Below are 55,332 nucleotides of genomic sequence, written 5' to 3' on the forward strand. Positions count from 1 at the left end.
GTTGATAGGCCGGATCTGGAAGCACGGTAACGTGTGGAGGTGACCGGTACTAATAGGCCGAGGGCTTGTCCTCAGTTGCTCGCGTCCACTGTGTTGGTTCTGAAACCACGAACAGCCCCACGTTGTCACAGGCGTGGTGCGGCTGACAGTTTCATAGTGTTTCGGTGGTTATAGCGTGAGGGAAACGCCCGGTTACATTCCGAACCCGGAAGCTAAGCCTTTCAGCGCCGATGGTACTGCAGGGGGGACCCTGTGGGAGAGTAGGACGCCGCCGAACAATTTTTGAGAAATCCCCCGTGCCGGACGGCACGGGGGATTTCTGCGTTTAGGGTCGAGAACATGGACTACGACCTGGTCATCTTCGACAACGACGGTGTGCTCGTCGACAGCGAACCCATTTCCAACCGGCTGCTCGCCGCCTATCTGACCGAGCTGGGGCACCCCACGACGTACGAGGAATCGATCCGGGACTACATGGGGTCCGCGATGCACCGGATCCATGAGCTGGTCCTGGAGCGGACCGGGCAGCGGCTGCCGGCGGACTTCGACGACGTCTTCCACGCCCGGGTCTTCGCCGCGTTCGAGCAGGAACTGGTCGCCGTCGACGGGGCCGCCGCCGTCCTGGAGAAACTGGCCGCCAACGGGGTGCCGTACTGTGTGGCGTCCTCCGGCAGCCATGAACGCATTCGGGTGGGCCACCGGACGACCGGGCTCGACCGGTGGTTCGACGAGGGACGGATCTTCAGCTCGCAGGACGTGGGCCGGGGCAAGCCGGCCCCGGACCTGTTCCTGTACGCGGCCGAGCGGATGGGAGTCGCACCGCGGCGCTGCGTCGTCGTGGAGGACTCACCACTCGGCGTGCAGGCGGCCGTCGCGGCCGGGATGGACGTGTACGGGTTCACCGCCATGACACCGGCGGACAAGCTGGCCGGAGCCGACCGCCTCTTCTCCGACATGGCCGAGCTGGCCGACCTGCTCGCCTGACCCCTGCAACTCGCCCGACCCCCGCCCCACGACCCCCGGAAGGTGAAGGAAATTCACCTTCTACTGGATCTATCCACCCGTACGCCGGAGCCCTACGCTCGCCGCCATGACGGAAGTGCTGCGGCGCGGTAGGGCCTCGCTGGCGTTCGGGTTCTTCGCGCAGGGCGTCGCCTTTGCCCTGCTCGTGACCCGGATCCCGGCCATCCAGGACCGGTACGGGGTGTCGGACGCGCTGCTGCCCCTCTTCCTCGCCGCCGTGCCCGTCCTCGCCGGTGTCGGCAGCGTGGCCACCGAACAACTGGTGAAGCGCATACCGGCGCGTTCGCTGCTGCGCTGGTCCCAGCCGGTCGTACTCCTGGCGCTGCTCGGAGTCGGCGCCGGCGAGCGCATGGTCGCGCTCGGAACCGCCCTCGCGGTCTTCGGGATGGCGGTCGGGATGCTGGACGCCTCGATGAACATGCTCGGGGTGAGCATGCAGCGGGCGTACGGGCGGAGCATCATGCTCGGTTTCCACGCCGCGTACAGCCTGGGTGGAATCCTGGGCGCCTCCCTGGCGTGGGCGGGGGCGCACTGGCACCTCGCGCTCTGGGTGTCGTATCTGCCGGTCGTGGCGGTGCTGTTGCCGGCCGTGCTGGTGGGGAGCCGGTGGTATGCCTACGGGGACGGCGGCACCCTCCAGGTGGCGGACGGGGCGGCGGACCGGGCCGGGAACGGGGCCGGGAACGGGGCCGGGCGGGGGGACGGTGAGGGTGTCGTCTTCAGGGCGCTGCTGCCGCTGTGCCTGGTGATGACCTTCGCGTACATCGGGGACTCGACCGTCTCCAACTGGAGTGCCAAGTACCTCCAGGACGTGCTGGGAGGGTCCGAGCAGCTGGCGACCGTGCCCTACAACGTGTACATGGTGACGACGTTGCTCGGGAGGGCCGTCGGGGACTTCGGGGTGCGGCGGTTCGGGGCGGTGGGCGTCGTGCGGGCGGGGGCACTGGTGGCCGCGGTGGGGTTCGCCGTGGTGGCGGTCGCCCCGGGGGCGTGGCTGGGGATCGGAGGGTTCACCTTGCTCGGAGTGGGGCTGTGTGTGCTGGTGCCGCAGACGTTCGCCGCGGCCGGGAGGATGTTCCCGGGCGCTTCGGACGCGGCGGTGGCGCGGCTCAACGTCTTCAACTACGTGGGTTTCCTGATCGGTTCGCCGTTGGTGGGGGCGTTGGGGGACGCGTGGAGCTACCGGGGGGCGATGGTGGTGCCGATGGTGTTGGTGCTGGTGACGTTGGTGTACGCCCGGTCGTTCGCCGCTCGGCCGGACCGATACGGTGGCGGTCATGAGCGGCCGCGCACAGCTGATGTGGGACGAGGCAGTAACGGGCTACGACTTCGGCCCGGACCATCCGATGGACCCGGTCCGGCTGGATCTGACCCGGAGGCTCGTCCACGCCCTGGAGCTCGACCGTGAGGTGACGGTCGCGTCCGCCAAGCCGGCCGGGGACTCGACGCTGCGGCTGGTGCACCGCGAGGACTACATCGCCGCGGTGAAGGCGGCCTCGCTGGACCCGGGCGCGGCGGACACCTCGTACGGGCTGGGGACGGTGGACGATCCGGCCTTCGCCGGGATGCACGAGGTGTCCTCCCTCATCGCCGGGCTGTCCGTGGGGGCGGCGGAGGCGGTGTGGCGCGGGGAGGCGCTGCACGCGGTGAACTTCGCGGGCGGCCTGCACCACGCGATGCCGGGCGGCGCGTCGGGGTTCTGCATCTACAACGACGCCTCGATGGCCATCGCGCGGCTGCTGGAGCTGGGGGCCCGGCGGGTCGCCTACGTGGACGTCGACGTACATCACGGGGACGGGGTGCAGGCGGCGTTCTGGGAGGACCCGCGGGTCCTGACGATCTCGTTGCACGAGCATCCCCGGACGCTGTTCCCGCAGACCGGGTGGCCCGAGGAGACGGGGGCGGAGCGGGCCGAGGGGTCGGCGGTGAACGTCGCCCTGCCGGCGGGGACCGGGGACGCGGGATGGCTGCGGGCGTTCCACGCCGTCGTGCCGGAACTGATCGCCGACTTCCGGCCGGACGTCCTGGTCACCCAGCACGGGGCCGACACGCACTTCGAGGACCCGCTCGCCCACCTCGCGGTGTCGCTGGACGCCCAGCGGGCCGTGCAGACGGCCTGCCACGATCTGGCGCACGCGCACGCCGGGGGGAAGTGGGTCGCGCTGGGCGGGGGTGGCTACGCCGTGGTCGACGTGGTGCCGCGGTCGTGGGCGCATCTGGTGGGCGTGGCGGCGGGGGCGCCGGTGCCGCCGGAGACGGTGATCCCCGAGGGCTGGCGGCAGGACGTCTTCGCCCGTACCAGGCAGCTGGCCCCCGCGCGGATGACCGACGGGCGGTGGCCCGTGGAGTGGGCGGACTGGGAGGCGGGGTACGACCCCGCGGACCGGCTGGACCAGGCGGTGCTGGCCACGCGGCGGGCCGCGTATCCGCTGCGGGGGCTGCTGCCGTAGCGCAGAGACGGGAGGGGAGACGGGAGGGGAGACGGGAGGCTTACGCCGACCGTGCGCTCTTCGGCCGTTCCCGGGACGCCCCCCGCCCTCCTCGCGCACCATCACCCCCGTGTGGAGTACCGCGGCCCTGAGGGCCCATCTGCTCGCTGCCGGGCTGGCCGGGGTGGTGGCCACCTCCCGGGAGGAGAGCCTGCGCAGTTACCGCCTCTTCGCCGCCCGCGATCCCCGGCTGCTGATCGGTATCGATCCCGAGAGGACCTGGGAGGTGCGGGATCTGGTCGCGTTGATGGCGGCCAAGTGCGGGGTTTCGGCCGATCCGGCGGACGTTTCGGGGCATGATGTGATCGACCCCGAGCGGACCCTGGCGGCCCTCGACGCCTTCGCGGAGCGGCTGACCGACGTCGCCCGTCGTGCCGCGCCCGTGCTCCTGGGCACCGGGCACCCGCATCGGCTGCTCGGTTTCTACGGCGGGATCGCGGACGCTTTGTCGGCGGCGGGATGTGAGGTCCTCACCCCCGCGCAGGGTCGCTGTGTCGACATAACGACCCGGTTCGGACTACGCACGTACAACCTGGACTACGTACGAGGTGTCGCGCTGGTGCGGGGTCCGGAGGGCCGGCGCCCCGGTTGTGCGACCGGCGCGCACACCCACTCGCCCCTCCCGGTTCGACTGGCGCTGGCGGCGGCCGCGGAGGCCGGCGGGCCGCTGCCGGAGCTGGTCATCGGGGATCACGGGTGGCTCTGCGGGGCAGGTCAGCTGGGGTTCGAGGCGATGGGACCGGCGGACACCGACGACCCGGCGCCGTTCGTGGGGGAGGCCGAGGGGTCGGTGTCCGTCGTCGTTCCACTTGATGACGGCGTGCGGTCCGCTTACTACCTCCCGCTGACCCGCTACGTACTCAATCGGGCGTGTCTGTCACAGTAGGCCGCCGATGGGTGCACCTCTTCCCCACTCGCATCACCCGCCCCTACATTGGGGAGTGAGCACGCAGCGACGAAGAGTCACCGGAAGGGGAAGCCGGTGGCCGTCGAGTCGAGTGCGGAAGGTTCAGGTGTGTCATGGCTGCTGACCAGAGGCCTCTGAGCGAGGTTCAGTTCCTTACCGTGGCGGAAGTCGCCTCGGTGATGCGAGTGTCCAAGATGACCGTGTACCGGCTGGTGCACAGCGGTCATCTGCCCGCGATCCGGGTGGGACGGTCCTTCCGTGTCCCCGAGAACGCGGTTCACGAGTACCTCCGCGAGAGCTACGTGGGGGTGGAAACCGCCTGACGGCTGGGTCCGGGGGGATCCGTTCACCGGGCACGTCAGGGTCCCTCCGCCCCTCGATTACGACCTCAGCGCTCGGGCGGGTAGGCTAGCCCCTCGTAGGTCGTATGGGCCCATGGCGCCCAGCACCGAGTGATGAGAAGTGAGCGAGGGTAGTCGTGGGCTCTGTTATCAAGAAGCGGCGCAAGCGGATGGCCAAGAAGAAGCACCGCAAGCTGCTCAAGCGCACGCGCGTTCAGCGTCGCAACAAGAAGTAAGCGCAGTTCGTTCGCGCGGCATCGGCCGCGAGAGCGTGGTGTGGCCCCCCATCGTCCGACGGTGGGGGGCCACACGCGTCTCCGGAACGTCGTGCGGAGGGGTGAACGCCGTGCACGGGACCGGACGGGCACCCGGCCCCTCCGGTCGTACGGACGGTCGCCTTGCGTCAGACGGTGGCCTTGCGTCATGTGGCGCGTCGGGCGGTCGTACCGGCGCGACACCGACCGGCTAAGTTGGCCCGCGGACGGGGAACGCGGCAGGGTAACGAGCAGTGCGGCGGCCGGGCGGTACCAGTGCGGAAGGAAGGCGCTGATCTTGGGCAAGGTTGTGCTCGTCACCGGAGTGGCCCGTCAGCTCGGGGGCCGGTTCGTACGACGGATCCAGCGTGACCCGGAGGTCGACCGGGTGATCGCCGTGGACGCCGTGCGGCCCGAGCACCATCTCGGCGGGGCCGAGTTCATCCAGGCCGACATCCGGCAGCCCACCATCGCGCGGGTGCTCGCCGAGACCGGTGCCGACACCGTCGTCCACCTGGACGTGACGGCCACCGCGCTGGGCAGCGGCAGCCGGACCCTGGTCAAGGAGACCAACGTCATCGGGACCATGCAGCTCCTCGGCGCCTGTCAGAAGTCGCCGAGCGTGCGACGGCTGGTGGTCAAGTCCAGTACGAACGTGTACGGGTCCGCGCCCCGGGACCCTGCCGTCTTCACCGAGACGACCTCGGCGAAGTCGCTGCCCAGCGGCGGTTTCGCCAAGGACATCTGCGAGGTCGAGGGGTATGTGCGCGGTTTCGCCCGGCGGCGGCCGGACGTCGCGGTCTGCGTGCTGCGGTTCGCCAACATCCTCGGGCCGACCGCCGAGACCCCGCTCGCCTCGTACTTCTCGCTGCCGGTGCTGCCGACGGTCCTCGGCTACGACCCGCGGCTCCAGTTCGTGCACGAGGACGACGTGATCGAGGTGCTGCGGATCGGCTCCCACGAACCGGCGCGGGGCACCCTCAACAGCGGGACGTTCAACATCGCCGGCGACGGCGTCCTGCTGCTGTCGCAGTGCTCGCGGCGGCTCGGGCGGCCCACCGTGCCGCTGCTGCTGCCCGCGGTGACCTGGGCGGGCTCCCTGGTCCGTACGCTGGGCGTGACGGACTTCTCGCCCGAGCAGATCCGGCTGCTCACCCACGGCCGGGTCGTGGCGACGGACCAGATGCGCGAGACGCTGGGCTTCACGCCGAGGTACACCACCGCGGAGACGTTCGCGGACTTCGCCCGCAGTCAGGGTCCGGGGCTCCTGCCCCCCGAGGTCATCGCGGGAGCCGTCGACCGGATCGCCGCGCTGCCCCTCGCGGGCGGCGGCCACCCCCCGACCCAGAGCGCCAACTGAGGAGCGCATCAACGATGGCGGACGCCAAGGTCATTCCGTTCGACGACGACCGGTCCCGTGGGAGCGCCGTGCAGCGGCCGTCGCGGCGCCGGAGCGGGGGCGGCCGGCGCACGAGCGGCGAGTCGGCGCCGGTCCGTGAGATCGGTGACGCCGGTGAGGGCCGGCCCCTGCCCGCCAGGGCGGCCGCGAAGGATGATGATCCCGTGACCGGTACCGGGGAGGAGCGGCCGCGGCCGCCGCGGGAGGACGCCGGCGGAATCGAGCGGCGCATCGCGGGCGGTCTGGCCTTCCTGCGCCGCCGTCTGACGGGTGATTACGACGTCGACGACTTCGGCTACGACGAGGAGCTCACCGACCAGGTCCTGATGTCGCTGCTGCGGCCGGTGTACGAGAAGTACTTCCGGGTCGAGGTGAAGGGCCTGGAGAACATTCCGGCCGCGGGCGGCGCGCTGATCGTCGCCAACCACTCCGGGACGCTGCCGCTGGACGGGCTGATGCTTCAGGTCGCCGTCCACGACCACCATCCGGCGGGCCGCCATCTGCGGCTGCTGGCCGCCGATCTCGTCTTCGTCCTGCCCGTCGTCAACGAGCTGGCCCGCAAGCTCGGCCACACCCTCGCCTGCGCGGAGGACGCCGAACGGCTGCTGGCGGCGGGCGAGCTGGTCGGAGTGATGCCGGAGGGCTTCAAGGGCATCGGGAAGCCGTTCAGCGAGCGCTACAAGCTCCAGCGGTTCGGCCGGGGCGGTTTCGTCTCCACGGCCCTGCGGCAGGGTGCTCCGATCGTCCCCTGCTCGATCGTCGGGGCGGAGGAGATCTACCCGATGATCGGCAACGCCAAGACGCTCGCCCGGCTGCTCGGCTTCCCGTACTTCCCGCTGACGCCGACGTTCCCGTGGCTGGGGCCGTTGGGCGCGGTGCCGCTGCCGACGAAGTGGACGATCCAGTTCGGTGAGCCGATCCGGACGGACGGGCACCCGCCGGAGGCGGCGGAGGATCCGATGCTGATGTTCAACCTGACGGACCAGGTGCGGGAGCAGATCCAGCACACGCTGTACAAGCTGCTGGTGCAGCGGCGGTCGGTGTTCTTCTGAGGCTGCTGCCGGGGCCTCCGGGCTGCGGCGGGCTGCCGGTTCGGCGGGCTGACGGGCTGCGGCCGGTACGGCGGTGAGGGGTGCCCTTTCCAGGAAGGGCACCCCTCACCGCCGTACGGGGCCGCTAGTCCGTGTCCTCGCTGTCGATGCCCAGGCCGGGCAGGAGGCCGGGGAGGAGGGGCGGGAGGGTGACGTCCGGGGCGGTGGTGGCGGGGTCGCTGGTGGACGGGGAGGCGCTGTCGGCGTCCTGGGGCGGATCGAGCAGGCCGCCGGTGTCGCCGCCGAGCAGCCCGTCGTCGTCGGTGCCGGTGGAGGACGACCTGCTCGGGCTGCTGGTGTCGCCGCCGGTGTCTGCGGAGCCGGCGGGTCCGTCGCCGGTGCTGGGGGCGGTGGAGCGGCCGGTGTGGGTGGTGCCGGGGGAGGCCGGGCCGGTGCTCCGCCCGCTGCCGCCGCTTCCGTTCCGGGCCGGGGGCTCCGGGAGGAGGGATTGCAGCGGGGCCACCTCTTCGTCTATGGCGTCGAAGACCGACGAGACCTCTCGACTGACGTCGCCGAGCTGGACGGGGAGCCTGTCGCGCAGGGCGCCCCAGGCCTCGCGGTGCGAGCGGGAGAACGCGGACAGGGCCTGGATGGGGCCCAGGGAGTCCGGGTCCCGCTCGTACGCCTCGTGCAGCAGCCGGTGGCCTTCGGAGGCGTCGTGGCGCATGCCGGACAGGGCGCGGCGGATCTCGCCGAGGGACTCGTGGTCGAGGTGGGCGCCGCCGCGGCCGCGCTCCATGAGCCTGCGGGCCTCGCCGAGCCGTGTGGAGGCCTGGTCGAGGTAGGCCTCGCCGCGTTCGCTGTCGCCCTCGGCGAGGTAGTTGAGCTTGAAGTCCTCGATGCCGCGTTTGAGTCCGTAGAGCGAGTCACCGGGCAGCGCGTCGGAGCTCGCGGCGGCGACGCCGCCGAAGGCGCCCGCGGCCATGCCGACGCTCAGGCCGCCTGCGGTGAGGCCCTTGGCGAGCCGTGTGCGCGGTCGGAACTTCCCCAGGGGGCTCGCCCGGTGGGTGCCCCGCGCCCGCGAGCGCTCGCCCGCCTCCTGCCGGCGCCCTTCGGCGGCGGGAGCGTTGCTCCCTCTCTGTCCGGGCACCGCGAAGTCCGGCGCCTCGCCCGCGGTGCCCGCCTGCAGCATGGCCTCCATCGCGGCGACCAACTGGGCGCGCTGGACGACCTTGACCTCGGGGTCGAGTTCCGGTTTGGGCAGCTCGGCGAGACTCGTCGCGAGGGCCAGGAGGCGGCCCCGCTCGGTCTGGTCCGCAGCGGCCGGGGCCGGTGCCGATCCTTCGGACTGCTCGGCCGCCGTGCCCTGGTCGGACTGCTCCTCCAGGGCCTGGGCGAAGGCGTGCGCCCGCCGGTGCGCCGATACGTTCGCGATCACTGGCGGCACCTCCTCTCGTCATGACGGTCGGCTCCCCGGGGGTCTGGGGGGTGCACGCCCTCGATCCTTTCCACCCGATCGAGTGAGCGGAGGTGGCGAGGACGTGTCCACAGGGAGCCTGTATCCCGCACAACGACTGGCGCGGCACTTGGGTTACGGACTGCCGGTGACCGGATGCGAAAGTCAACCCACTTTCACGGAACGTGAGTTGAGGTGGCCGACGGTGAGCGGGGTCAGCGCGCGTCGTCCGGGAGGAGACGGGCGAGGGTGCGGACGGCCCGGTACTGGAGGGTTTTGATGGCGCCTTCGTTCTTGCCCATCACGCGGGCGGTCTCGGCGACGGAGAGGCCCTGGAGGAAGCGGAGGGTGACGCACTCCTGCTGCTGCGGGTTGAGCCGTCGTACGGCGTCCAGCAGGGCGGCGTTGGAGAGGGACTCGAGGACGGAGTCCTCCGGGGAGCGCTCGACCTCGTTGGCGTCGAGCATCTCGCCGGTGGTGACCTCCAGGCGGAAGCGGCTGGACTTGAAGTGGTCCGCCACCAGGTTGCGGGCGATGGTGACGAGCCAGGCGCCGAAGTCGCGGCCCTGCCAGGTGAAGGTGCCGATGCGGCGCAGGGCGCGCAGGAACGTCTCACTGGTGAGGTCCTCGGCGGTCGCCTTGCCGCCGACGCGGTAGTAGATGTAGCGGTAGACCGTGTCGCTGTACTGGTCGTACAGCCGCCCGAACGCGTCGGCCTCGCCGTCCTGGGCCCGCTCGACGAGGTCCATCATCCGGGCGCTGTCGCTGTCGGCGGCCGGCCGGCGGGCGGTGGCCGCGCCGGCCGAGCGTCCTCGTCTGCCCACCGCGGCGCTGCCGTCGGCCAGTGCGTAGCACGGGCCCGCCGGAGCGGCGGTGGCGAAGGCGGGGACGGCGTACGCGGTGGGGACGAAGCCGCGCAACAGGTCCTGGACCGTAGCGACCGTTGCGCGCAGCGTAGCCAGGCCCGAGGCGTCAACCCCGACGTGTGGGTACACGGGACTCCCAGAGGCAGAGCTTCCATCACGTGCAGTGCGGAACCATTCACCCGTCGTAGCGACGGAGGGGTACCGGATTGCGTCTGAGGAGAATAACGCTTCGTACAGGCGCTGCTACACCGAGTTGCTCAAATCGACGATTACGTCGCTTCTCTAGCCGTTTGACGCTCGATCAAGTTGCTGGGAGTGAGCGTTTATTGATCGAAACGGTCCGAGTTTCCGGTCGGTCCGGGGCGTGTTGTGGCGGTGCGCGGACAAGGCGGGCGGGGGCTTGTCGCGGGGGTACGGCGGTGGATCGGGGCGCGCGCGGGCAGCCCGCCCACGTCGGCAGGTGAGACGCCGGGCGAGTCGGTGTGTGCGTCAACCGCAGGGGTCACCGCGTGCGTCAACCGCGGGGGTCACCTGCGAGGAGCGGGGGCGCTCCCGGGTCCCGGCGGCGGAGAGGGGGCAGCGGTGGCGGCGGAGGGTCGGTGGTGGCGGAGGACGGACGGTTGCGGCGGCGGAGGGTCGGTGGTGGCGGAGGGTCGGCGACGGTGGAGGGTCGGCGACGGTGGAGGGTCAGCGGCGGCGGCGGTGGAGGGCGATCGCCGCCGCCGTGCCACCGGCCACCGCGCCCACGCCGGCCGCCGCCGGGATGCCGACCTTGGCCGCCTTGCGGCCCGTGCGGTAGTCGCGCAGCCGCCAGTCCAGCTCGCGGGCGTGCCTGCGGAGCTTCGCGTCGGGGTTGATGGCGTAGGGGTGGCCGACGAGCGAGAGCATCGGGATGTCGTTGTGGGAGTCGCTGTAGGCGGCGCAGCGGGAGAGGTCCAGGCCCTCCGCCGCGGCCAGTGCCCGGACCGCCTCCGCCTTGGCCGGGCCGTGCAGCGGCTCGCCGACCAGCTTGCCGGTGTAGACCCCGTCGACCGACTCGGCGACCGTGCCCAGTGCCCCGGTCAGGCCGAGCCGGCGCGCGATGACCTGGGCGATCTCCACCGGTGCGGCGGTGACGAGCCACACCTTCTGGCCGGCCTCCAGGTGGGCCTCGGCCAGGGCGCGGGTGCCGGGCCAGATCCGCTCGGCCATGTACTCGTCGTAGATCTCCTCGCCGATCGACCGGAGCTCGGCGACGCGGTGGCCCTTGACGATCGACAGGGCGGAGTCGCGGGCCTCCTGCATGTGCTCCGGGTCCTCGACACCGGCCAGCCGGAACCACGTCTGCTGCCAGGCGAACTTGACGAGGTCGCGGGTCTCGAAGAACTTCCGCTTGTAGAGGCCCCGGCCGAAGTGGAAGAGGGCGGCGCCCTGCATCACGGTGTTGTCGAGGTCGAAGAACGCGGCGGCGCGGTCGTCGCCGTGCACGGGGAACGGCGGTTCCTGTGCGGAGACGTCCTTGCGGGCGGCCTCCGCCGACGCTTCGCCTGCCAACACGCTCCGCGCCGTGGCGGAGCGCCTACGGGGAGTGAGCCATCCGAGAGCGGCCATGGCGTGAGCATAGCCAGTCTGTTCGGTGGTTCCGGTTTCACGAGGTCGGGACGCTGTGAACTCTCGGCGACCGTGTCGTTGAAGGCGTCGCGAAAGGCCCCGGAAAGGCCCCCCGGACGGCCCCCGGACGGCGCTCCGGACGGCGTCGCGGACGGCGTCGCGCGGAGCGTGGCCCGGCGGTCCGTCGCCGGTTTTGTGTCACGGTCCCGCGCACGGCCGCTGCCCGATGTGCGAGGGCGCGCGAGAATGGCCGGCATGAGTCCCCTGTTTCGCCGGAAGGGCCCCGCCCCGCAGGACCGGCTGGTGACGTTGATCGGCAAGCCCGGCTGCCATCTGTGCGAAGACGCGCAGGTGGTGGTCGAGAAGGTGTGCGGTGATCTCGGGGTCCCGTGGGAGAGGCGGGACATCACCGAGGACCCCCGGCTCCACGACCAGTACTGGGAGCAGATCCCCGTGGTGCTCGTGGACGGGAAGCAGCACACCTTCTGGCGCGTTGACGAGGAGCGGCTGCGCAGGGAGCTCTCGGGGAACTGAGGGAGCCTGCGGGAGCCCCTCGGAGAGCCGGAGAGCCGCTCGGGCAGCTGACAGGAAACTGACCGGCCAGTCCAAGAGTCCCGAAAAGTCGCTTAAAATCGACGGCGACCAGGTCTCGGGGGCGGGATTCGTGAGGAGAGTGTGCGACTTTGCCCCCAATACGGAAGGAACGTGGGCGCGCGTGCGCCGGTTCCCCACGAACGCGCCGGGGGCGCGTGAGCCCGGTCACGTTGGCCGGGCAAATCGGACACCATCTTTGTGCACGCGTTCACAAAGACATAGCCTGCTGTCGACGGGGCGGTCTGGGGACGTATGACCGCCTGCAGCCCCGCTCTACCCGCAGGAGCACCGTGGCAACTGGCCGAACTCACCGACCGGCGACCCGCAGCCGAGGCATTCCCGAGGCCACCGTCGCCCGTCTTCCGCTGTACCTCCGCGCCCTGACCGCGCTCTCCGAGCGCTCGGTGCCCACGGTCTCCTCCGAGGAGCTCGCGGCCGCGGCGGGGGTCAACTCCGCGAAGCTGCGCAAGGACTTCTCGTACCTGGGCTCCTACGGGACGCGAGGAGTGGGGTACGACGTCGAGTATCTCGTCTACCAGATCTCCCGTGAGCTGGGCCTGACCCAGGACTGGCCGGTCGTGATCGTCGGTATCGGTAACCTCGGCGCGGCGCTGGCCAACTACGGCGGGTTCGCCTCTCGTGGCTTCCGGGTCGCGGCCCTCATCGACGCCGACCCCGCGATGGCCGGGAAGCCCGTCGCCGGGATCCCCGTCCAGCACACCGACGACCTGGAGAAGATCATCCAGGACAACGGCGTGTCGATCGGTGTCATCGCGACGCCCGCCGGTGCCGCCCAGCAGGTCTGCGACCGGCTCGTGGCCGCCGGTGTCACCTCCATCCTGAACTTCGCGCCGACCGTGCTGTCCGTCCCGGACGGCGTCGACGTGCGCAAGGTCGACCTCTCCATCGAGCTTCAGATCCTCGCCTTCCACGAGCAGCGCAAGGCCGGCGAGGAGGCCGCGCTCGACGCCGCGCCCGCCCCGGCCACCGCGTCCGCCCCGGCCGCCCCGGCCGCCGCCGCGCCCCGCGGGAAGACCACCGACCAGGGACCCGACGGGGATGTCCCCGCCGTGATGCCGGCATGAGTCTCCTCGTCGTCGGGCTGAGCCACCGCAGCGCCCCGGTCAGCGTCCTGGAGCGGGCCTCGCTCTCCCCGGACGCCCGGTGCAAGCTGCTCCAGGACACGGTCGCCGCCGAACCGGCCGCCGAGGCCGCGGTGCTCGCCACCTGCAACCGCATCGAGCTGTACGCCGACGTCGACAAGTTCCACGCCGGTGTCGCCGAGCTGTCCACCCTGCTCGCCCAGCACAGCGGCGTGGGGCTGGAGGAGCTCACCCCCTACCTCTACGTGCACTACGAGGACCGCGCCGTCCACCACCTGTTCTCGGTGGCCTGCGGCCTGGACTCGATGGTCGTCGGCGAGGGTCAGATCCTCGGCCAGATCAAGGACTCCCTGGCCCGCGCCCAGGAGCTGCACACCGCCGGACGGCTGCTGAACGACCTGTTCCAGCAGGCCCTGCGGGTCGGCAAGCGCGCCCACTCCGAGACCGGCATCGACCGCGCCGGCCAGTCCCTGGTCACCTTCGGCTTGGAGCAGCTGGCGGCGGGCAGGGACGTGGCCGGGTGGGCGCGGGGCAAGCGCGCCCTGGTCATCGGCGCCGGCTCGATGTCGTCCCTGGCCGCGGCGACCCTCGCGCGCGTGGGCGTGGCCGAGATCGTCGTCGCCAACCGCACCTTCGACCGCGCCGAGCGCCTCGCCCGGATCCTCACCGACGCCGGGGACACGGACGTCGTGGCCCGCGCGGTGTCGATGGAGTCGGTGGCCGAGGAGCTGACACGTGCCGACGTCGCCGTCTCCTGTACGGGGGCGACGGGACTCGTCCTGACGGCGGAAGCGGTCGCGACGGCGGTCGAGGGCCGCACCGGGACCCCCGTCGCCCCCACCGGCGGCACCGTGGGTGCCGGGACGGCGCCGGCGGACGTACGGCCGCTGCCGCCCACCTCCGTGGGCACCGACGACGGCTGCCCGCTGGACCTGTCGGCCGTACCGCAGTCCGGCTTCGCCGTGCAGCAGTCCGGTTTCTCCGTGATGGGCGAGGCCGCCGTGGCCGGCATGGACGCGGCGAGGCTGGAGCAGCACGCCGCGTGGGCGGCCGGCACCGCCGTCGACCGCCGTGAGGCCGCCCGCCGGCCCGACGCCGACTCCGGGCTGATCACCGCGCTGGCCGCGACCGCCGCGACCGTCGGCCGCATCCCCGAGCTGCGCAGGCCCGAGCCGGTCGCCGTGCCCGTACGGCCCGAGCCGGTGCTGTTCCTGCTGGACCTGGCGATGCCGCGGGACGTCGACGCGGCCGCGCACCGGCTCGCCGGGGTGCGCCTGGTCGACATCGAGTCGCTCGCCGAGGCCTCCGCGCCTGCATCTGACAAGCGGACTCCGTCCGCGGGGCCGATGGCGGCGGACGTGGACCAGGTGCGGCGGATCGTGGGCGACGAGGTCGCCGCGTTCGGCGCCGCGCAGCGGGCCGCGCACATCACGCCGACCGTCGTCGCGCTGCGCGCGATGGCCGCCGACGTCGTGGCGAGCGAGATCGCCCGGCTCGACGGCCGGCTGCCCGGCCTGGACGACAAGCACCGCGCGGAGATCACACAGACCGTACGGCGCGTCGTGGACAAGCTGCTGCACGCGCCGACCGTCCGGGTCAAGCAGCTCGCGGCCGAGCCCGGCGGCGCCGGGTACGCGGACGCGCTGCGCACCCTGTTCGACCTCGACCAGGAGACGGTGGCCTCCGTCTCGCGCGCCGAGGACAGCACCGAGAAGAACCGAGGGCCACGATGACCAAGAAGGCACTGAGACTGGGCACCAGGCGGAGCAAACTCGCCATGGCCCAGTCCGGGCAGGTGGCGGAAGCCGTGAGCCAGGTGACCGGACGGCCCGTCGAACTCGTCGAGATCACCACCTACGGCGATGTCTCCCGCGAGCACCTCGCGCAGATCGGCGGCACGGGCGTGTTCGTCACCGCGCTGCGGGACGCGCTGCTGCGGGGCGAGGTCGACTTCGCGGTTCACTCGCTGAAGGACCTGCCGACGACGCAGCCCGAGGACCTGGTCCTGGCCGCGATACCGGAGCGCGAGGACCCGCGGGACGTGATCGTCGCCCGGGACGCGCTGAAGTTCACCGACCTGCCCCGCGGGGCGCGCATCGGTACCGGTTCGCCGCGCCGTATGGCGCAGCTGAACGCGTACGCGCGCAGCCACGGGCTGGACATCGAGACCGTGCCGATCCGCGGCAACGTCGACACCCGGATCGGGTTCGTACGGAACGGCGAGCTGGACGCGGTGGTGCTGGCCGCGGCCGGGCTGAACCGCATCGGCCGCAGTGAGGAAGTGACCGACTTCCTGTCGGTCGACACGGTTCTGCCCGCTCCCGGCCAGGGGGCGCTGGCGATCGAGTGTGCCGCGCACGACGCGGAACTCGTCGCGGCACTCGGCGAACTCGACGACCCGTTCACGCGGGTCGCCGTGACCGCCGAACGGTCACTGCTCGCCGCCCTGGAGGCCGGTTGCAGCGCTCCCGTAGGAGCGCTGGCCGACTTGTTGGGTGACAGGCAGATTGTCAACGAAATGCGCCTGCGCGGCGTCGTCGGCACCACCGACGGCACGCGCATGGTGCAGCTGTCCACCACCGGTCCCGTGCCCGAGACGCACGACCGGGCAATGGCGCTCGGTCGCGAACTCGCGGCCGAGATGCTTGCCCAGGGCGCGGCCGGTCTGATGGGGGAGCGAGCACAGTGAGCCCCACCACCCTTCCCACCGGCCTTGAACACGGGCACGTCACCTTCCTGGGTGCCGGACCCGGGGATCCGGGGCTGCTGACTCTGCGCGCCGTGGAGGCGCTGGCCAACGCGGACGTCCTCGTCGCCGAGCACGAGGTGCTCGACGTCGTGCGGACGCACGCCAGGCCGGGCGTCGCCGTCGTGAACGCGGAACCGGATCCCTCGTCGGATCCGCTCCCGGGCACGGGCACGCCTCACCCCAAGCTTGTTGACGCTACGTCAACAAGCGCTGCGGTACCCGCTGTGCGGGATGCGGCACATCTTGTCATGGAGGCCGCGCGGGGCGGCAGGCGGGTCGTCCGTGCGGTGACCGGGGACCCGGGACTCGATACGTACGCGGCGAAGGAAATGCTCGCGTGCGCGGCGGCCGGTGTGCCGTTCGAGGTCGTCCCCGGTGTCGCGGCGGCGGTCGGCGTACCCGCGTACGCCGGTGTGCCGCTGCGGGACGCGCACGGCGCTGACGTCCGGTTCGTGGACGCGCGCACGGCGTCCGACCGGTGCTGGACCGAGGTCGGCGCCTCCGACGGGACCGTCGTCGTGTCGACCACGCTGGACGCGGTGGCCGCCGCGGCGGGCGAGCTGGTCTCGGCCGGGCGCAAGCCGGACACTCCGCTGACGGTGACGGTCGCCGGTACGACGACCCGGCAGCGGACGTGGAACGCCACCCTCGGCACGATCGCGCAGACGCTGAAGCAGGCGAAGGTGCTGCCTTCGCCCGAGGGCGGCCGGCCGGTGATAGCCGTGGTCGGTGACCGTTCCGCCCCGGCCCAGCGCGACCAGCTGGCGTGGTTCGAGTCCAAGCCGCTGTTCGGCTGGAAGGTGCTCGTGCCGCGGACCAAGGAACAGGCGGCGTCGCTCTCCGACCAGCTGCGGTCCTACGGTGCCGTGCCGCACGAGGTGCCCACGATCGCCGTCGAGCCGCCGCGCACGCCCCAGCAGATGGAGCGCGCGGTCAAGGGCCTGGTCACCGGCCGCTACGAGTGGATCGCCTTCACCTCGGTGAACGCCGTCAAGGCGGTGCGCGAGAAGTTCGAGGAGTACGGGCTCGACGCCCGCGCCTTCGCCGGGATCAAGGTCGCCGCGGTGGGTGAGCAGACCGCCAAGGCGCTGATCGCCTTCGGCGTGAAGCCGGACCTGGTGCCCAGCGGCGAGCAGTCGGCCGCCGGACTCCTGGAGGACTGGCCCCCCTACGACCCGGTCTTCGACCCGATCGACCGCGTCTTCCTGCCCCGCGCCGACATCGCCACGGAGACCCTGGTCGCCGGGCTCATCGAGCTGGGCTGGGAGGTCGACGACGTCACCGCCTACCGGACCGTGCGCGCCTCGCCGCCGCCCGCGGAGACGCGGGAGGCGATCAAGGGCGGCGGCTTCGACGCCGTTCTCTTCACGTCGTCGTCCACCGTGCGGAACCTGGTCGGTATCGCGGGCAAGCCGCACAACGTGACGGTCATCGCCTGTATCGGCCCGGCGACCGCCAAGACGGCGGAGGAGCACGGGCTGCGGGTCGACGTGATGGCCCCGGAGCCGTCCGTGCACAAGCTGGCGGAGGCACTGGCCGACTTCGGCCTGCGGCGGCGGGCCGCGGCGCTGGACGCCGGGGACCCGGTGACCCGGCCGAGCGAGCGGCGCCCGGGGTCGCGGCGACGCCGGGCGACCTGAGGTGAGGAGGGGCGCCCTTTCGGGGGCGCCCTTCTTCGTCCGGTCTCCAACGTCACCGATGTGTCGGGAGATGGGCGACAGCCCCGGACATCCGGCAAGTGGACCTGTGTCTTGCAGTACCTGTTCAGGCTCGGGTCACGGCGGTGTGGAGTTCCCGTACGCCTGTGGTCCGCGGGTGCCGCTCCTCGCGGCGGCCGCTGCGGCGAGGGGCGAGCCCGAGACTTCGGCCCAGGTACGGGCGCGGTCGGCGGTGAGGCGGGCGCGGTCGTAGGAGCCGAGCTTGATGAGTACGGCGGAGGCGAGGCTGTAGACCGAGGAGAGCCGGGCCTGGTCGAGGCTCTGCCGGGACGCGATTCCCGCGAATCGGCCCGCCCGGAGGCGGTGCCCGCCACCATGGGGCGGATGACAGCCCTCACCTCCGCAGACCTGTGGCACCACTACGGCCGCGCCCGTCACACCACCGACCGGACTGTGCCCGACACGTTCCGGTGGGCCTGGGGCCAGGACTGCGGGCCCGGTCCGGACATCCTCGGCGACCTGTCCGGACTGTGCGTCGCCGACCTCGGCGCGGGCGCCGCCCGGCACGCCGCCCACCTGGCCGTCCACCACCGGCCCGCCCGGGTCGTCGCCGTCGACGCCTCACCCGCCCAGCACGCCATGGCCACGGACCTCTACGGCCATCTCGCGCCGAGCCTGCAACTGGTGCGGTCGGACGTTGTGAAGCACTTGCGGGCGGAGCCCGGCACGTACGACGTGCTCTACAGCGTGTTCGGCGCGGTCGACTTCACCGAGCCACGCCACCTGCTGCCGGCGGCGGCGTCCGCGCTGCGGCCGGGCGGACGGCTGGTGTTCTCCACCCTCGCCCACTATCTCGGCGGGGCGCCCGCACAGCCCGACGTGGAGCACGCCGACATTCCGGCCAGGACCCCGGACGGGGAGTCGGCCACGATGCGCCGCTGGGTGCTCCAGGAACACGTGTGGGCCAAGCTCCTCGACGCGGCCGGATTCACCCGGATCAGCGGCGACCTCCTGCCCGCCGGGCAGGGGCCGCGAGCGGCCGACACGCTGCTGCTCACCGCATGGCGCGGGCCGCTGCCGTAAACGGCGCCGGAGACAGTCGCTGCGTCGGTGATGAGCCTGCCCCGGCGACGGGATGCCCTGCTCATCACACGAGCACCATGGCGCGGCTCTGGAGGAGCGGGCCGCCGACCCACACGTGGACCCCCGCGTCCGTTGATCCAGGCCATCATCGACTGTGTCCGTCCTACCCCGGACGACACGATCACCGACCCCGCTAGTGGAACCGGCGGCTTCCTGCGCGTCGAAACGGAACGTTCCAAGGCGTACACGTACGACGAACTGGTCGCCCGCGGCAAAGCCAACCTCGCCATCACCTGGCTCCGCGATCCCAGTCTCGATGACGCGGACAACCTGCCCGCGCCTGAAGTCCTGGCCGCCGAGATCGTCGAGGACCTCCAGGCCGCGCTGGAGGAGTTCGCCGCGATCGCGGAGACCTTGCAGCAGGCACGGCGGGAAGGCTCGGCGGAGGAGGCGGCCCCGGTCGCCGACTGAGATGCAGATGTGGCTCGTACCCGGGAAGTCGGGTGCGAGCCACATCTGCTTACTGCGTCAGCGCCCGGAGGCGTACGGGAGGAAGGTCGCCCAGGTGGTGGGGGTGAGGGTGAGGCGGGGGCCGTGGGGGTTCTTGGAGTCGCGGACGAGGATGTGGTCGGGGGCTGCGGCCACTTCGACGCAGTCGGGGCCTTCGGCGGTGCTGTAGCTGCTCTTTATCCAATCAAGTTCACGATCGGCTTGGGTGGAGGAGGTACGCATCATGTGTCTCCCAGCACTTTCTCGATGAAGGCCAGTGACTCACTCGGTGTGAGAGCCTGCGCCCGGATGATTCCATAGCGCATCTCCAGGACCTGCACGTGTTTCGGGTCAGTGATCATTCGACTGATCTCCTGAACTTCGACGTGCCCCACAGTGGCCCCCTCCCTGAGCCTGAGCAGCCTGAACGAGCCACCTAGACCGGAGTTCTCCTGGCGGCCCAGGGGGAGGACCTGGAGGTCCACATTGCGAAGCCGGCCGATTTCCAGCAAGCGTTCGAGTTGGGCTCGCATCACCATCTTGCCCCCGATGGGCCGACGGAGCGTCGACTCGCACTGGACGAAGCTGAAGAGGGGCCGTCCTGCCGACTCGTTCACGATCGCCTGGCGAGACATACGAGCGGTCACACGCTGCTCCAACTCCTCCTCCATGAGGGGCGGCCGACTGCCGAGGTAGACCGCCCGCGCATACTCCACTGTCTGCAACAACCCATGCACCACGGAGTTGTTGTAGGCGCAGAGCTCGACGGCGTCCGCCTCCAGCTTCTTCAGGTCCCGTACCTTCTTCGGGTACCGGACCTCCGCCACGTCCTCCTTCAGCGCGGCGATTTTGCCGCCCGCGTTCAGGGTCTCGTCGGCGCGGTCCAGGTACTCGGGTCGGGGGATGCGTCGCCCCCGTTCCACGGAGGAGACCAGTTCCTCGCCGTATCCGATGGCCGCCCCGAACTCGGCCTGGGTGAGGCCGGCCGACTCCCGCCACAGCTTCAACTGCCGCTGGACGGCCCTCATCACGGCCCCGGCCTCCTCGTCGTCCGCCGCTCCCGCGTCCCACTCGTTCACGTCCGTCACCCTCCCGCCGTGCCCTTCCCGGTCCAACCCCGGCGCCTGCTCCCCGTCACCCCGTACGGTCCGGACGGAAACCGGACGCCGTGCGGACGGACACCGTCCGCATGGGCCGCCCGTCTTCACAGAGTACGCACGCATAAACACGCTGAGTGATGTGAATCAGCAAACTGCGCCCGCCGCGCCCGCTCCTGTCCACCTGTTCTCGGTGCCGCTCTCCGCCACCCGGCGCGGCGCCCGTCTCGCCCGCCTGCTCGCGGCGGAGCGGCTGAACGACTGGGGGCTGCCGTGCGATCCGGCCCGGCTCGTCATCGCCGAACTGGCTGCGAACGCCGCGCTGCACGGCCGTGTCTCCGGTCAGAGTTTCCGGCTCACCCTCTCCGTCACCGCGTCCGGGGTGCTGCGCATCGAGGTCAGTGACAGCCGGGGCGACCTTGATCCTTCCCGGGGGCGATCGGCGGCCGAGGTGCCTGCGGAGTCCGGGTACGGCCTGCTGCTCGTGGAGGAGTTGGCGGACCGCTGGGGTGTACGGCCGGGACCGGTGCCGGGCAAGACGGTGTGGGCGGAGATCGATCTGGCGTCCCCTCGGTGAACGCCAGGCGGGCGGTACGCGGCAGGAATCCGGATCTACGGGTCAGCTCGCCCCGCCCTGGCCCGCGCTGCCCATCGGGCCGACCGTGATGGAGGAGCCGGTGCCGTCGGTGACGGGCAGGGTGGCGGCGCCCGGCCAGGCGAGGGTTACCGACTTCGTCTCGTTCGGCGGGGTCACCACCAGGCCGGTGATGCTGACGCCGGAGCCGCCCGAGTCGTTGAGCGGGTAGACGATGCCGAAGGACACCGACTCGCCGTCCTTGAGGGTCACGGGGTCGGACGTCTGGCCATTGCGCTCGGCGGAGAGCTCCCCCGCGCTGGTCTTCAGGTCGACGCCCGCGTACCCGGACAGGGTGCAGTCGTGGCCGCCGCCGTTCTTGAACGTGACCGCGACCGAGCCTTCGGCGTCACCGGTGATGGTGGTGTCCGTCGCGGTGACCTCCAGTTCGTCGGTCCGGCACGTGCCGGTCTCGGCGTCCGTGTCGGAGCCGCTCCCGGCGGAGTCCGTCTCCCCTGCCTGCTCCGAGCCTCCCTGCTCCGAACCGGTGGAAGCCGAGGTGGTGTTCGAGGTGGATGCGGAAGACGCGGACGCCCCGTCGCTCTGCGCCGCGAGGTCGTCGCCGTTGCAGGCCGTGAGCGAGAGACCCGCGGCGACGGCCAGGGCGGCGAAGGTGAGCTTGCGAACGCGCATTGTTGCTTCCTCAGTCTCGGTGGATTCTGTCGGCCGCTCGGTCCGCATCGGTACGAGCGCGCTTTTCTGATCACCAAGACATGTCCGCGCCACGACTCGTTCCGCTCAACCACCGTTCCGGACACCGCCGTTACATACACGCTCCGGTACGCCTCGGACCGCCACGGGGAAGGCGGTTGCTTCCCGCACCCCTGCTGCGCCTCTCGCTCGGCGCCGTCCGGCCCGGGAATTCGGGGCTCGGGGTCCGGTGTGTCCCCGGCACGCCGGACCCGTCCGACGGCGGGGGCGGACGCAGGTTCTGGCCCCGGTCGGCACCTTCCGCGATCACCGTCGGCTGGGACGGTTCCGTGACCCGGTGGACACCGTCTTCAGACGGCCCGCGGCTCAACCCATTAAGAACGATCGTTCTTGACTGGTCGTTCTTAAACGGCGTACGGTCAAGGACATGGGACGACCACGCGCTTTCGACGCCGATCGGGCCGTCGGTGACGCGGCGGCGCTCTTCGCCGTCCGCGGGTACGAGGGGACCTCGGTGGACGACCTGGTCGCGGCGACCGGGATTCATCGGGGGAGCCTCTACAAGGCCTTCGGTTCCAAGCGGGGGCTGCATCTGACCGCTCTCCGCAGTCACCTCGACCACGAGATCCACCCGACCACCGCCGCCATCGGCACGCTCACCGACCCGGCGCAGGCGCTGGCCGCGGCCGTCGCCTCGTTCGACGCCGGGCCGGCCGCCGGGCTCCTCCTGCTCGCCGCCGCCGAACGCGCCCCGCACGACCCGGAGGTCGCCGCGATGGTCGCGGAAGGCGTCACCGCGCTGGAGGACGCGCTGCGCCCCTCCCACGGTGACGCCGCTCCCCAGCTCGCCTCCACCGTCCTCGGTACCCGTCTGCGCCTGCGCGCCCAGCCGACAGTCCACAGGGAGAATTGACATGGCACTGATCTCCGTCGACCGTGAACGCGGCCTTCTGATCGCCGAGTTCCAGGGGCTCGACAAGCTCTGGGCGCTCAAGAGCCGCCTGGAGATACCGCTCGCCCACGTGCGGGGCGCCACCCACGACCCCGGCATCGCCCGTGAGCCCAAGGGGGTCCGCACGGGTGGCACCTCGCTGCCCGGTGTGATCACCGCGGGCCGCTTCCGCCGTGACGGCGAGCGTCTCTTCTGGGACGTGAAGAACCCGGACAAGGCCGTCGTCATCGAACTCGCCGACGCCGAGGACTACGACCGCCTCGTCCTCGAGGTCGACGATCCCCGCGCCGCCGTGGCCCTCGTCGAGGGGGCCGTCACCCGCGGCTGAGGGCGGGACGCGGGCCTGGCGGCTGGTGAGCCCGCCGGGTGCGTCGGGGGTGTTCCGGGCGTTCGCCGGGGCCGGGCGGGCGCCGACGGTGAGTCGGTAAAGGCGGCGGTGGGGCGGGCGTAGCGTAGGTGTATGACGAAGTACGGATCCTTCCCCGGTACGCGTCCCCGGCGGCTGCGCACCACCCCCGTGATGCGGCGCATGGTCGCCGAGACCCGGCTGCACCCGGCCGACTTCATCCTGCCCGCCTTCGTGCGGGAGGGCGTCGGCGAGCCGGTGCCGGTCGAGGCGATGCCCGGGGTCGTGCAGCACAGCCGGGACAGCCTGAAGAAGGCCGCCGCGGAGGCGGTGGAGGCCGGGATCTCCGGGATCATGCTCTTCGGCGTTCCGGAGGAGGAGAAGAAGGACGGCCTCGGCACCGCCGGGACCGATCCGGACGGCATCCTCCAGGTCGCGCTGCGGGACGTGCGGGCCGAGGTCGGGGACGACCTGCTCGTCATGTCCGACCTGTGCCTGGACGAGTTCACCGACCACGGCCACTGCGGTGTGCTCGACGCCGAGGGGCGCGTGGACAACGACGCCACCCTGGAGCGGTACGCAGAGATGGCGCAGGTGCAGGCCGACGCGGGCGCCCATGTGGTCGGCCCGAGCGGGATGATGGACGGTCAGATCGGTGTCGTCCGCGACGCGCTGGACCAGATCGGGCGCGAGGACGTGTCCGTCCTGGCCTACACCGTCAAGTACTCCTCCGCCTTCTACGGGCCCTTCCGGGAGGCCGTCGGGTCCTCGCTGAAGGGGGACCGCAAGACGTACCAGCAGGACCCCGCCAATCTGCGGGAGTCGCTGCGCGAGCTCGCCCTCGACCTGGAGGAGGGGGCCGACATGGTGATGGTCAAGCCGGCCGGACCCTACCTCGACGTCCTGGCGCGGGTCGCCGACGCCGTGGACGTGCCGGTCGCCGCCTACCAGATCTCCGGCGAGTACGCGATGGTCGAGGCCGCCGCCGAGAAGGGCTGGATCGAGCGCGACCGGGCGATCGTCGAGACGCTGACCGGCATCAAGCGGGCCGGGGCGCGGATCATCCTGACCTACTGGGCCACCGAGGTCGCCCGGAAGATCCGGTAGGGGCTCCGCACGCACTCCGCAGGGGCGCGGACGTCGATGTCGCCGCCCGCATCGCCGCCCGTACAGCCGTCCACATCGCGAAAAGGGTTCTTGTAGACGGCATGTATTTCTCTAGGGTGCGGTCATGACCCTTCCCACCGCACTCGGCACCGCCCCCGTCGCGGCGCCGCCTGCGCCCGCCTCTCCGCCGCCGCTCGCCCTGCGGGTCCGTGCCACCGGGGGGTCGCCGGTGCGGGACATCCTCGCCGTCACCGCCCGCCCCGAGGTGATCAACTTCGCGGGCGGGCTGCCCGCGCCCGAGCTGTTCGACCGGGAGGGCGTCGCCGCCGCCTTCCGGCACGTGCTGGAGGAACTGCCCGGCCGAGCCCTCCAGTACGCCACCACCGAGGGCGAGCCCGCGCTGCGCGAGCGGCTCGCGCAGCGGATGAGCACCCGGGGACTGCCGACCGACGCCGACGACGTCCTCGTCACCACCGGGTCGCAGCAGGCGCTGTCCCTCCTCGCCACCGCCCTCCTCGACCCCGGCGACACCGTCCTCGTCGAGGACCCCTGCTACCTCGCCGCCCTCCAGGCCTTCGGCCTCGCGGGCGCGCGGGTCGTCGCCGTGCCGGGCGACGCGGAGGGACCGGATCCGGAGGCCCTCGCCGAGCTGGTCGTGCGGGAGCGGCCCAAGCTGCTCTACACCGTGCCCACCTTCCAGAACCCCACCGGCCGCACCCTCTCCGCCGAGCGCCGGTCGGCCCTCGCCTCCGTCGCCGCCGTCCACGGCCTGTGGATCGTCGAGGACGACCCGTACGGCGAACTGCGCTACGAGGGCGAGCGCGTCCCCTGGATCGCCGCCCACCCCGACGCCCGCGACCGGACCGTGCTCCTCGGCTCCTTCTCCAAGGTGATGGCCCCCGGCCTGCGGCTGGGCTGGCTGCGGGCCCCGGCGGAGCTGCGGCGGGCCTGCGCGGTCGCCAAACAGGCGGCCGATCTGCACACCCCGACCGTCAACCAGCTCGCCGCCGCCCGCTACCTGGCCGACCGCGACCTCGACGCGCACGTCGCGCGCGTCGCCGCCGTCTACCGCGAGCGCCGGGACGCCATGCTCGCCGGGCTGCCCGACGCCCTCCCCGAGGGCTCCGTCTGGAGCCGGCCCGAGGGCGGCATGTTCCTCTGGGCCCGGCTGCCGGAGGCGTACGACACCACCGCGCTGCTTGCGAGGGTGGTCCAGGAGGACGTCGCCTACGTGCCCGGCGCTCCCTTCCACGCCGGCCGGCCCGACCGGTCGACGCTGCGGCTGTGCTTCGTGACGCAGTCGCCGGAGGAGATCGCGGAGGGGCTGCGCAGGCTCGGACGGGGGCTCAGGGGCTGACCGGCGGGCGGGGGCTCGGACAGGGCGCCTGAGGGCTCAGTCCCACCAGAAGTGCCAGACGCGCGCCCCGACCAGCTCCCGGGCGTACTCCCGCAGACTGCCCGGGCCCTGGGTGATGTTGTCCGGGCAGAACGCGAAGTGCTCGGCCGCGACCGCCTCCGCCTCGACGGCGGTGGTGGGCGGGGCGGCCACGGAGACCGCGAGCAGGTCGAAGCCGAGCGCGACGACCCGTATGCCGAACCGGTCCTCCCAGGAGCGCAGCACCGCGCAGAGGCGGGCCACGTCGTCCGTGTGGTTGAGGGGGCCGGGCCAGCCGAGGGCGGCCGGGAGGTCGGCGGAGCGGCGGGCCGGCACCAGGGCCAGGTGCGCCTTCTCGGGCCAGGACGCGGAGCCGTCGGTCAGCAGGTCGGCGACCTGGGCGGCGCAGGCGGCCGGGTCCATGGTGAGGGCGGGGGAGGGAGCGAGGCCCGGCCAGTCGGGGCCGAAGGGCGCGAGCAGCTCGGCGGTCTCGTCGTCCCAGTCCCCCTCGTCCTCCTCGGTCGGCTCCCAGAAGTCGGCCAGGACGTCCTCGGCGTCATGGTCCCCCGGGTAGGAGGCCTCCCCGGGCATCAGCTCCCACTTCTCCGGGCCGCCCTGGCCGCCGCCCACGTCGACGAGCACCGGCAGCAGGCCGGCCCGCGTCGCCCGTCCGCCCAACGCGGTCCAGTTGCCGGGGGCCGCGGCGTGCTCGGCGTGCCACAGCACCGGCCCGTCCGACGAGTCGTCGCAGCCGTCGATCAGCCTGCCGGGCGGCAGTTGGAGCCCGAGGGACCGGCCGCTCGGGTCGGAGGCCAGCCTGGGCAGCGGGTTGGGAAGAGTCGCCATGCCCGTGACTGTAGGGGCCGGCACTGACAGTCCGCGCTCACCTGCGGCGACGCCGAAGGACGTGGGCGACCCAGATGCCCAGGCCGATCACCGGCAGGACGATGGTGGCCGGGATGAGCACGCCCGCCCCGGCGATTATCAGGAGGCTGATCAGGGCCTCACCGAGCGACGGGTCGTCCTGGCCGCCCAACGGCTTCTCCTCGCACTCGTGTTCCCGCTCCTCTCGGAGCGGGACGCACGGGCGCGAGAAGCGGTTCCGGCCCGGCGGGGCCGGGCCGGGCCTCAGAGCTTCTCGGGCGTCCGGATGCCCAGCAGGGCCATGCCCCGGTGGAGCGTACGGGCCGTCAGGTCGACCAGGAACAGACGGTTCTCCCGCTGCTCGGCGGTCTCCGCTTTCAGCACCGGGCACTGGTCGTAGAACGTCGTCAGGTGCGAGGCCAGCTGGTACAGGTAGGCCGCGAGCTTGTGGGGCTCGTAGGAGGCCGCGACCTCCAGGACCGTCTCGCCGAACTGGTCCAGGTGCAGGCCCAGCGCCCGCTCCGCCGGGGCCAGCTCCAGCTCCGGGTGGGCGACCGGACGGGCCTCGCCGGACTTGCGCAGGATCGACTGGATACGGGCGTACGCGTACTGGAGGTAGACGGACGTGTCGCCGTTCAGCGAGACCATCTGGTCCAGGTCGAACTTGTAGTCCCGGACGGCGGAGGTCGACAGGTCGGCGTACTTCACCGCGCCGATGCCGACGTACCGGCCGTTCTCCACGATCTCCTGCTCGCTCAGGCCCACCTTCTCGGCCTTCTCCCGCACGACGGTCGTGGCCCGCTCGACGGCCTCGTCGAGGAGGTCGACCAGCTTGACCGTCTCGCCCTCACGGGTCTTGAACGGCTTTCCGTCCTTGCCGAGGACCGTGCCGAAGGCGAGCTGGAAGGCCTTGACGCCGTCGCCCAGCCAGCCGGCCCGGCGCGCGGTCTCGAAGACCATCCTGAAGTGCAGCGACTGCCGGGCGTCCACCACGTACAGCAGCGAGCCGGCCTTCAGGTTGAAGACGCGGTCGCGGATCGCGGACAGGTCCGTGGCCGCGTAGCCGTAGCCGCCGTCCGACTTCTGCACGATCAGCGGGACCGGGTTGCCGTCCGGGCCCTTCACGTCGTCGAAGAACACGCACAGGGCGCCCTCCGAGCGCACCGCGACGCCCGACTCCTCCAGCAGGCGGCAGGTCTCCGCCAGCATGTCGTTGTAACCGGACTCGCCGACGATGTCCGGGTCCCGGATCTCCATGTCCAGCTTCTCGAAGACGGAGAAGAAGTAGATCTTCGACTCGTCGACGAACTTCTGCCACATGGCGAGCGTGTGCGGGTCGCCCGCCTGGAGGTCCACCACCCGGCGCCGGGCCCGCGTCTTGAACTCCTCGTCGGCGTCGAACAGCTTGCGCGCGGCCTTGTAGAGGCGGTCGAGGTTCGACATCGCCTCCTCGCCGCTGACCTGGGACTCCTTGTGGTCCAGCTCGTGCGGGTGCTCGTCCAGGTACTGGATCAGCATGCCGAACTGGGTGCCCCAGTCGCCGATGTGGTGCCGGCGCACCACCGTCTCGCCGGTGAACTCCAGCAACTGGACCACCGCGTCGCCGATGACGGCGGAGCGCAGGTGGCCGACGTGCATCTCCTTCGCCACGTTCGGCTGGGCGTAGTCGATGACCGTCGTGCCCGGGGCGTCCGCGTGCGGGACGCCGAGGCGGTCGGTGTCCGCGGAGCGCGCGGCGAGGTTCTCGGTGATCGCCCGGTCGGTGACCGTGATGTTGAGGAAGCCGGGCCCGGAGACCTCGATCTCCCCGATCACGCCGCCGGTGACGACCTCGGAGACGACCCGCGTCGCCAGCTCCCGCGGGTTGGCCTTCGCCTTCTTCGCCAGGGCGAGGATCCCGTTGGCCTGGAAGTCCGCCCGGTCGCTGCGTCGCAGCAGCGGGTCCGCGCCGGCGGCCTCCGGCAGGGTGGCCGAGAGGGCGGACGCGAGGTGCTGTTCGACGGAGTGGCTGAGGGACGTGACCGGGGCCATAGGAGTGGGTGCCGTTCTCCTCGTGGGGATGGATAGACACGGCCAGTATCCCATGGGGGGTAAAGCGGTTTTCCCGGGCGCGGGGCCGTCTGGGAGTATGGAGGGGCCAATCCAGAGTTCGAGCATCAAGAGGACGTGCCGATCGTGGCTCAGAGCACCGAGACCACCGACTGGGTCTCCCGTTTCGCGGATGAGGTCATCGAGGAGTCGGAGCGCCGGGCCCCGGGCAAACCGGTCGTCGTCGCGTCCGGCCTCTCCCCGTCCGGCCCCATCCACCTCGGGAACCTCCGCGAGGTCATGACGCCCCACCTGGTCGCCGACGAGATCCGCTGGCGCGGGTACCAGGTCCGGCACCTGATCTCCTGGGACGACTACGACCGCTACCGCAAGGTGCCGGCCGGCATCGCGGGCGTGGACGACTCCTGGGCCGAGCACATCGGCAAGCCGCTGACCTCCGTCCCGGCCCCGAAGGGCTCCGCGCACCCGAACTGGGCCGAGCACTTCAAGGCCGCGATGGTCGAGGCGCTGGCCGAGCTGGGCGTCGAGTTCGACGGGATCAGCCAGACCGCGCAGTACACCTCCGGCGTCTACCGCGAGCAGGTCCTGCACGCCATGCGGCACCGGGGCGACATCGACGCGATCCTCGGCCAGTACCGGACCAAGAAGGCCCCGGCGAAGAAGCAGCAGAAGCCCGTCGACGAGGCCGAGCTGGAGGCCGCCGAGGGCTCGGGTGCCGCGTCCGAGGACGACGGCAGCTCCGGCACCGCCGGCTACTTCCCGTACAAGCCGTACTGCGGCAACTGCGAGAAGGACCTCACCACCGTCACCTCCTACGACGACGACAGCACCGAGCTGACGTACGCCTGCGACGCCTGCGGCTTCTCCGAGACCGTCCGGCTGAACGAGTTCAACCGCGGCAAGCTGGTCTGGAAGGTCGACTGGCCGATGCGGTGGGCGTTCGAGGGCGTCGTCTTCGAGCCCAGCGGTGTCGACCACTCGTCCCCGGGGTCCAGCTTCCAGGTGGGCGGCCAGATCGTCGGCATCTTCGGCGGCAAGCAGCCGATCGGTCCGATGTACGCCTTCGTCGGCATCAGCGGCATGGCGAAGATGTCGTCGTCGAAGGGCGGGGTGCCCACCCCGGCGGACGCGCTCCAGATCATGGAGCCGCAGCTCCTGCGCTGGCTGTACGCCCGGCGCCGGCCCAACCAGTCCTTCAAGATCGCCTTCGACCAGGAGATCCAGCGGCTGTACGACGAGTGGGACAAGCTCGACGCGAAGGTCGCCGACGGGACCGTGCTGCCCGCGGACGCGGCCGCGCACGCCCGCGCGGTGCGCACGGCCGGCGGTGAGCTGCCCCGCACCCCGCGGCCGCTGCCGTACCGGACGCTGGCCTCCGTCGCCGACATCACCGCCGGGCACCAGGACCAGGCGCTGCGCATCCTCAGCGAGCTGGACCCGGACAACCCGCTCGGCTCGCTCGACGAGGCCCGGCCGCGGTTCGACAAGGCCGAGGCGTGGATCAACGCGCACGTCCCCGCCGACCAGCGGACCATCGTGCGCGACGAGCCCGACACCGACCTGCTGAAGTCCCTCGACGAGGCCTCCCGGGAGTCGGTGCGGCTGCTGCTCGACGGGCTGGCCTCGCACTGGTCCCTCGACGGGCTGACCCACCTCGTGTACGGCGTGCCCAAGGTCCAGGCCGGGTTCTCGGCCGACGCCACGCCCAAGGAGCTGCCCGCCGAGATCAAGACGGCCCAGCGGACCTTCTTCGCGCTGCTGTACCACCTGCTGGTCGGGCGGGACACCGGTCCGCGCCTGCCCACGCTGCTGCTGGCGGTGGGGCAGGAGCGGGTACGGACCCTGCTCGGGGAGTAGGTCCGGGTACGGGGAGCGGACCCCGGTACGACGGAGGGGGCGCCCGGTGAACACCGGGCGCCCCCTCCGTCGTACGTGGCTGCCGTCACGCGTCGTGCGCGGGCGCCGTCACGCGATGTGGTCCTCCTCCAGCTCCGCCGAGTGGCGCTGCTGGAAGCGTTCCGCGAGGCTCTTCAGCTCGCTGACGTTCAGCGTCCTGCCGTAGGTCGCCTGGATGTTGTCGCCGAGGACGCGGGGCGTGGGGTAGCTGCCGTCTATCGACTGGCGGAACACCAGGTAGTACGCCTCCTCGTCCGGCTCCGGGGGGCCGCCGCCGTCACCGAGCTCGCGGGTGCGGTTGGGGCCCACGGGGATGGGGAACGTGCCGGTCTCCTCCGGAGCCGGTTCCTGGCCGGGGGCCGGGGGCTCCTCCTCGTACTGCTCGCGGTACTCGTCGGCCTGGACCTGCTCCTCGTACCACTGCTCGTACTGCGCCTCGGGGTCGTACTGCGGGTCGTACTGGGGGTTGTAGCCGCCGTGGTACTCGACCTGGTGCGGGTGCCGGGCGTGGAGCCAGGGGTTCACTTCCGGGTCGGGGGCGTCGCCGGCGGGGGCGGGGGGCTGGGGGCCGCCGGGGTTCTGGTTGCCGCCGGGGCGAGTGCGCTGCTCGCCGGAAGGTGCAGCCGCGCCCACCCGCGCCGCACCAGCGGCACGACTGCCCGCGGCTACGGCGGCTACGGCGGCTGCGGCCGCTGCGGGGGCCTGGCCGGTGGCGGCGGTGGGGGCGGTGGGGGCGGTGTCCGGGTCGGTCGAGGTGACCGTCGGGGACGGGGGGAGCTGTTGGGGGGATGCCGCGGGGAGTTCCTGGTGGGGGGACGGGGGGAGGAGGGCCGGTTCGATGCCCGCCGCCGCCAGGCCCGCCGGGGCCGTCTCCGCCAGCGGTACGCCGTACCGGGCGAGGCGCAGCGGCATCAGGGACTCCACGGGGGCCTTGCGGCGCCAGGCGCGGCCGAAGCGGGAGCGGAGGCGGGCCTGGTAGACGAGACGTTCCTGCTCCAGCTTGATCACCTGCTCGTAGGAGCGGAGCTCCCAGAGCTTCATCCGGCGCCACAGCAGGAACGTGGGGACCGGGGAGAGAAGCCACCGGGTGAGGCGGACCCCCTCCATGTGCTTGTCCGCCGTGATGTCGGCGATCCGGCCGATGGCGTGCCGGGCGGCCTCGACGGCGACCACGAACAGGATCGGGATCACCGCGTGCATGCCCGTGCCCAGCGGGTCCGGCCAGGCGGCGGCGCCGTTGAACGCGATCGTCGCCGCCGTCAGCAGCCACGCCGTCTGCCGCAGCAGGGGGAACGGGATCCGGATCCACGTCAGCAGCAGGTCCAGGGCGAGCAGGACGCAGATGCCCGCGTCGATGCCGATCGGGAAGACGTAGGAGAAGTTCCCGAAGCCCTTCTGGATGGCCAGTTCCCGGACCGCCGCGTAGGAACCCGCGAAGCCGATACCGGCGATGATCACGGCGCCGGTCACGACCACGCCGATGAGAACGCGGTGCATCCGGGTCAGCTGTATTGGCGCGGCCACCCGCACTCCCCTCCCCTTGCGTGTTGTTGCGCGCAACAGGGTGGCACATGTGTGCGGCTCACGTGGTGCCGGTCCGTCAGCTCTTCTTGACGGAGGTCTTCGACGAGGACGTGGCGGCCTTCGCCGCGGTCGTCGAAGCAGCCTTGGAGGCGGTCGCCGAGGGGGTGGCGGAGGCGGTCGTGGAGGAGGTCGCGGAGGGGGTCGCGGAGGGGGTCGCGGAGGTGGTCTTCGACGACGTCTTCGACGGGGTCGGGGAAGCCGAACCGCCACTCGTGCCCGCGCCGTTGGCCTTCTGGACCGACGCCACCGCCTCCTTGGCGGCCTTCTCCGCCGCCTTCGTCAGGGTGTCCGCGTTCGGCGTCTTCTCGCCCGCCAGGCCCGCGCCGTTGTAGTCGAGGGTGACGACCACGTTCTCCACGCGCGCCACGACCGTCTGCTGCTTGAAGGCGCCTTCCTTCTTCTTCAAGTCGTAACGCACGGTCGTAGCCTGGTCGCCGGCCCCGGACAGCGCCTGCGTCTTCGTGTTCGCCGCGCCGGACACCGTCTTGGCATCCTGCACCTGCTGGGCGTAGTACTCCTGCGCCCGCTGGTCGGCGGAGGTCGACGCATCCGACTCGAAGCGCAGCAGGGAGACGTTCAGCCAGCGGTACTGCGAGCCCTTCACCCCGTTGTTGTCCAGGCTGGACCAGGAGCAGGACGCCCGGGTCGCGGTGTCGCTCGACGTGCCCTCCTTGCCCTTCGTGTCCTTGGGCACCAGGTCGGTCAGCGTCTTCTTCGACAGCACCGCGCACGCCTCCGGCAGCGCTTGGTACGCCGCCGCCTGCACCGTCGGCGCGGCGCTCACCGTGGCACCCGCCTCGGCGCTGGCACTGGCACTGGCAGCGGCCTTCTGCGCGTCATCGCCGGAGTCGGAGTCCGAGGAGCAGCCGGCGACGATCAGCATCACGGGGAGTGCGGCTGCCGCGGCGAGGAGGCGACTGCGGCCTCCGGCACCCTGGGTTCGCTGGTCGTGCTGGTCGTCTCGCTGGGCTCGTCGCTGCATGGTTCCTTCACTCATGACGCTCGTGGTTCCTGCGGTCGGATCGGGTCCGGGGGGCCACGGTACGCGGTGGAAAAGCTGTGCGGCTGCGGTTCGGGAGCTGAGCGGGCGGGCCTGCGGCGGGTGCGAAGTGACCTCAGCCCGCGAGGGAGTCGGCGATCTGGGCGGCCAGTTTCCGGGCCCTGTCCTGCATTTCCTTGCTGTCCGGGACCGCGCCGACGGTCGCCGGCTGCTCCTCGTACTGGATGGTGACGATGACGTTGGACGTGCGGAACGCCACAGTCACGGTGCGCTGCTTCGCCGTCGAACCGGAGCTGGAGAGCGCGTCGTCGACGAACGCCTCGTCGCCCAGGTCGTCGAGGAGGCGGGGCTGGAGGTCGGCCGGGGTGACGGACGGGGAGGGGGAAGCGGAGGTGGAGGCGGAGGCGGACGGGCTCGTGGACGCCGAGGGGTTCGGGCTCGCGGGCGCGCCCTTGGACGTGCCCGCGGTGGTGCTCGTGCCCGTGGTGGTGCTCGTGCCCGTGGCGGTGCCCGTGGAGGGGGTCGGCTGCGCGCTGCCGGTCTCCGAGGCCGTGGGCGCCGGGAGGTCGGCCGCCGTCACCTTCCCGGCGAACAGCGTCTCGGCCTGGTTGTCGTCGCTGACCGCGTTGTCGTACGACACCACGCGCTCGAAGTCGACGAAGAGGTGGTCGGTGGCCTCCGCCGACGACACCTTCCAGCGGCAGCCGGCCTTGCGGTCCGTGTCGTACGTCAGGGTCGCCTCGCCCGCGTAGACGGCCTCGCGCTGGGTCTCGTCGGCGACCTCGCGGATGCCGGGGAGGAGCGAGTCGAGGGTGGAGCGGCCGACGCTGCCGCAGGCCTGCGGCAGCGAGTCGTACCGGCCGGGCTGGGCGGCGGCGGTCGCCGTGCCGGCCTCGCCCGGGTTGGAGTCGTCCGTCGTGCCGCCGTCGTCGGAGCCGCCGGTGCAGCCGGCCAGCAGCGCCGCGAGGAGTGCGGCGACGCCGGATACGTACGCCTTCCGCTGCACGGTCGGCTCCTCTCGACGGTCACAACGTGGGTGGGTGGTCGGGCCGGGGCTCGTCCCGCCGGTTCCCGCTGGTTATTCGCTTGCCGGGCGGGGGCGGCCCCTGGAGACAATGTGTATCGCACGCACCACCGTGGATGCCGGTCCGTCGTCCTGTTCGTCGACCTTGGCGCCGGTTTTGCGATATGAGACTTCTGTTGTGGTTCCGGGGGAATGAGGACGATATGTCGTATGTCGAGATGCCGGGTGCGAAGGTTCCCATCCGGATGTGGACCGACCCCGCGACGGTGGAGGACGTGGCGCTCCAGCAGCTGCGCAACGTCGCCGGCCTCCCCTGGATCAAGGGGCTCGCCGTGATGCCGGACGTGCACTACGGCAAGGGCGCCACGGTCGGGTCCGTCATCGCGATGCGGGGGGCCGTGTGCCCGGCCGCGGTGGGCGTCGACATCGGCTGCGGGATGTCGGCGGTCAGGACGTCCCTGACGGCGAACGACCTGCCGGGCGACCTGTCGCGGCTGCGGTCGAGGATCGAGCAGGCGATTCCGGTGGGGCGGGGGATGCACGACGACCCGGTGGACCCGGGGCAGCTGCACGGGTTCGCGACCGCGCGGTGGGAGGACTTCTGGGGGCGGTTCGACGGGGTCGCCGAAGCGGTCAAATTCCGTCAGGAACGTGCCACGAAGCAGATGGGAACGCTCGGAAGCGGCAACCACTTCATCGAGGTGTGCACGGACACGACCGGTTCCGTCTGGCTGATGCTGCACTCCGGGTCCCGCAACATCGGCAAGGAACTCGCGGAGTTCCACATCGGCGTGGCGCAGAAGCTCCCGCACAACCAGAACCTGGTCGACCGCGACCTCGCCGTCTTCGTCGCGGACACCCCGCAGATGGCGGCCTACCGCAACGACCTGTTCTGGGCGCAGGAGTACGCCCGCTACAACCGCACGATCATGATGACGCTGCTCAAGGACGTGGTCCGCAAGGAGTTCCGGAAGGCCAAGCCGGCCTTCGAGCCGGAGATCAGCGCGCACCACAACTACGTCGCCGAGGAGCGCTACGACGGGATGGACCTGCTCGTGACCCGCAAGGGAGCGATCCGGGCCGGTTCCGGCGAGTACGGCATCATCCCGGGGTCCATGGGCACGGGCTCGTACATCGTGAAGGGCCTCGGCAACGAGAAGGCGTTCAACTCGGCGTCGCACGGCGCCGGTCGGCGCATGAGCCGGAACGCGGCGAAGCGGCGCTTCACGACACGGGATCTGGAGGAGCAGACGCGGGGCGTGGAGTGCCGCAAGGACTCCGGTGTCGTGGACGAGATCCCCGGGGCCTACAAGCCGATCGAGCAGGTCATCGACCAGCAGCGGGACCTCGTGGAGGTCGTGGCGAAGCTGAAGCAGGTCGTCTGCGTGAAGGGCTGAAACCGGGACGTCCGTCAGCTGCCGTGCCGGACCGCCCAGATCATCACGAAGGCGATGACGTGGATGCCGAAGAGGAAGTACGCCAGGAAGTACCAGACCTGGCGTTCGTCCCGTGTCTCCTGGGCCAGGCGGCGCTGTTCCGCCGCCCGGGCCGTCTCCTCCCGCGTCTGCTCCCGTGTCGGGTCCGGCATCACGGCTCCCGGTGGACCTTCGTGTTGGAGGCCTGGGCGCGCGGGCGCAGGATCAGCAGGTCGACGTTGACGTGGCTGGGCCGGGTCACCGCCCAGGTGATGGTGTCGGCCACGTCGTCGGCGGTGAGCGGCTCGGCCACGCCCTCGTAGACCTTCGCCGCCCTCTCCCGGTCGCCGCCGAAGCGGGTGAGGGCGAACTCGTCGGTTTTGACCATGCCGGGCGCGATCTCGATCACGCGGACGGGCCGGCCGACGATCTCCAGGCGCAGGGTCTCGGCGAGGACGTGGGCGCCGTGCTTGGCGGCGACGTAGCCCGCGCCGCCCTCGTAGGTGTTGTGGCCGGCGGTGGAGGAGACGACCACGACCGTGCCGTCGCCGCTCGCCTCCAGCTTCGGCAGCAGGGCCTGGGTGAGGTTGAGGGTGCCGATGACGTTCGTCTCGTACATGGTGCGCCAGTCGGCCGGGTCGCCGGTGGCCACCGGGTCGGCGCCGAGCGCGCCGCCCGCGTTGTTGACGAGGACGCCGACGGTCCTGAAGGCCGACGCGAACTCGTCGACCGCCGTGCGGTCGGTGACGTCCAGCTGGTAGGCCGTCGCCGAGCCGCCCGCCGCGGCGATCTCCTCGGCCAGCGCCTCGATGCGGTCCTTGCGGCGGGCGGTGAGGACCACGCGGTATCCGGCCGCGGCGAGCTGCCGGGCGGTGGCGGCGCCGATCCCGCTGCTCGCACCGGTCACGACGGCGATGCGGGAGGCGGCGGACGGTGCGGCGGTGGCCATGGGGGCTGCTCCTCGGGTGCGTGGGGTGCGTGGGGTGCGTGGGGTGCGTGGGTGCGTGGGGTGCGGCGGGGGTGGGGTCGAGAATCCGCTCGGCCAGGATAGGCGGGAGGTGGCGCGGGGCGGGCGGTGATCTCGTCCTGTGGGCGCTGTGGGCGCTGTGGGCGGGGGGTGCTGTGGCCCGGGGGCAGGGGGTGCGGGGTCCGGCGGTCCGGTGGTCGCTGTCGTCGGTGGGGCGCTTCACCTGATGGACGGCGCCTGCCGTCCCGGCCCGGCGGGGATACATGCGTACGTTCCTGTCCCTGTCCTGGCCGACCGAGGAGTGGATGGCATGCGCCGGATGCGGGTTCCCGCCGTGCGGGGCGCGGTGGTGGGTGCGGTGGTGGCCGGCGCGCTGGCGGTCGGCGGGCTGGCGGTCGGCGGGGCGGTGCCGGCCGCCGCCGCGGACGTTCCCGAGGCCGATCTGTCGTACCACGGCTCCGCCGTGCTGGACCGCGGCCGGGTCGAGGTGCGGCTGACCCCGCGCAACCACGGTCCGGGGGACGTCCCGGACGCCACCGTACGGCTGCGCTGGTCGGCGCCGTTCGCGGACCGGCCACCGGTGCTGCCGGACGGGTGCGCGCGGACGGGGGCGCGGGAGGTGGTGTGCCGGACGGGCGCGCTGGACGCGGACACGCCGGGCGAGCGGATCGTGGTGGAGGTGTGGCTGGCGGACGGGCCGACCGAGGTGACGCTGTCGGTGGAGACGGTGTGGGGCGGTGGGGCGGTGGACCGCAACCGGGCCAACGACCGGCAGCAGGTGCTGGTGCTGGACACCGGGGACGCCTACTTCTTCTGACCGGACCGCGACGGGCGACCGGTCGGGGCGCGGTACGTCGTACCATCTGCGGACGGCGCTGACGAAGGGGTGTGCGGGCGATGTCCGGGAACGTGCGGTCGCGGTTGCTGGACGAGCTGTCCACCGTCTCCCGGCGGTACGTGGCCACGTTCGCGCTGTTCAACCAGGCCGTCGCCGACCGGCTCGGGCTGCACCCCACCGATCTCCAGTGCCTGAACCTGCTCTCGCTGGAGCGGGCGCCGGTGACGACGGGCCGGGTCGCGGAGCTGACCGGGCTGACGACGGGGTCGGCGACCCGGCTGGTGGACCGGCTGGAGAAGGCCGGGTACGTCGTGCGGCAGCGGGACGTCACCGACCGGAGGCGGGTCCTGGTGGCGACGGTGCCGGAGCGGATCGCCGAGTTCGGGCGGACGTGGGAGCGGCTGGGCGGTGACTGGAGCCATCTCTTCGCCGACCTGGACGATGCCGAGATCGCCGTGATCGTGCGGCACATGAGGCGGACGGTGGAGTTCAGCGGGGAACAGGTCGGGCGGTTGCGAGGGGGCCTGGTCTAGGACATGGCGGCCGTTCAGGACTCGTACTCGTCCTCGGATTCGGACTCGGACACGTCCGCGGATTCGGGCTCGTATTCGTACTCGGGCTCGGATTCGGGCTCGGACTCGGACATACGGCCGGGGGCGGCGCAGGGCGGTTCCGCGTCCGCCGGCCGTGGGCTGCCCCGCCACTGGCCGTTGCTGCTGGTCGGCGCGGCCGTGCTGCCCGGCGCGCTGCTGGTGCTCGTCGGGCGGTCGCTGGACGACCCGGCCGTCGAGGCGTGGCGGACGGTGTGTCTGGCGGTGACCGTGCAGGCGATGCCCTTCCTGCTGCTGGGCACGGCCCTGTCGGGGGCGATCAACGCGTTCGTGCCGGCGCGGGTGTTCCAGCGGCTGCTGCCGAAGCGGCCCGCGCTGGCGGTGCCGGTCGCGGGTGCGGCGGGAGTCGTCCTGCCGGGCTGCGAGTGCGCGTCGGTGCCGGTGGCGAACAGCCTGATCGGCAGGGGGGTGACCCCGGCCGCCGCGTTCGCGTTCCTGCTGTCGGCGCCCGCCGTGAACCCGGTCGTGCTCACCGCCACCGCGATCGCCTTCCCGGGCAGCCCGGAGATGGTGCTGGCCCGGCTGCTGGCCTCGCTGGTCACGGCGGCCGTGATGGGCTGGCTGTGGCTCTGGCTGGGCCGGGCGGAGTGGCTGCGGCCGACCGTACGGCACACCGGGCACCGGACCGGGCAGAGCAGGTGGACGGAGTTCCGGCGCGGCTTCCAGCACGACTTCCTGCACGCGGGCGGATTCCTGGTGGTCGGCGCCATGGCCGCGGCGACCTTCAACGTGGCGGTGCCGCGCTCGGTGGTGGACACGTTCGCCGGTTCGGCCTGGCTGTCGGTGCTGTTCCTGGCGGTGCTGGCGATCGTGCTGGCGGTGTGCTCGGAGGCCGACGCGTTCGTGGCGGCCTCGCTGAGCGGGTTCTCGCCGGTCGCCCGGCTGACGTTCATGGTGGTGGGACCGATGGTCGACCTGAAGCTGATCGCCCTTCAGGCGGGCACCTTCGGCCGGGCCTTCGCGTGGCGTTTCTCCGCCGCCACGGCCGTGGTGGCGGTCGTGTGCAGCGCCGTGGTGGGAGGGGTACTGCTGTGAAGCGGTTCGCGCAGGTGGGGTTGCTGGTCCTGAGCGGGCTGGGGCTGTTGCAGGCCTCGCTCTTCACGGAGTCGTACCTGCGGTACGTGAAGGAGGGCATGCGGCCGCTGCTGATCGTGTCGGGGGCGCTGCTGATCCTGCTGGGAGCGGCGGAGGCCTGGTCGGCGCGGAGGGGCGCGCGGGGCGGGAGCGACGGCGCCGACCGCGGGAGCGACGGCTCCGACCGCGGGGACGGCGGGCGGGCCCCCGGGCAGGCGCGGGAGCAGCAGCCGGCGCAGCAGGAGCAGGAGCAGGAGCACGAGCGGGAGCAGGAGGAGCAGCGGGAGCGGGAGGAGCAGCGGGAGCGGGAGCGCGGGCAGGGGCACGGGCACGACCACTCCGGCGTTCCCCGCGTCGCCTGGCTGCTGTTCCTGCCCGCGCTGAGCCTGCTCTTCTACGCCCCGCCCGCGCTCGGTTCGTACACCGCCTCCCGCGAGGCGCCCAAGGCCGTGGCCGTCGTGGAGGAGGACGGTTTCGAGGCGCTGCCCGCGACCTCGCCGCTGCCCATCACCCTGACCGACTTCACCCAGCGGGTGCAGCAGGACACCGCGCGGGCCATCGAGAGGCGCCAGGTCCGGATGACGGGGTTCGTCACGCCCGTCGCGGGGGGCGACGGCTGGTATCTGACCCGCATCCTGCTGTCGTGCTGTGCGGCGGACGCGCAGTCGGTGAAGGTGCGGGTGTACGGCGTCGAGGCGCCCGCCGCCGACACCTGGGTGACGGTGACCGGGGCCTGGCACCCGGCCGGCTCCCTGGGGACCTCCTCGGCGGCGGTCGCGCTGGACGCGGACACCGTGGAGAAGGTCGAGCGGCCGACGAACGGGTACACGGACGCCCTGCCGATCGGCTCGTGACACCGGGCGGGCCGAGGCGCGCCCTCGACGTGACGAAACCTGTTCGAGTGACTCCGCGGTTCTGTCTCGCCCGAGGCCGGTGGGCCGCGATTAGCGTGAGGGCCGCCCACCAGGTCCGGCAGTCCCGTGGAGTAACAGATGACTTCTTCCCGTCACGCGCTTGTGTCGCCGTCGCCGTCGCCGTCGCCGGGAACTCCCTTCGAGTTCCCGCGCATCCAGAAGCGGCTGCCTCTGCGCGCCCATCCGAAGCACGCGCAGATCGAGGAGGAGTGCCATCGCTGGGCCCGGCCCCACCTCGTGGACCACTTCGGGGACGAACAGCTCGCGGAGCGCCATGTCGCGCAGCGGATGGCCTACTGGGCCTGCGTGTGTTACCCGCACATGCTGGACGACCGGTGCTTCATCCTGCCGAACATCGTGATCCCGGCCGGCATCTGCGACGACTCGTTCTCCGGCCCCGGGGCCCACAGGGACCCCGAGCGGACGGAGGACCTGCGGCGGCGGTGGCTCGGCGTGCTCGACGACGAGCCGGTGGCTCCCGACTTCCCCGCCGGCCGGATGCTGTACGACGCCCTCGCTCCGGCGTGGCCGCAGATGCCGCAGACGCTCGCGGACCGCTACCGAGCCGCGTTCCGGGACGTCGTCGCGTCGTCCGTCGTCGAGGCCGACGACCGCGTCCACGACGGCATCCTGCCGTTCGACGCCTACCTCGAACTGCGGCTCACCGACCTGTTCGGCCGCTGGGCCACCTGCCAGACCGAATACGCCCTCGGGTGCGACCTCACCGCCGAACTCGCCACGGACGCCACCCTCGCCAAGGCCCGGGACCTGGCCGTCAACCACCTGACCCTGGTCAACGACCTCTTCTCCGTTCCCGCGGGGAGCCGCCTGCCCTCGTCCCCCGAGGAGTGCGAGGCCGGAGAGGCCATGAACTCCCTGGGGCTCCTCATGCGCACCGAGTCGCTCACCCTCCAGCAGGCGGCCGACAGACTCGCCGAGCTCATCGCCTGGACCGAGGACGCGTTCTGCCGCGCGTGCGCCGACATCGTCCACCGGGACGGTCCGGTCCACCCCGACGTGCCGCGTTACCTGAACGAACTCGGGCACCTCATCAGCGGCAACCGGCACTACCGCACGCTCGTCGCCCGCTCCCGCGGCGACGCCGTGGGCGAGGGGAGGGGGAAGGCGTCCGGGACGGTGACCCTCGGGCGCCTCGGGACCGTCCACACGCCCCGCACCCACCTGGGAGCGGGCGCCGCACGGCATCCCGACGGCACCGACCACGGCTGACGGCGCACCGACCACGACTGACGGCGCACCGACCACGACCGACGGCGCACCGACCACGATTGACAGCGCACCGACCACGACTGACGGCGCACCGCCACGCCGTCACGCCACCGCGCCACACCACGTGGCCCATCGCCGGTGACCCGTTGACGAAGGCCGCTCCTGGCAGCCGCCCGGACCGGCCCGGCCCGAGCCCCCGCTCGCCATCGCCCTCGGCAGACCCACGCCGAGGGCGATGGCATCCCCCCTCACCGTCCCCACCCTTCCCGCGCCGACGGAAGCCGATGACGGACGACGGAAGCCATGACGGACGACGGAAGCCGATGACGGACGAGGAAGACGCCGGGGAATACCCGGCGACAGCGCACAGTTCCAGGGGTATAGTTGAACCGTCAACAACTTGAAGGGTGAGCGGCCATGCAGTTCGGGATCTTCACCGTCGGCGACGTCACGCCGGACCCCACCACGGGACGTACGCCGACCGAGCGCGAGCGGATCAAGGCCATGGTCGCCATCGCGCTGAAGGCCGAGGAGGTCGGCCTGGACGTCTTCGCGACCGGCGAGCACCACAACCCGCCGTTCGTGCCGTCGTCCCCGACCACGATGCTCGGCTACATAGCCGCGCGCACGGAGAAGCTGATCCTCTCCACCTCGACCACCCTCATCACCACCAACGACCCGGTGAAGATCGCCGAGGACTTCGCGATGCTCCAGCACCTGGCCGACGGGCGCGTCGACCTGATGATGGGACGCGGCAACACCGGGCCGGTCTACCCCTGGTTCGGGCAGGACATCCGACAGGGCATCAACCTCGCCGTCGAGAACTACGCCCTGCTGCACCGGCTGTGGCGCGAGGACGTCGTCGACTGGGAGGGCAAGTTCCGCACGCCGCTCCAGGGCTTCACCTCGACGCCCCGGCCGCTGGACGGCGTCGCGCCCTTCGTCTGGCACGGTTCCATCCGCTCGCCGGAGATCGCCGAGCAGGCCGCCTACTACGGCGACGGCTTCTTCCACAACAACATCTTCTGGCCCGCCGACCACACCAAGCGCATGATCGAGCTCTACCGGAAGCGGTACGCGCACTACGGGCACGGCACGCCCGAGCAGGCCGTCGTCGGCCTCGGCGGCCAGGTGTTCATGCGGAAGAACGCGCAGGACGCCGTCCGCGAGTTCCGGCCGTACTTCGACAACGCCCCCGTGTACGGGCACGGGCCCTCGCTGGAGGAGTTCACCGAGCAGACCCCGCTGACCGTCGGCTCTCCGCAGCAGGTGATCGAGAAGACGCTGTCCTTCCGCGAGTACGCCGGCGACTACCAGCGCCAGCTGTTCCTGATGGACCACGCCGGGCTGCCGCTGAAGACCGTGCTGGAGCAGCTCGACCTGCTCGGCGAGGAGGTCGTGCCCGTGCTGCGCAGGGAGTTCGCCAAGGGCCGCCCGGCCGACGTGCCGGAGGCCCCGACCCACGCTTCCCTCAAGGCCGCCCAGGAGGTGACCGTCGCATGAAGCTCGTCGTCGTCTCGGCCGGGCTGAGCGTCCCGTCGTCCACCCGCCTGCTGGCCGACCGGCTGGCCGCCGCCACCGCCGAGCGGGTCTCGGCGGTGGCGGCGGAGCCCGAGGTCCAGGTCGTGGAGCTGCGCGACCTCGCCGTGGAGATCGCGCACCACTTCACCAACGGCTTCCCCGGGCGGCAGCTGGCGGCCGCGCTGGACGCGGTCGCGGACGCGGACGGACTGATCGTCGTCACGCCGGTGTTCTCCGCGTCGTACAGCGGACTGTTCAAGTCGTTCTTCGACGTCATGGAGAAGGACGCGCTGGCCGGGAAGCCGGTCCTGATCGCCGCCACCGGAGGGACGGCCCGGCACTCGCTGGTGCTGGAGCACGCCCTGCGTCCGCTCTTCGCCTACCTGCGGGCCGTCGTCGTCCCGACCGAGGTCTACGCCGCCTCCGAGGACTGGGGCGCGGAGGGGCTGCCGGAGCGCGTCGAACGGGCGGCGGGGGAGCTGGCGGCGCTGGCCGGCGGCCTGTCCGCGGCCCGGCCCGCCCGGCCCGCCCGGACGGCCCTCGACGTCGTGCCCTTCGAGGAGCAGCTCGCCGCGCTGCGGCCGGCGGGGTGAGACGCGCCTCGGGACGGGGGCACGGGGGCACGGGGGGACCGGGGGCGGGGGCTGCGGCACCCCCGTGCCCCCGGTCCCCGCCCCGTCCCCGGGTGAGAGGCGCGTAAGAAAGGGCGCCGGGTGAGCCGCCCGTCACGGCGTACGGCCGGGGCGGCTTGGCAGACTGGCCCCGTGCCTCCCACCGTGCTCCTCGCCGAAGACGACCGCGCGATCCGCCACGCCCTGGAACGGGCCCTGACCCTGGAGGGCTATCGGGTGACGGCGGTCGCCGACGGCGTCGAGGCGCTCGCGCACGCCCACCGGACGCCCCCGGACGTGCTGGTCCTGGACGTCATGATGCCCGGCATCGACGGCCTCCAGGTCTGCCGCGTGCTGCGCGCCGAGGGCGACAGCACGCCCATCCTGATGCTGACGGCGCTCGTGGAGACCGCCGACCGGATCGCCGGGCTGGACGCGGGCGCCGACGACTACGTCGTGAAACCCTTCGACGTCGAGGAGGTCTTCGCCCGGCTGCGGGCCCTGCTGCGCCGCACCGGCCCGACACCGGCGGCGGCCCCCGTCGACGTACCGAAGCCGGCCGCGGCCTCCGCCCGCCACCACCTGGAGGCCGCCGGACTGCGCATGGACCCGCAGGCGCGGCGCGCCTGGCGCGGCGAGCGGGAGCTGGAGCTGACCCGCACCGAGTTCGAACTGCTGGAACTGCTCGTGCGCAACGCCGGCGTCGTCCTCGACCACTCCACGATCTACGACCGCATCTGGGGCTACGACTTCGGCCCCGGCTCCAAGAACCTCGCCGTCTACGTCGGCTACCTGCGCCGCAAGCTCGACGCGCCCGGCGCCCCGCAGCTGATCCACACCGTGCGGGGCGTGGGTTACGTGCTGCGGGAAGACTGAGGGGCGGACCCGGTGGGCGGCCGCCCGAGGCGGTGGATGTCCCGGCGGCGCTGGCGGCTCGTGTCGCTGCGCACCACCTTCGCGGTGTCCTTCGCCGCCGTGACCGCCGCCGTCACCGTCCTCGTCGGCGTGCTGTCCTACTCGGCCGCCGCCCGGCTGGTGCGGGTGGACCAGGAGTCGGTCTTCGACGAGGTCGTGCAGGACCTGCGGGACGAGGTGCGCCAGCGGGCCATGCACCCCGGGGACTTCTCCTCCGCCGCGCCGGGCCACGACATCGTGCGCCCGGCCCGCACGGACGTGCAGGTGCTCGGCCCGGACGGGGCGGTCGTCGACCCCGGCAGCCCCGGGCTGCCGGTCGTGGCCGCCGACCGGGACGTCGCCGCCGCCCCGACGGCGGGGACGCTGACCGAGCACGAGGACGTCGACGTCGGCAACGACGTCTACCGCGTCGCGACCGTCGCGCTGGGCGGCGGGCGGGGCGCCGTGCAGGTCGCCCAGGAGTTCAGCGACACGGAGGACCTGCTGCGCGCGCTCCTGCGGCGGACGCTGCTGCTGATGGCCGCGGTCGTCACCGCCGCGGGCCTGTTCGGCTGGTGGCTGGCCCGGCGCATCACCCACCGCCTGGTCATCCTCACCACCGCGGCGGAGGACGTCGCCCGCACCCGCCGGCTGGGCGTCCAGGTGCCCGTCACCGGCTACGACGAGGTCGGCCGCCTCGGCCGCGCCTTCGACCGCATGCTGGGCCGCCTCGCCCAGTCCGAGGAGGACCAGCGGCGCCTGGTCCAGGACGCGGGCCACGAACTGCGCACCCCGCTGACCTCACTCCGTACGAACATCTCGCTGCTGCGCCGCATCGACGAACTGCCCCCCGCCACCCGGGACGAACTCGTCGCCGACCTCGGACAGGAGGCCCGCGAACTCACCGACCTCGTCAACGAACTGGTCGACCTCGCCGCCGGCCAGTCCGACACCGAACCGCCCCGCCGCATCGACCTCGCCGACCTCGCCGAGGAGGTCGCCGTCCTCGCCCGCCGGCGCACCGGCCGGCAGATCCTGGTCCGCGCGAGCGGCGACACCACCACCCACGGGCGGGCGGGCATGCTCCAGCGGGCGCTGTCCAACCTCGTCGAGAACGCCACCAAGTTCGACCGCGGGGGCCGGGCACCCGTCGAGATCAACGTCACCGGCCCCGCCCGGCCCGGCACGGTCCGCGTGGAGGTCCTCGACCGCGGCCCCGGCATCACCGACGCCGACCTCACCCGCGTCTTCGACCGCTTCTACCGCGCGGCGGACGCGCGCTCCCTGCCGGGCTCCGGCCTGGGCCTGTCCATCGTCCGCGAGGTGGCCCTGTCCCACGGCGGGGCACCGTTCGCCCACGGCCGGGCGGGAGGCGGTTCGGTGATCGGGTTCACGGTGGGCGGACACCGGGCGAGCGAGGCGTGAGCGGGGACGCGCTGGTCTTGCGGCTGTGGGGTGAGCGGGGATGGTCTTGCGGCTGTGGGGTGAGCGGGGATGGTCTTGCGGCTGTGGGGTGAGCGGGGATGGTCTTGCGGCTGTGGGGTGAGCGGGGATGGTCTTGCGGCTGTGGGGTGAGCGGGGATGGTCCTGCGGCTGTGGGGTGAGCGGGGATCGTTCTGCGGCTGTGGGGTGAGCGCGGGCCGTCGGCGTTCGTGGGTGACGTGCTCGTACGGCGGTGGGGGCGGGCGGGTCCGACGGCGGGCGCGGACGACGCGGCCCCGGTGGCGGCGTACGAGCGGGCCGGGGTGAGCAGGTATGCCTTCGGGGCGGCGAGCGACGGCGGGCCGGTCGGTACGCCGGGTGACGGAGGGCCGCCGGACGAGGAGAGCCGCCGGACGAGGAGGGCCGTGCCGTCCGCCGGGTGGGACCTGGCGGCCGAGCGGTTCACCGGGCGCCCGCGGGCCGGACGGTCCGCAGGGCAGGGAGGGAGTCGACGCATGCTGAACGACCAGGAAGCCGCCGTGCTGGCGGCGATCGACGGGGCGGCCGCCGCGCGGACCCTGCTGGAGCTGATCGCGATACCCAGCGTCACCGGCAGCGCCGCCGAGTCCGAGATCCAGCACCACCTCGCCGGACGGCTGGAGCGGCTCGGGCTCGACGTCGACCTGTGGGGCATGGACCTGCCCACCCTGTACGCGCACCCCGGATTCCCGGGGACGGAGGCGCCCCGGGAGGAGGCCTGGGGGCTCGTGGCACACACGCCCGACGGGGGCGACGGGCCGACCCTGATCCTCCAGGGGCACGTGGACGTCGTACCGCCCGGGGACCTCGCGGCCTGGGAGGGCGACCCGTTCGCGCCCCGGGTGAGCGGGGACGTGGTGCACGGGCGCGGTGCCTGCGACATGAAGGCCGGCCTCGCCGCGCACCTGGCCGCGCTGGCGGCGGTCCGGGCGGCCGGCGTGCGGCTGCGCGGGCGGGTCGCGGTGCACTTCGTCGTCGGGGAGGAGGACGGCGGGCTCGGCACCTTCGGCACGCTGCACCGCGGTCACACCGGCGACGCGTGCCTCATCGCCGAGCCGACGGCCGGCACGGTGATCACCGCCAACGCCGGAGCGCTCACCTTCCGGATCGCCGTCCCCGGCAGGGCCGCGCACGCCAGCTCGCGCGAGGCCGGGGTCAGCGCGATCGACGCCTACCTGCCGCTGCACCGCGCGCTGGCCCGGCTCGAAGCCGTACGCAACCGGGCCCCCGACCCGCTCCTCGCCGAATACCCGATCCCCTACTCCCTCTCCGTGGGCACCCTGCGCTCCGGGGACTGGGCGAGCAGCGTGCCGGACCTGCTCCTCGCGGAGGGGCGGCTGGGGGTGAGTCTGGGGGAGGACCCGGCCGAGGCGCGGGCGGCCCTGGAGCGGTGCGTGGCCGAGGCGTGCGCGGCCGACCCCTGGCTGCGCGAGCACCCGGCGACGGTGACCTGGCCGGGCGGGCAGTTCGCGAGCGGGCGGCTCCCTGCGGGGCATCCGCTGCGCGACACCGTGGCGGGGGCGTACGCCGACGCGACCGGTGCCCCGCGCCCGCGGGAGCGCGGGGCGACGTACGGCAGCGACCTGCGGCTGTACGCCGCCGCCGGGATCCCTGCCCTCCAGTTCGGGCCGGGCGACATCGCGGTCGCGCACAGTGCGCGGGAGCACGTGTCCGTACGGGAGGTGGTGGACGCGGCGCGTGCGGTGGCGCTGACGGTGCTGCGGACGGTCGGGACCAAGTGAGGGACCGGTGCGGACCGGTGCGGACCGGTGAGGGCCGGTGAGGGCCGGTGCGGACCGGTGAGGGCCGGTGCGGGACCGGTGGACCCGGGGCCCTGGTGGGCGGGCCGGTGGTGTTCTGGATCACATGCCATGAGGTGAGTGCCGACCCGGGGTGATTCCCGTACCCACCCTTGACGAGCGAAGTCCGGGTGCGACGATGAGGCTTCATGACGGCAGGGTGGTGTTCCCGCACGGTTCGGGCGGCGGTGTTCGCGGCCGTCTGCGTGCTGCTCGCCGCCCTGGGCCACGTCATGATGTCCGGCGGTTCCGTCCCCGCGGGGGCGCTGGCCGCAGGCGCGGCCGTGACCGGTGCGGCGGGCTGGTGCCTGGCGGGCCGGGAGCGCGGGCTGCCGCTGATCGTGACGGTCGTGGTCGCCGCCCAGACGGCACTGCACTGGGCGTTCTCCCTCGCGCAGCGGGCGGGTACGAGAACGACCGGATCGGCCGCCGACCGCATGGAGTCCATGGACTCCATGGGTCACATGTCCATGGACATGGGCTCCATGGACATGGGCCTCATGTCGATGGGGCACGCGATGCACGACACGGGCCACATGGACCTGGGCCACATGGACCTGGGCCACGCCGGGACGGGTGGCTTCCCGGGCGGCTCGTCGTCGTTCGGCATGCTCGCCGCCCACGTGCTCGCCGCGCTGTTGTGCGGCCTGTGGCTGGCCCACGGCGAGAAGGCCGCGTTCCGCATCCTGCGGGCCGTCGCCGGATGGCTGGCCGCGCCGCTGCGGGTGCCGCTCGCTCCGCCCGCCGTCCAGGTCCGCCCCCGCCCGCGGCCGCGTCGCCCCCGATCGGAGCGGGCGCCGGGCCTCCTTCCGCTCGTCCACGCCATCACCTCTCGGGGTCCCCCTGCGGGGACGGCTGTCGTCTGAGGACAGCTGGTGTCCCGAGGCCGCCCGTGCGTGCCTCGGGCTCGGTCGTACGCCCACCCGGACGCCGCCGCGTGCCGCGTTGTCGCGGCGCCGCGACTCCGTGACGCGACTCGGTGACTCCGCGCCGCAGGGCCGACCGACCTCCCCCCTTCACCGGACCGACCGCCCGCGCCCGCGTGGGCCCGGACCGGATCTCGCATCCCGAGAAGGACACCTGGTGACCAGGAGAACTGCTGTGCCCGCCTCTCGTACCGCCGGTCGTACCGCTCGCGGCACGACCGGCACACCGTCGTCGCTCGACGACTCGATCACGGCATGGGCGCTCGCCGCGCGAGGAGGTGACACGGACGCCGTCGAGCGGTTCGTGCGTGCCGTGCACCGTGACGTCCAGCGCTACGTCGCCCATCTGTGCGGCGATCCGCAGGCCGTCGACGACCTCGCGCAGGACACGTTCCTGCGGGCGCTCGGCAGCCTGCACCGCTTCGAGGGCCGCTCCTCGGCGCGCGCCTGGCTGCTGACCATCGCCCGCCGCACGGTGATCGACAGCCTCCGGTGCGCCGCCGCCCGGCCCCGCCTGTCCGACGTGCCGGACTGGCAACTGGCCGTCGAGAAGGCGCAGCCGCGGGACCTGCCCGGCTTCGACGACGGCATCGCCCTGCTGGATCTGCTGGCGTCGCTGCCGGACGAGCGACGGGAGGCGTTCGTCCTCACGCAGATGGCCGGCCTGCCGTACGCGGACGCGGCTGCGCTCAGCGACTGCCCCGTCGGCACGGTCCGCTCCCGGGTCGCCCGGGCCCGCGCGACCCTGATGGAGCTGCTCGACGCCGGAGCCACCGCCCCCGTCCTGGAGGCGGTGGGGGAGGAGGCACGGCCCGCCGCTCTGGCGGCCTGAGCCCCGGTACGAGGGTGCATACGAGGGTGAGGGGGTGTCGGTACCCGCCGTGGACGGCCGCCGGCAGCGCACCTTCAGCCGACGTCACGGTCAGCTGAAGGTGCGGCGGTAGGCGTGCGGGCTGACCCCCGTGGTGCGTTTGAAGCGTTCACGGAAGGCGGTGGGGGAGCCGAAGCCGACCTGGCCGGCGATGCGTTCCACGGAGTGGTCGGTGGTCTCCAGCAGGTGCTGGGCCTGGCGGACGCGGGCGCGGTGGAGCCACTGGAGCGGCGTGGTGCCGGTCTGTTCGCGGAAGCGCCGGATCAGGGTGCGCGTGCTGGTCCCGGCACGGGCGGCGATGTCCTCCAGGCTGAGGTCGTGGCCCAGGTTCTCCTGCAACCAGGCGAGCAGCGGTTCGAGTACCGACCCCTGGGGCCGGGGCGGGTGGTCGTGGACGATGAACTGCGCCTGTCCGCCCTCCCGTTCGAGCGGCATGACGGACAGGCGGGCGGCGTCGGCGGCGACGGCCGAGCCGTAGTCCCGGCGGATCATGTGCAGGCACAGGTCCAGTCCCGCGGCGGCACCCGCAGAGGTGAGGATCTGCCCGTTGTCCACGTACAGGACCGTCGGGTCGACCTCGACGTCCGGGTGGGCGGCGGCCAGGAGGCCGGCCGCGATCCAGTGGGTGGTGGCCCGCAGGCCGTCGAGGAGTCCAGTGGCGGCCAGCGGGAAGGTGCCCGAGCAGATGGAGGCGATCCGCGTGCCCTTCCCGGCGGCCGCCCGCAGCGCGTCCCGGACGGCCGGGGAGAGCGGCGCCGCGGGCTCGGCCGTGCCGGGCACGATGACCGTGTCCGCGTCCTCCAGCCCCTCCCCCAGGGCGCGCGCAGGATGAAGGCTCCCGCGTCCACCTCCGGGTGTTCCGCGCACACGCGGACCCGGTAGCCGGGCCGCCCGTCCGGCAGCCGGGTGCGGGCGAACACCTCGAGCGGCGTGGACAGGTCGAACGGGATCACCCGGTCCAGCGCGAGTACGGCGACGGTGTGCATGGCGGGAGCGGTCTCGTCGACTGGCGTGCCGCCGGCGGGCCGCTCATCACCCGGTGAGCACGCCCGCCCGTACGGGCTAGCGCACCCACCCGGTGTACTGCTGCCCGCCATTTCGGTTCGAGGTGACGGAGCGGGACCGTATGCCGCCGCTCTCGACGGCCGAGTTCACCGCGCGCACCAGCCACGCGTTGACCGACAGGCCCTCGCGTGCGGCCGCCTCCTCGGCGCGCGCCTTGAGCGGGGCCGGGAGCCGCAGGTTGACCCGCGCGGTGGTGCTGTCCTCGTCGGTGGGCGCCGGAGCCGGTGCCTTCAGCGGCTCGGGCCGGTCGGCCGGCCCCTCGAAACCGGCGTCACCCGGCGGCGGTGTCACGACGAACTCGGGGTCGAGCCCTCGCAGCCGTACGTCGACGGAGCCGGGGGCGAGTTCACGGGTGATCTCGTCCATGGCGGCGGACAGCACGTTCAGCAGGGTCAGCCGGGCCGCCGACTCCAGCGGCGCGGTCAGTCGCTCGGCCAGCGCGCGGGCGTCCTCCCCTCCGGCTTCCGCGGCCACCGCGAGTTCCCGGCGGAGTGTGTCGACGTACGGCGTGAGGTCCATGACGCCATGGTGGCACCCGGGTGGGTGCACGGTGGGACCCGGCACTTGATCGGGCGAGTGGGCAGTCCACCCTGCGGGGCGGAGCGGGCGCGTGGGATCGCCGGCACGGCGCTGCGACCTGTTCAGGTGAACGAGGCTCTTGATGTCCTCGCCGATCCCGAGGGCAACGAGTTCTGTGTGCTGGATCCCCGGGAGATTTACCGGGACACCGGGCCGATCGCCGCGGTGGTGGCTGCGGATCTGCTCCGGCGGCTACCGGCACGGTGTCGCATAGGTCGCGCGGGCGCGTGCGGAGCGAACAAAGGGAAGGCGCAGGCCGTGGAGGTTCGAGGCAACTTGCTCTATGTAATCGGAGGTATATACCGTTGATTGCATGACGGAGTGGTGGGAGATCGAGCCCGAGGTGCGGGATTGGCTGGACCTGCTTCCGCTCCGCCTCTACCGGCGTGTGGAGGACAAGACGGACCGCCTCTTGGGCGAGCCGACGACGCTTGGTGAGCCGTACTCGCGTCACCTGGGCGGCAAGCTGCGTGAATTGCGCTTCGAGCTGGACGGCGAGGCGGTGCGCATCCCGTACTGGCTCGCCCCCGGGCAGAGGATCGTTCTGCTCACGGTGTTTCGTAAGACGAGGATGCGTGAGGCGGCAGAAGTCGAGCGTGCGCAGCAGGCCTAGAAGGTCTGCGAGGCCGAGCACGACCGGGCCGAGCACACCTACGATCGACGCAGGGAGAGTTGATGAATCACAGCACGTGGAGGACGCGCCGGGCGCGGCAGCTTGCGGGCGAGGCGGTGGAGTACGACCAGGAGTACGTCGACGCGCGGCTGGCCGGCGATCTCGGGCAGGCGGTCTACGACCGTCGGATCGAGCTCGGCTTGTCCCAGGCCGAGCTCGCCGAGCGAGCCGGGATGACGCAGCCTCAGGTGTCCCGGATGGAGGGCGGCGACACCGTGCCCACTCTCCCGTTGCTGCGACGCCTGGCCAAGGCCCTGGACGGCACCCTGAACCTGGCCATCGACGAGGGCGACTCCCACGTCACCTTCACCCCGCACGCCGCCTGAACCGGCCCGCGCCCGGCACACAAGACGAGGGCGGGGTCCCGAGAACCCCGCCCGACCCCCACGAACCCCCGGCTCAGGGCCACACCAGGTCGTACGGCTGGTGCCCCGCCTCATGCAGCGGTGGCTGAAGGTCTGCCACACGTGCAGCGATGGGGAGGGGCAGGGGGCTGAACGCCGGATTGTGCGCTGACCTGGGGATACTGCTCTCGGTGGTTCTCAACGGTTGACGCCGTTTCCTGGGCTTATGCGCTCTGGATGTGCCCTCAAGAGGCGCAAGCCACGGCCAGCGCTGAAGTGTGGCTACTCAAGGTCCGATGTAGTTGCAGCAGCCGAGGGTGGGCGACGTCAGTTCTGTTTCTCTCCCAAGGCTGTGCGCAGCCAGTCCAGAGACCCGGTCGCCAGCACCGCGTCGGCGAGTTCATTGGCCGACTTCGTGGTGAGCCGACCGCGGCTGTTGTCGATCCAGCGCTGCGCGTTCTCGTAGCCCTGGGCCTTGTACTCGATGCCCTGGATCATGCATTCCAGTTTGTCGGCGTCCCGGGCACAGATCGCCTCGGCGGATTCCTTGGCCTCGTATTCGGCGACGAGTTCCCTCACGGCTGAGGCCAGGATCTCGGGCATACCGGCGACCTGGTCGGCGGTGACCGCCTGTGGGTCCGCCTCGGTAGCGTACTTTTTGCCAAGGTGATTAACGTCCCCGGTCCGCGTCTCCTGGGAGTCGTGCCACACCGCGAGGTAAGCGGCCCGCGCAGGGTCGGCGCCTTCGAGTTTCGCGATGATCGTCGCAAGCAGAGCCGTGCGCCAGGAGTGCTCCGCCACCGACTCCGGGTCGCCTACCCCGGCCATCCACCAGCCGGTGCGCTTGGTCTGCTTCAGCGTGCCCGCCTCGTACAGGAAACGCGCTACCGCGGACAGGTCTTCAGCCACCGTCGGACTCCTCTCACGCCTCGGCGAGGCGGATCGCGTACCGGATGCTCTCCAACTCCCGACGCCCGCGCACCGGAAGCTCCCGGCTATCCAACATCACAGGCAGCCGGTCGCGCAGGGCGCGTCCTGCTGCTCCGGATCGCAGCAGGTGGGGCCGTACCTGGAGCAGGGACCACACGGAGTGGATGTTGAGGTCGACGTAGCCGTGATGCGGCGCGAGACCGTGCGCGAGATGGGCGAGGAGCTTGTCGCCCGGCCACGGCCCAGGGGTGCGAGCGGCAATGAAGTCGTCGCTCAACTCCAAGTGGGCGGTCTCGCCGACCCAGTACGCCCAGTAGTTCAGATTCGCGGCCTCGCCGGCGTCATCGTCGATGAGGGCGGCGTCGATGAAGTGACCCATGTGATCCCGGTCCCCTCGCCGGGCCGAGACCGCGGCAAGGGACCGAGAGTTGAGCCAGCCCGTGAGCCAGTCGCCGGAGCGTTCCGTGCCCTGCTGGTGAGCGAGCCACTCGGAGGTGTCGGCTTGGCCGTCGTACCCGGAGAGATAGAGGGCCTGGCGGCGGAGCAGGAACTGCTCCTCGCCACGGGCCTGTTCCGCGGTGCGTCGCATTCGTGTGAAGAAGCGTGCCCGGTCGGAGGCCGACAGCTCCGGCCCGGCCGGCGCGGGTCCTCGGCGCTTGCGGGGCGGGGCGGCTAGGTCGCGGACCGGCTGGGGTGGCACGTGGTTGAGGGGCCAGGCGAGGACCTCGACGAGGTCACGCTGCATCACCCAGGCCCCGAGCGGGCTTGCCGCGACGTCGGCCTCGTCGTCGAGGGCGTCGGCGAGGAGTACGTCCGCCTCCAGGGCGCGGTCGAGTGCTTGCAGGAGCGCGGGGGCGGTGCCCATCTGCATCAGCCGATGACGGTGCACGAGCATCTGCCCGACCGGCACGGCGGTCAGCGGGCGGCGGCCGGATTCCCAGCCCGCGACCCCGCCGCCCGCCCCCCACGAACCCCCGGCTCAGGGCCACACCAAGCAGTAAGCCTGATGCCCCGCCTCATGCAGCCGATGGCTGAAGTCCTGCCACTCGTGCAGCAGTTGGTACACGTTGAACGCGTCCCGCGGTCCGCCCCGGTCCGGGACCGTCGACCAGATGAAGGCCGCCGCGCCGACCGCCTCCTCGCCGATGTCACGGAGGGGGTCCACCACCGTCATGGGGAGTTTGACCACGGCGTAGTCGGGGTGCAGGACGACCAGTTCCAGCGGGGGGACCCGGTGCAGCGGGACACCCTCGATGCCCGTCAGGACCATCGCCGCCATCGTCTCGGGCTTGATCTTGGTGAACATGCCGTTCATGCCGAGCTCGTCGCCGCCGAGTTCCTCGGGGCGCATCGAGATCGGGACACGGGCCGCGGTCGCGCCGTCCGGCGCGCCGAAGTACTTGTACGTCACCCCCACCCGACCACCATTCCTGATCCCCGCCCGCAGGCCGTCCGTCCGGCGGTCGGTCGGCTGGGGCTCACTCGGTACGCCCTGTGCCTGACGTGCTTCGGTACTGTCAGCGGCTGCCTCCGCGTCGCGCCGGTGCCTTCCCCGCCGGGCACGTCGAGGGCCCAGGTCATCAGTCCCCTCGCCCAGCCCGCCACCGCGATGCATATCTCCACCCGACTGCTTTTCTAGGACGCGTGACGCCCGCCGCGCAACCCGATCATCGTGTCAGTGACCTCCCCCACGGCCGCCCGCCGAAACGTGCGGTGAAACACCTGTCCGCAGGATCTTCGCAGCCCTCCGGCACATCGTCGGTGCGGGCCGCGTCCAGTGCCCACAGTTTCGCAGACGGCGGACGGGACGGACGGGCAAGCCGGGCTGCCGGTGGCGGCCCCGCTGCCGCCGGACCGCCCTGGCCTACCCTGAGGATGTCACTGGCAACCGCAGTCCCAGAAGTCGGAGAAGGTCGGAGTAGCCGCAGGTCATGAGCGAAATGCCTTATTCATACGATGCGCCCGTCTCGCAGGCCCTGTTCGACCGTGCGGCCGCCGTCACGCCAGGTGGTGTGAACTCGCCGGTGCGCGCCTTCCGTGCCGTGGGCGGTACGCCCCGGTTCATGGTGTCCGGCAGCGGTCCGTACCTGACCGACGCCGACGGGCGGGAGTACGTCGATCTCGTCTGTTCCTGGGGACCCATGATCCTCGGGCACTCGCACCCCGAGGTCCTCGCCGCCGTACAGGAGGCCGTCGTCCGCGGCACCTCCTTCGGTACGCCCGGTGAGGGCGAGGTCGCGCTCGCCGAGGAGATCGTCGCGCGGGTCGAGCCGGTCGACCAGGTGCGGCTGGTGTCCAGCGGGACCGAGGCCACCATGTCGGCCATCCGGCTCGCCCGCGGGTTCACCCGGCGCACCAAGGTGATCAAGTTCGCCGGCTGCTACCACGGTCACGTGGACTCCCTGCTCGCCGCGGCGGGCTCCGGCGTGGCCACCTTCGCGCTGCCCGACACCCCTGGTGTCACCGGTGCCCAGGCCGGCGACACCATCGTGCTGCCGTACAACGACCTGGAGGCCGTGCAGGAGGCCTTCCACCGGCACCCCGGCGAGATCGCGTGCGTGATCACCGAGGCCTCCCCGGGCAACATGGGCGTCGTGCCGCCGCTGCCCGGGTTCAACCAGGGGCTCAAGGACGCCTGCGCCAACAACGGCGCCCTCTACATCTCCGACGAGGTCATGACCGGCTTCCGTACGAGCCGCGCCGGCTGGTACGGCGTCGACGGGGTCAAGCCGGACCTGATGACCTTCGGGAAGGTGATGGGAGGCGGGTTCCCGGCCGCGGCCTTCGGCGGACGGGCCGACGTCATGGCGCACCTCGCGCCCGCCGGGCCCGTCTACCAGGCCGGCACCCTCTCCGGGAACCCGATCGCGACCGCCGCCGGGCTCGCCCAGCTCCGGCTCCTCGACGACGCCTCCTACGCCACGCTCGACGCCGTCTCGGAGCAGATCAGGGGGCTGGTGTCGGAGGCGCTGTCCAAGGAGGGCGTCGCGCACACCGT

Annotated in this window: 53 protein-coding genes, 2 rRNA genes and 4 pseudogenes (1 of these 59 only partly in view); 39 read left to right on the forward strand and 20 right to left on the reverse strand. The window is 72.1% G+C overall.

All coding sequences use genetic code 11. From position 1 onward, the window contains the following. From ACIP67_RS12180 to ACIP67_RS12225, 10 genes are all read left to right on the forward strand, one after another. Nucleotides 1-73 (forward strand): 23S ribosomal RNA (locus tag ACIP67_RS12180); the annotation flags it as partial. A gap of 87 nt (nt 74-160) precedes the next feature. Next, nucleotides 161-277: ribosomal RNA gene (gene rrf, locus ACIP67_RS12185) — 5S ribosomal RNA — on the forward strand. A gap of 62 nt (nt 278-339) precedes the next feature. Beyond that, a complete protein-coding gene (locus ACIP67_RS12190) occupies nt 340-984 on the forward strand; it encodes an HAD family hydrolase (RefSeq protein ID WP_401691010.1) in 645 nt (214 codons plus the stop codon). Between the two features lie 106 nt (nt 985-1,090). Further along, nucleotides 1,091-2,431 (forward strand): MFS transporter, encoded by a 1,341-nt coding sequence (locus ACIP67_RS12195; protein WP_401691011.1) that lies wholly within the window; start codon nt 1,091-1,093, stop codon nt 2,429-2,431. Further along, on the forward strand, nt 2,322-3,473 hold the full coding sequence (locus ACIP67_RS12200; RefSeq protein ID WP_401691013.1) for an acetoin utilization protein AcuC: 1,152 nt from the start codon (nt 2,322-2,324) through the stop codon (nt 3,471-3,473). Before ACIP67_RS12195 ends, ACIP67_RS12200 begins: the two co-directional genes overlap by 110 nt. 109 nt (nt 3,474-3,582) lie before the next feature. Next, nucleotides 3,583-4,398: a phosphatase gene (locus ACIP67_RS12205; protein WP_401691015.1), complete on the forward strand. Its 816-nt coding sequence runs from the start codon at nt 3,583-3,585 to the stop codon at nt 4,396-4,398. Between the two features lie 134 nt (nt 4,399-4,532). After that, the gene (locus ACIP67_RS12210) at nt 4,533-4,742 is read left to right on the forward strand and encodes a helix-turn-helix domain-containing protein (protein WP_162655568.1); all 210 of its coding nucleotides are present in this window, start codon (nt 4,533-4,535) and stop codon (nt 4,740-4,742) included. A gap of 155 nt (nt 4,743-4,897) precedes the next feature. Beyond that, complete coding sequence (locus ACIP67_RS12215) at nt 4,898-4,996, forward strand: 30S ribosomal protein bS22 (protein ID WP_003948845.1); 99 nt, start codon at nt 4,898-4,900, stop codon at nt 4,994-4,996. A gap of 316 nt (nt 4,997-5,312) precedes the next feature. Further along, nucleotides 5,313-6,374: an NAD-dependent epimerase/dehydratase family protein gene (locus tag ACIP67_RS12220; protein ID WP_401691017.1), complete on the forward strand. Its 1,062-nt coding sequence runs from the start codon at nt 5,313-5,315 to the stop codon at nt 6,372-6,374. 14 nt (nt 6,375-6,388) lie between these two features. Continuing rightward, complete coding sequence (locus ACIP67_RS12225) at nt 6,389-7,465, forward strand: lysophospholipid acyltransferase family protein (RefSeq protein ID WP_401691019.1); 1,077 nt, start codon at nt 6,389-6,391, stop codon at nt 7,463-7,465. Between the two features lie 124 nt (nt 7,466-7,589). On the opposite strand, the gene ACIP67_RS12230 is transcribed toward ACIP67_RS12225, so the two are convergent. The 3 genes from ACIP67_RS12230 to ACIP67_RS12240 form a co-directional block, all read right to left on the reverse strand. Further along, nucleotides 7,590-8,882 (reverse strand): DUF5667 domain-containing protein, encoded by a 1,293-nt coding sequence (locus tag ACIP67_RS12230; protein ID WP_401691021.1) that lies wholly within the window; start codon nt 8,880-8,882, stop codon nt 7,590-7,592. Nucleotides 8,883-9,115: 233 nt separating this feature from the next. Beyond that, the gene (locus ACIP67_RS12235; RefSeq protein WP_401691023.1) at nt 9,116-9,895 is read right to left on the reverse strand and encodes an ECF subfamily RNA polymerase sigma factor, BldN family; all 780 of its coding nucleotides are present in this window, start codon (nt 9,893-9,895) and stop codon (nt 9,116-9,118) included. A gap of 558 nt (nt 9,896-10,453) precedes the next feature. Then, nucleotides 10,454-11,356 carry an HAD family hydrolase gene (locus ACIP67_RS12240; RefSeq protein ID WP_401691025.1) on the reverse strand — a complete coding sequence of 301 codons (903 nt, stop codon included), beginning with the start codon at nt 11,354-11,356 and terminating at the stop codon, nt 10,454-10,456. Nucleotides 11,357-11,602: 246 nt separating this feature from the next. On the opposite strand from ACIP67_RS12240, the gene ACIP67_RS12245 reads away from it, so the two are divergent. From ACIP67_RS12245 to ACIP67_RS12265, 5 genes are all read left to right on the forward strand, one after another. Further along, nucleotides 11,603-11,890 (forward strand): glutaredoxin family protein, encoded by a 288-nt coding sequence (locus tag ACIP67_RS12245; protein ID WP_401691027.1) that lies wholly within the window; start codon nt 11,603-11,605, stop codon nt 11,888-11,890. A 350-nt stretch (nt 11,891-12,240) separates the two neighbouring features. Continuing rightward, entirely contained in the window at nt 12,241-13,035 is a 795-nt protein-coding gene (locus ACIP67_RS12250) for a redox-sensing transcriptional repressor Rex (RefSeq protein WP_401691029.1), read from the forward strand. Further along, nucleotides 13,032-14,786, forward strand: a complete 1,755-nt coding sequence (locus ACIP67_RS12255) for a glutamyl-tRNA reductase (RefSeq protein ID WP_401691031.1) — start codon at nt 13,032-13,034, stop codon at nt 14,784-14,786. The genes ACIP67_RS12250 and ACIP67_RS12255 overlap by 4 nt, the downstream gene beginning before the upstream one ends. After that, nucleotides 14,783-15,742: a hydroxymethylbilane synthase gene (gene hemC / locus ACIP67_RS12260; protein WP_401691033.1), complete on the forward strand. Its 960-nt coding sequence runs from the start codon at nt 14,783-14,785 to the stop codon at nt 15,740-15,742. Before ACIP67_RS12255 ends, hemC begins: the two co-directional genes overlap by 4 nt. Then, nucleotides 15,739-17,442, forward strand: a complete 1,704-nt coding sequence (locus ACIP67_RS12265) for a uroporphyrinogen-III synthase (protein ID WP_401691035.1) — start codon at nt 15,739-15,741, stop codon at nt 17,440-17,442. The genes hemC and ACIP67_RS12265 overlap by 4 nt, the downstream gene beginning before the upstream one ends. A gap of 183 nt (nt 17,443-17,625) precedes the next feature. On the opposite strand, the pseudogene ACIP67_RS12270 reads toward ACIP67_RS12265, so the two are convergent. After that, nucleotides 17,626-17,790 (reverse strand): annotated as a pseudogene (locus tag ACIP67_RS12270) (transcriptional regulator); the annotation flags it as partial. A 54-nt stretch (nt 17,791-17,844) separates the two neighbouring features. Here ACIP67_RS12270 and ACIP67_RS12275 point away from each other — a divergent pair. Together ACIP67_RS12275 and ACIP67_RS12280 are read left to right on the forward strand one after the other, a co-directional pair. Continuing rightward, a complete protein-coding gene (locus ACIP67_RS12275) occupies nt 17,845-18,543 on the forward strand; it encodes a class I SAM-dependent methyltransferase (protein ID WP_401691037.1) in 699 nt (232 codons plus the stop codon). Between the two features lie 132 nt (nt 18,544-18,675). After that, nucleotides 18,676-19,014 carry a methyltransferase gene (locus ACIP67_RS12280; RefSeq protein WP_401691039.1) on the forward strand — a complete coding sequence of 113 codons (339 nt, stop codon included), beginning with the start codon at nt 18,676-18,678 and terminating at the stop codon, nt 19,012-19,014. A 57-nt stretch (nt 19,015-19,071) separates the two neighbouring features. Here the strand turns inward: ACIP67_RS12280 and ACIP67_RS12285 are convergent, their stop codons facing one another. Both ACIP67_RS12285 and ACIP67_RS12290 read right to left on the reverse strand, forming a co-directional pair. After that, complete coding sequence (locus tag ACIP67_RS12285; RefSeq protein ID WP_401691041.1) at nt 19,072-19,278, reverse strand: DUF397 domain-containing protein; 207 nt, start codon at nt 19,276-19,278, stop codon at nt 19,072-19,074. Next, a complete protein-coding gene (locus ACIP67_RS12290) occupies nt 19,275-20,111 on the reverse strand; it encodes a helix-turn-helix transcriptional regulator (protein ID WP_401691043.1) in 837 nt (278 codons plus the stop codon). Before ACIP67_RS12290 ends, ACIP67_RS12285 begins: the two co-directional genes overlap by 4 nt. 160 nt (nt 20,112-20,271) lie before the next feature. Between ACIP67_RS12290 and ACIP67_RS12295 the strand changes: the two genes are divergently transcribed. Beyond that, complete coding sequence (locus ACIP67_RS12295; RefSeq protein WP_401691045.1) at nt 20,272-20,706, forward strand: ATP-binding protein; 435 nt, start codon at nt 20,272-20,274, stop codon at nt 20,704-20,706. Between the two features lie 42 nt (nt 20,707-20,748). Here the strand turns inward: ACIP67_RS12295 and ACIP67_RS12300 are convergent, their stop codons facing one another. Beyond that, nucleotides 20,749-21,396, reverse strand: coding sequence for a DUF4232 domain-containing protein (locus ACIP67_RS12300; protein ID WP_401691046.1), 648 nt, complete (start codon nt 21,394-21,396; stop codon nt 20,749-20,751). Nucleotides 21,397-21,841: 445 nt separating this feature from the next. Here ACIP67_RS12300 and ACIP67_RS12305 point away from each other — a divergent pair, with 445 nt between their 5' ends. The 4 genes from ACIP67_RS12305 (at nt 21,842) to ACIP67_RS12320 (ending at nt 25,176) form a co-directional block, all read left to right on the forward strand. Beyond that, entirely contained in the window at nt 21,842-22,327 is a 486-nt protein-coding gene (locus ACIP67_RS12305; protein WP_401691048.1) for a TetR/AcrR family transcriptional regulator, read from the forward strand. Nucleotide 22,328: 1 nt separating this feature from the next. Next, a complete protein-coding gene (locus ACIP67_RS12310; protein ID WP_401691049.1) occupies nt 22,329-22,694 on the forward strand; it encodes a hypothetical protein in 366 nt (121 codons plus the stop codon). A gap of 132 nt (nt 22,695-22,826) precedes the next feature. After that, nucleotides 22,827-23,819 (forward strand): porphobilinogen synthase, encoded by a 993-nt coding sequence (gene hemB, locus ACIP67_RS12315; protein WP_401691051.1) that lies wholly within the window; start codon nt 22,827-22,829, stop codon nt 23,817-23,819. Nucleotides 23,820-23,943: 124 nt separating this feature from the next. Then, nucleotides 23,944-25,176, forward strand: a complete 1,233-nt coding sequence (locus ACIP67_RS12320) for a PLP-dependent aminotransferase family protein (protein WP_401691053.1) — start codon at nt 23,944-23,946, stop codon at nt 25,174-25,176. Between the two features lie 36 nt (nt 25,177-25,212). Here ACIP67_RS12320 and ACIP67_RS12325 read toward each other — a convergent pair whose 3' ends face one another. The 3 genes from ACIP67_RS12325 to argS all read right to left on the reverse strand — a co-directional run bounded on the left by ACIP67_RS12325 (nt 25,213) and on the right by argS (nt 28,089). Further along, nucleotides 25,213-26,040 (reverse strand): DUF4253 domain-containing protein, encoded by an 828-nt coding sequence (locus tag ACIP67_RS12325; RefSeq protein WP_401691055.1) that lies wholly within the window; start codon nt 26,038-26,040, stop codon nt 25,213-25,215. Nucleotides 26,041-26,077: 37 nt separating this feature from the next. Continuing rightward, nucleotides 26,078-26,230: a hypothetical protein gene (locus ACIP67_RS12330; protein WP_401691057.1), complete on the reverse strand. Its 153-nt coding sequence runs from the start codon at nt 26,228-26,230 to the stop codon at nt 26,078-26,080. Between the two features lie 92 nt (nt 26,231-26,322). Next, nucleotides 26,323-28,089, reverse strand: a complete 1,767-nt coding sequence (argS, locus tag ACIP67_RS12335) for an arginine--tRNA ligase (RefSeq protein ID WP_401691059.1) — start codon at nt 28,087-28,089, stop codon at nt 26,323-26,325. 135 nt (nt 28,090-28,224) lie between these two features. On the opposite strand from argS, the gene lysS reads away from it, so the two are divergent. Further along, a complete protein-coding gene (lysS, locus tag ACIP67_RS12340) occupies nt 28,225-29,964 on the forward strand; it encodes a lysine--tRNA ligase (RefSeq protein ID WP_401691061.1) in 1,740 nt (579 codons plus the stop codon). A 108-nt stretch (nt 29,965-30,072) separates the two neighbouring features. Here lysS and ACIP67_RS12345 read toward each other — a convergent pair whose 3' ends face one another. From ACIP67_RS12345 to ACIP67_RS12355, 3 genes are all read right to left on the reverse strand, one after another. After that, nucleotides 30,073-31,527, reverse strand: a complete 1,455-nt coding sequence (locus ACIP67_RS12345; protein WP_401691063.1) for a DUF2637 domain-containing protein — start codon at nt 31,525-31,527, stop codon at nt 30,073-30,075. A 76-nt stretch (nt 31,528-31,603) separates the two neighbouring features. Continuing rightward, a complete protein-coding gene (locus tag ACIP67_RS12350) occupies nt 31,604-32,584 on the reverse strand; it encodes a DUF3558 family protein (RefSeq protein ID WP_401691065.1) in 981 nt (326 codons plus the stop codon). 118 nt (nt 32,585-32,702) lie between these two features. Then, nucleotides 32,703-33,593, reverse strand: a complete 891-nt coding sequence (locus tag ACIP67_RS12355; protein WP_401691067.1) for a DUF3558 domain-containing protein — start codon at nt 33,591-33,593, stop codon at nt 32,703-32,705. A gap of 221 nt (nt 33,594-33,814) precedes the next feature. On the opposite strand from ACIP67_RS12355, the gene ACIP67_RS12360 reads away from it, so the two are divergent. Then, nucleotides 33,815-35,008, forward strand: a complete 1,194-nt coding sequence (locus ACIP67_RS12360) for an RtcB family protein (protein ID WP_401691069.1) — start codon at nt 33,815-33,817, stop codon at nt 35,006-35,008. Nucleotides 35,009-35,022: 14 nt separating this feature from the next. On the opposite strand, the gene ACIP67_RS12365 is transcribed toward ACIP67_RS12360, so the two are convergent. Together ACIP67_RS12365 and ACIP67_RS12370 are read right to left on the reverse strand one after the other, a co-directional pair. Next, the gene (locus tag ACIP67_RS12365; protein ID WP_401691071.1) at nt 35,023-35,199 is read right to left on the reverse strand and encodes a hypothetical protein; all 177 of its coding nucleotides are present in this window, start codon (nt 35,197-35,199) and stop codon (nt 35,023-35,025) included. Then, nucleotides 35,199-35,975, reverse strand: coding sequence for an SDR family NAD(P)-dependent oxidoreductase (locus tag ACIP67_RS12370; protein ID WP_401691073.1), 777 nt, complete (start codon nt 35,973-35,975; stop codon nt 35,199-35,201). Before ACIP67_RS12370 ends, ACIP67_RS12365 begins: the two co-directional genes overlap by 1 nt. 328 nt (nt 35,976-36,303) lie before the next feature. Here ACIP67_RS12370 and ACIP67_RS12375 point away from each other — a divergent pair, with 328 nt between their 5' ends. The 12 genes from ACIP67_RS12375 (at nt 36,304) to ACIP67_RS12430 (ending at nt 48,704) form a co-directional block, all read left to right on the forward strand. Beyond that, a complete protein-coding gene (locus ACIP67_RS12375) occupies nt 36,304-36,810 on the forward strand; it encodes a hypothetical protein (protein WP_401691074.1) in 507 nt (168 codons plus the stop codon). A gap of 80 nt (nt 36,811-36,890) precedes the next feature. Beyond that, nucleotides 36,891-37,364, forward strand: a complete 474-nt coding sequence (locus tag ACIP67_RS12380) for a MarR family winged helix-turn-helix transcriptional regulator (RefSeq protein ID WP_401691075.1) — start codon at nt 36,891-36,893, stop codon at nt 37,362-37,364. Between the two features lie 3 nt (nt 37,365-37,367). Further along, the gene (locus tag ACIP67_RS12385) at nt 37,368-38,477 is read left to right on the forward strand and encodes a permease (RefSeq protein ID WP_401691077.1); all 1,110 of its coding nucleotides are present in this window, start codon (nt 37,368-37,370) and stop codon (nt 38,475-38,477) included. After that, complete coding sequence (locus tag ACIP67_RS12390; RefSeq protein ID WP_401691079.1) at nt 38,474-39,370, forward strand: TIGR03943 family putative permease subunit; 897 nt, start codon at nt 38,474-38,476, stop codon at nt 39,368-39,370. Before ACIP67_RS12385 ends, ACIP67_RS12390 begins: the two co-directional genes overlap by 4 nt. 138 nt (nt 39,371-39,508) lie before the next feature. Next, nucleotides 39,509-40,660: a terpene synthase family protein gene (locus ACIP67_RS12395; protein ID WP_401691081.1), complete on the forward strand. Its 1,152-nt coding sequence runs from the start codon at nt 39,509-39,511 to the stop codon at nt 40,658-40,660. A 417-nt stretch (nt 40,661-41,077) separates the two neighbouring features. Next, complete coding sequence (locus tag ACIP67_RS12400) at nt 41,078-42,163, forward strand: LLM class flavin-dependent oxidoreductase (protein WP_401691082.1); 1,086 nt, start codon at nt 41,078-41,080, stop codon at nt 42,161-42,163. Further along, nucleotides 42,160-42,774 (forward strand): CE1759 family FMN reductase, encoded by a 615-nt coding sequence (locus ACIP67_RS12405; protein WP_401691084.1) that lies wholly within the window; start codon nt 42,160-42,162, stop codon nt 42,772-42,774. Before ACIP67_RS12400 ends, ACIP67_RS12405 begins: the two co-directional genes overlap by 4 nt. A gap of 171 nt (nt 42,775-42,945) precedes the next feature. Then, complete coding sequence (locus ACIP67_RS12410; protein WP_401691086.1) at nt 42,946-43,668, forward strand: response regulator transcription factor; 723 nt, start codon at nt 42,946-42,948, stop codon at nt 43,666-43,668. A gap of 36 nt (nt 43,669-43,704) precedes the next feature. Beyond that, nucleotides 43,705-45,111, forward strand: a complete 1,407-nt coding sequence (locus ACIP67_RS12415) for an ATP-binding protein (protein ID WP_401691088.1) — start codon at nt 43,705-43,707, stop codon at nt 45,109-45,111. 512 nt (nt 45,112-45,623) lie between these two features. Then, nucleotides 45,624-46,889 (forward strand): ArgE/DapE family deacylase, encoded by a 1,266-nt coding sequence (locus ACIP67_RS12420; protein WP_401691090.1) that lies wholly within the window; start codon nt 45,624-45,626, stop codon nt 46,887-46,889. A 206-nt stretch (nt 46,890-47,095) separates the two neighbouring features. After that, on the forward strand, nt 47,096-47,812 hold the full coding sequence (locus ACIP67_RS12425) for a hypothetical protein (protein WP_401691091.1): 717 nt from the start codon (nt 47,096-47,098) through the stop codon (nt 47,810-47,812). Nucleotides 47,813-48,047: 235 nt separating this feature from the next. Continuing rightward, nucleotides 48,048-48,704, forward strand: coding sequence for a sigma-70 family RNA polymerase sigma factor (locus ACIP67_RS12430; RefSeq protein WP_401691093.1), 657 nt, complete (start codon nt 48,048-48,050; stop codon nt 48,702-48,704). Nucleotides 48,705-48,794: 90 nt separating this feature from the next. Here ACIP67_RS12430 and ACIP67_RS12435 read toward each other — a convergent pair. Both ACIP67_RS12435 and ACIP67_RS12440 read right to left on the reverse strand, forming a co-directional pair. After that, nucleotides 48,795-49,729, reverse strand: a pseudogene (locus tag ACIP67_RS12435) (GlxA family transcriptional regulator). 76 nt (nt 49,730-49,805) lie between these two features. Next, the gene (locus ACIP67_RS12440) at nt 49,806-50,327 is read right to left on the reverse strand and encodes a toxin-antitoxin system HicB family antitoxin (RefSeq protein WP_401691095.1); all 522 of its coding nucleotides are present in this window, start codon (nt 50,325-50,327) and stop codon (nt 49,806-49,808) included. Nucleotides 50,328-50,700: 373 nt separating this feature from the next. On the opposite strand from ACIP67_RS12440, the pseudogene ACIP67_RS12445 reads away from it, so the two are divergent. Both ACIP67_RS12445 and ACIP67_RS12450 read left to right on the forward strand, forming a co-directional pair. Next, nucleotides 50,701-51,063: pseudogene (locus tag ACIP67_RS12445) on the forward strand (type II toxin-antitoxin system RelE/ParE family toxin). Next, on the forward strand, nt 51,063-51,386 hold the full coding sequence (locus tag ACIP67_RS12450) for a helix-turn-helix transcriptional regulator (protein ID WP_351898905.1): 324 nt from the start codon (nt 51,063-51,065) through the stop codon (nt 51,384-51,386). Before ACIP67_RS12445 ends, ACIP67_RS12450 begins: the two are co-directional and overlap by 1 nt. 345 nt (nt 51,387-51,731) lie before the next feature. Here ACIP67_RS12450 and ACIP67_RS12455 read toward each other — a convergent pair whose 3' ends face one another. The 3 genes and pseudogenes from ACIP67_RS12455 to ACIP67_RS12465 all read right to left on the reverse strand — a co-directional run bounded on the left by ACIP67_RS12455 (nt 51,732) and on the right by ACIP67_RS12465 (nt 53,949). Further along, nucleotides 51,732-52,313 (reverse strand): HD family hydrolase, encoded by a 582-nt coding sequence (locus ACIP67_RS12455; protein WP_401691097.1) that lies wholly within the window; start codon nt 52,311-52,313, stop codon nt 51,732-51,734. Between the two features lie 13 nt (nt 52,314-52,326). Continuing rightward, a pseudogene (locus ACIP67_RS12460) lies at nt 52,327-53,283 on the reverse strand (transcriptional regulator); the annotation flags it as partial. 30 nt (nt 53,284-53,313) lie between these two features. Beyond that, a complete protein-coding gene (locus ACIP67_RS12465) occupies nt 53,314-53,949 on the reverse strand; it encodes a hypothetical protein (protein ID WP_401691099.1) in 636 nt (211 codons plus the stop codon). Between the two features lie 316 nt (nt 53,950-54,265). Between ACIP67_RS12465 and hemL the strand changes: the two genes are divergently transcribed. Further along, a protein-coding gene (gene hemL / locus ACIP67_RS12470; protein ID WP_401691101.1) for a glutamate-1-semialdehyde 2,1-aminomutase crosses the window boundary here: on the forward strand, nt 54,266-55,332 show its 5' portion. Its footprint extends 253 nt past the window's final position; the window shows 1,067 of its 1,320 coding nt (coding positions 1-1,067); its start codon is at nt 54,266-54,268; its stop codon lies off the right edge, out of view.

This window comes from Streptomyces sp. NPDC088812 (genome assembly GCF_044750285.1).
Taxonomy (GTDB): Bacteria; Actinomycetota; Actinomycetes; order Streptomycetales; family Streptomycetaceae; genus Streptomyces.

Coding starts and splice junctions, on each gene's coding strand:
- ACIP67_RS12190 (WP_401691010.1), top strand. CDS start 340: ATGGACTACGACCTGGTCATCTTCGACAACGACGGTGTGCTCGTCGAC.
- ACIP67_RS12195 (WP_401691011.1), top strand. CDS start 1,091: ATGACGGAAGTGCTGCGGCGCGGTAGGGCCTCGCTGGCGTTCGGGTTC.
- ACIP67_RS12200 (WP_401691013.1), top strand. CDS start 2,322: ATGTGGGACGAGGCAGTAACGGGCTACGACTTCGGCCCGGACCATCCG.
- ACIP67_RS12210 (WP_162655568.1), top strand. CDS start 4,533: ATGGCTGCTGACCAGAGGCCTCTGAGCGAGGTTCAGTTCCTTACCGTG.
- ACIP67_RS12225 (WP_401691019.1), top strand. CDS start 6,389: ATGGCGGACGCCAAGGTCATTCCGTTCGACGACGACCGGTCCCGTGGG.
- ACIP67_RS12240 (WP_401691025.1), bottom strand. CDS start 11,356: ATGGCCGCTCTCGGATGGCTCACTCCCCGTAGGCGCTCCGCCACGGCG.
- ACIP67_RS12245 (WP_401691027.1), top strand. CDS start 11,603: ATGGCCGGCATGAGTCCCCTGTTTCGCCGGAAGGGCCCCGCCCCGCAG.
- ACIP67_RS12255 (WP_401691031.1), top strand. CDS start 13,032: ATGAGTCTCCTCGTCGTCGGGCTGAGCCACCGCAGCGCCCCGGTCAGC.
- hemC (WP_401691033.1), top strand. CDS start 14,783: ATGACCAAGAAGGCACTGAGACTGGGCACCAGGCGGAGCAAACTCGCC.
- ACIP67_RS12275 (WP_401691037.1), top strand. CDS start 17,845: ATGACAGCCCTCACCTCCGCAGACCTGTGGCACCACTACGGCCGCGCC.
- ACIP67_RS12285 (WP_401691041.1), bottom strand. CDS start 19,278: ATGATGCGTACCTCCTCCACCCAAGCCGATCGTGAACTTGATTGGATA.
- ACIP67_RS12300 (WP_401691046.1), bottom strand. CDS start 21,396: ATGCGCGTTCGCAAGCTCACCTTCGCCGCCCTGGCCGTCGCCGCGGGT.
- ACIP67_RS12305 (WP_401691048.1), top strand. CDS start 21,842: ATGGGACGACCACGCGCTTTCGACGCCGATCGGGCCGTCGGTGACGCG.
- ACIP67_RS12310 (WP_401691049.1), top strand. CDS start 22,329: ATGGCACTGATCTCCGTCGACCGTGAACGCGGCCTTCTGATCGCCGAG.
- hemB (WP_401691051.1), top strand. CDS start 22,827: ATGACGAAGTACGGATCCTTCCCCGGTACGCGTCCCCGGCGGCTGCGC.
- ACIP67_RS12320 (WP_401691053.1), top strand. CDS start 23,944: ATGACCCTTCCCACCGCACTCGGCACCGCCCCCGTCGCGGCGCCGCCT.
- ACIP67_RS12325 (WP_401691055.1), bottom strand. CDS start 26,040: ATGGCGACTCTTCCCAACCCGCTGCCCAGGCTGGCCTCCGACCCGAGC.
- argS (WP_401691059.1), bottom strand. CDS start 28,089: ATGGCCCCGGTCACGTCCCTCAGCCACTCCGTCGAACAGCACCTCGCG.
- ACIP67_RS12350 (WP_401691065.1), bottom strand. CDS start 32,584: ATGAGTGAAGGAACCATGCAGCGACGAGCCCAGCGAGACGACCAGCAC.
- ACIP67_RS12360 (WP_401691069.1), top strand. CDS start 33,815: ATGTCGTATGTCGAGATGCCGGGTGCGAAGGTTCCCATCCGGATGTGG.
- ACIP67_RS12365 (WP_401691071.1), bottom strand. CDS start 35,199: ATGCCGGACCCGACACGGGAGCAGACGCGGGAGGAGACGGCCCGGGCG.
- ACIP67_RS12370 (WP_401691073.1), bottom strand. CDS start 35,975: ATGGCCACCGCCGCACCGTCCGCCGCCTCCCGCATCGCCGTCGTGACC.
- ACIP67_RS12375 (WP_401691074.1), top strand. CDS start 36,304: ATGCGCCGGATGCGGGTTCCCGCCGTGCGGGGCGCGGTGGTGGGTGCG.
- ACIP67_RS12380 (WP_401691075.1), top strand. CDS start 36,891: ATGTCCGGGAACGTGCGGTCGCGGTTGCTGGACGAGCTGTCCACCGTC.
- ACIP67_RS12385 (WP_401691077.1), top strand. CDS start 37,368: ATGGCGGCCGTTCAGGACTCGTACTCGTCCTCGGATTCGGACTCGGAC.
- ACIP67_RS12395 (WP_401691081.1), top strand. CDS start 39,509: ATGACTTCTTCCCGTCACGCGCTTGTGTCGCCGTCGCCGTCGCCGTCG.
- ACIP67_RS12400 (WP_401691082.1), top strand. CDS start 41,078: ATGCAGTTCGGGATCTTCACCGTCGGCGACGTCACGCCGGACCCCACC.
- ACIP67_RS12405 (WP_401691084.1), top strand. CDS start 42,160: ATGAAGCTCGTCGTCGTCTCGGCCGGGCTGAGCGTCCCGTCGTCCACC.
- ACIP67_RS12415 (WP_401691088.1), top strand. CDS start 43,705: ATGTCCCGGCGGCGCTGGCGGCTCGTGTCGCTGCGCACCACCTTCGCG.
- ACIP67_RS12420 (WP_401691090.1), top strand. CDS start 45,624: ATGCTGAACGACCAGGAAGCCGCCGTGCTGGCGGCGATCGACGGGGCG.
- ACIP67_RS12425 (WP_401691091.1), top strand. CDS start 47,096: ATGACGGCAGGGTGGTGTTCCCGCACGGTTCGGGCGGCGGTGTTCGCG.
- ACIP67_RS12440 (WP_401691095.1), bottom strand. CDS start 50,327: ATGGACCTCACGCCGTACGTCGACACACTCCGCCGGGAACTCGCGGTG.
- ACIP67_RS12450 (WP_351898905.1), top strand. CDS start 51,063: ATGAATCACAGCACGTGGAGGACGCGCCGGGCGCGGCAGCTTGCGGGC.
- ACIP67_RS12465 (WP_401691099.1), bottom strand. CDS start 53,949: ATGCATCGCGGTGGCGGGCTGGGCGAGGGGACTGATGACCTGGGCCCT.